At 42.6% G+C, this 57,671-nt stretch carries 56 protein-coding genes, 1 pseudogene and 1 riboswitch (1 of these 58 only partly in view); of the genes and pseudogenes, 25 read left to right on the forward strand and 32 right to left on the reverse strand.

Annotated features, from left to right (window positions below; all coding sequences use genetic code 11):
- From KI655_RS10490 to KI655_RS10565, 16 genes and pseudogenes are all read right to left on the reverse strand, one after another.
- Positions 1-70, reverse strand: the 5' end (the start) of a protein-coding gene (locus tag KI655_RS10490) for a sulfotransferase domain-containing protein (RefSeq protein WP_285404479.1). It extends 734 nt beyond the left edge of the window; the window shows 70 of its 804 coding nt (coding positions 1-70); it begins with the start codon at positions 68-70; its stop codon lies beyond the left edge, outside the window.
- Between the two features lies 1 nt (position 71).
- On the reverse strand, positions 72-761 hold the full coding sequence (locus tag KI655_RS10495) for a WbqC family protein (protein ID WP_285404480.1): 690 nt from the start codon (positions 759-761) through the stop codon (positions 72-74).
- Positions 758-1,891 carry a DegT/DnrJ/EryC1/StrS family aminotransferase gene (locus KI655_RS10500; RefSeq protein WP_285404481.1) on the reverse strand — a complete coding sequence of 378 codons (1,134 nt, stop codon included), beginning with the start codon at positions 1,889-1,891 and terminating at the stop codon, positions 758-760. Before KI655_RS10500 ends, KI655_RS10495 begins: the two co-directional genes overlap by 4 nt.
- Before the next feature lie 77 nt (positions 1,892-1,968).
- Positions 1,969-2,514, reverse strand: coding sequence for a dTDP-4-dehydrorhamnose 3,5-epimerase (gene rfbC, locus KI655_RS10505; RefSeq protein WP_285404482.1), 546 nt, complete (start codon positions 2,512-2,514; stop codon positions 1,969-1,971).
- Between the two features lie 4 nt (positions 2,515-2,518).
- Entirely contained in the window at positions 2,519-3,400 is an 882-nt protein-coding gene (gene rfbD, locus KI655_RS10510) for a dTDP-4-dehydrorhamnose reductase (protein ID WP_285404484.1), read from the reverse strand.
- Positions 3,400-4,287: a glucose-1-phosphate thymidylyltransferase RfbA gene (rfbA, locus tag KI655_RS10515; RefSeq protein WP_285404486.1), complete on the reverse strand. Its 888-nt coding sequence runs from the start codon at positions 4,285-4,287 to the stop codon at positions 3,400-3,402. The genes rfbD and rfbA overlap by 1 nt, the downstream gene beginning before the upstream one ends.
- Positions 4,287-5,381: a dTDP-glucose 4,6-dehydratase gene (gene rfbB, locus KI655_RS10520; protein ID WP_285404488.1), complete on the reverse strand. Its 1,095-nt coding sequence runs from the start codon at positions 5,379-5,381 to the stop codon at positions 4,287-4,289. The genes rfbA and rfbB overlap by 1 nt, the downstream gene beginning before the upstream one ends.
- Positions 5,382-5,385: 4 nt before the next feature.
- Positions 5,386-6,408, reverse strand: a complete 1,023-nt coding sequence (locus tag KI655_RS10525; RefSeq protein WP_285404490.1) for an NAD-dependent epimerase/dehydratase family protein — start codon at positions 6,406-6,408, stop codon at positions 5,386-5,388.
- A gap of 99 nt (positions 6,409-6,507) precedes the next feature.
- On the reverse strand, positions 6,508-7,785 hold the full coding sequence (gene tviB, locus KI655_RS10530) for a Vi polysaccharide biosynthesis UDP-N-acetylglucosamine C-6 dehydrogenase TviB (RefSeq protein ID WP_285404492.1): 1,278 nt from the start codon (positions 7,783-7,785) through the stop codon (positions 6,508-6,510).
- 173 nt (positions 7,786-7,958) lie between these two features.
- Positions 7,959-10,127 (reverse strand): polysaccharide biosynthesis tyrosine autokinase, encoded by a 2,169-nt coding sequence (locus KI655_RS10535; RefSeq protein WP_285404494.1) that lies wholly within the window; start codon positions 10,125-10,127, stop codon positions 7,959-7,961.
- 118 nt (positions 10,128-10,245) lie between these two features.
- A complete protein-coding gene (locus tag KI655_RS10540) occupies positions 10,246-10,686 on the reverse strand; it encodes a low molecular weight protein-tyrosine-phosphatase (RefSeq protein ID WP_285404496.1) in 441 nt (146 codons plus the stop codon).
- Between the two features lie 47 nt (positions 10,687-10,733).
- Positions 10,734-11,867 (reverse strand): polysaccharide export protein, encoded by a 1,134-nt coding sequence (locus KI655_RS10545; RefSeq protein ID WP_285404497.1) that lies wholly within the window; start codon positions 11,865-11,867, stop codon positions 10,734-10,736.
- Positions 11,868-12,342: 475 nt separating this feature from the next.
- Positions 12,343-14,448, reverse strand: a pseudogene (locus KI655_RS10550) (YjbH domain-containing protein); the annotation flags it as partial.
- 170 nt (positions 14,449-14,618) lie between these two features.
- Positions 14,619-15,452 (reverse strand): capsule biosynthesis GfcC family protein, encoded by an 834-nt coding sequence (locus KI655_RS10555; RefSeq protein ID WP_285404501.1) that lies wholly within the window; start codon positions 15,450-15,452, stop codon positions 14,619-14,621.
- An 18-nt stretch (positions 15,453-15,470) separates the two neighbouring features.
- Positions 15,471-16,145, reverse strand: coding sequence for a YjbF family lipoprotein (locus tag KI655_RS10560; RefSeq protein WP_285404503.1), 675 nt, complete (start codon positions 16,143-16,145; stop codon positions 15,471-15,473).
- A 102-nt stretch (positions 16,146-16,247) separates the two neighbouring features.
- Positions 16,248-16,493 carry a hypothetical protein gene (locus KI655_RS10565; RefSeq protein ID WP_285404505.1) on the reverse strand — a complete coding sequence of 82 codons (246 nt, stop codon included), beginning with the start codon at positions 16,491-16,493 and terminating at the stop codon, positions 16,248-16,250.
- Between the two features lie 282 nt (positions 16,494-16,775).
- Between KI655_RS10565 and KI655_RS10570 the strand changes: the two genes are divergently transcribed.
- From KI655_RS10570 to KI655_RS10590, 5 genes are all read left to right on the forward strand, one after another.
- Entirely contained in the window at positions 16,776-17,210 is a 435-nt protein-coding gene (locus KI655_RS10570) for a rhodanese-like domain-containing protein (RefSeq protein WP_150870387.1), read from the forward strand.
- A gap of 107 nt (positions 17,211-17,317) precedes the next feature.
- Positions 17,318-17,785 carry a protein-export chaperone SecB gene (secB, locus tag KI655_RS10575; RefSeq protein ID WP_032551186.1) on the forward strand — a complete coding sequence of 156 codons (468 nt, stop codon included), beginning with the start codon at positions 17,318-17,320 and terminating at the stop codon, positions 17,783-17,785.
- A 156-nt stretch (positions 17,786-17,941) separates the two neighbouring features.
- On the forward strand, positions 17,942-18,988 hold the full coding sequence (gpsA, locus tag KI655_RS10580; RefSeq protein ID WP_285404508.1) for an NAD(P)H-dependent glycerol-3-phosphate dehydrogenase: 1,047 nt from the start codon (positions 17,942-17,944) through the stop codon (positions 18,986-18,988).
- 190 nt (positions 18,989-19,178) lie between these two features.
- Positions 19,179-20,000, forward strand: coding sequence for a serine O-acetyltransferase (gene cysE / locus KI655_RS10585; protein ID WP_032551183.1), 822 nt, complete (start codon positions 19,179-19,181; stop codon positions 19,998-20,000).
- A gap of 229 nt (positions 20,001-20,229) precedes the next feature.
- Positions 20,230-21,369, forward strand: coding sequence for a murein hydrolase activator EnvC (locus tag KI655_RS10590; protein ID WP_285404510.1), 1,140 nt, complete (start codon positions 20,230-20,232; stop codon positions 21,367-21,369).
- A gap of 405 nt (positions 21,370-21,774) precedes the next feature.
- Here the strand turns inward: KI655_RS10590 and KI655_RS10595 are convergent, their stop codons facing one another.
- Together KI655_RS10595 and KI655_RS10600 are read right to left on the reverse strand one after the other, a co-directional pair.
- Positions 21,775-22,413: a TetR/AcrR family transcriptional regulator gene (locus tag KI655_RS10595; protein WP_285404512.1), complete on the reverse strand. Its 639-nt coding sequence runs from the start codon at positions 22,411-22,413 to the stop codon at positions 21,775-21,777.
- 109 nt (positions 22,414-22,522) lie between these two features.
- Positions 22,523-23,686, reverse strand: a complete 1,164-nt coding sequence (locus tag KI655_RS10600; RefSeq protein WP_285404514.1) for a nucleotide sugar dehydrogenase — start codon at positions 23,684-23,686, stop codon at positions 22,523-22,525.
- A gap of 152 nt (positions 23,687-23,838) precedes the next feature.
- On the opposite strand from KI655_RS10600, the gene rfaD reads away from it, so the two are divergent.
- Genes rfaD through KI655_RS10630 form a run of 6 tightly spaced genes read left to right on the forward strand, consistent with a single transcriptional unit; the run spans position 23,839 to position 31,235 of the window.
- Positions 23,839-24,780, forward strand: coding sequence for an ADP-glyceromanno-heptose 6-epimerase (gene rfaD / locus KI655_RS10605; protein WP_285404516.1), 942 nt, complete (start codon positions 23,839-23,841; stop codon positions 24,778-24,780).
- Positions 24,781-24,835: 55 nt separating this feature from the next.
- Positions 24,836-25,819 carry a lauroyl-Kdo(2)-lipid IV(A) myristoyltransferase gene (gene lpxM, locus KI655_RS10610; RefSeq protein ID WP_285404518.1) on the forward strand — a complete coding sequence of 328 codons (984 nt, stop codon included), beginning with the start codon at positions 24,836-24,838 and terminating at the stop codon, positions 25,817-25,819.
- Positions 25,819-27,054 carry an O-antigen ligase gene (locus KI655_RS10615; RefSeq protein ID WP_285404520.1) on the forward strand — a complete coding sequence of 412 codons (1,236 nt, stop codon included), beginning with the start codon at positions 25,819-25,821 and terminating at the stop codon, positions 27,052-27,054. The genes lpxM and KI655_RS10615 overlap by 1 nt, the downstream gene beginning before the upstream one ends.
- The gene (waaF, locus tag KI655_RS10620; RefSeq protein ID WP_285404523.1) at positions 27,051-28,106 is read left to right on the forward strand and encodes a lipopolysaccharide heptosyltransferase II; all 1,056 of its coding nucleotides are present in this window, start codon (positions 27,051-27,053) and stop codon (positions 28,104-28,106) included. The genes KI655_RS10615 and waaF overlap by 4 nt, the downstream gene beginning before the upstream one ends.
- Complete coding sequence (gene waaA, locus KI655_RS10625; protein WP_285404525.1) at positions 28,100-29,371, forward strand: lipid IV(A) 3-deoxy-D-manno-octulosonic acid transferase; 1,272 nt, start codon at positions 28,100-28,102, stop codon at positions 29,369-29,371. The genes waaF and waaA overlap by 7 nt, the downstream gene beginning before the upstream one ends.
- Before the next feature lies 1 nt (position 29,372).
- Positions 29,373-31,235: an acyltransferase family protein gene (locus KI655_RS10630; RefSeq protein WP_285404527.1), complete on the forward strand. Its 1,863-nt coding sequence runs from the start codon at positions 29,373-29,375 to the stop codon at positions 31,233-31,235.
- A 37-nt stretch (positions 31,236-31,272) separates the two neighbouring features.
- Here the strand turns inward: KI655_RS10630 and KI655_RS10635 are convergent, their stop codons facing one another.
- Positions 31,273-31,965 carry a 3-deoxy-D-manno-octulosonic acid kinase gene (locus KI655_RS10635; RefSeq protein ID WP_285404528.1) on the reverse strand — a complete coding sequence of 231 codons (693 nt, stop codon included), beginning with the start codon at positions 31,963-31,965 and terminating at the stop codon, positions 31,273-31,275.
- 422 nt (positions 31,966-32,387) lie between these two features.
- Between KI655_RS10635 and KI655_RS10640 the strand changes: the two genes are divergently transcribed.
- Positions 32,388-33,173, forward strand: a complete 786-nt coding sequence (locus KI655_RS10640) for a glycosyltransferase family 9 protein (RefSeq protein ID WP_373417250.1) — start codon at positions 32,388-32,390, stop codon at positions 33,171-33,173.
- Between the two features lie 31 nt (positions 33,174-33,204).
- A complete protein-coding gene (locus KI655_RS10645) occupies positions 33,205-33,987 on the forward strand; it encodes a glycosyltransferase family 2 protein (protein ID WP_285404531.1) in 783 nt (260 codons plus the stop codon).
- Here KI655_RS10645 and KI655_RS10650 read toward each other — a convergent pair.
- A complete protein-coding gene (locus tag KI655_RS10650) occupies positions 33,974-35,011 on the reverse strand; it encodes a glycosyltransferase family 4 protein (protein ID WP_285404533.1) in 1,038 nt (345 codons plus the stop codon). The two genes, KI655_RS10645 and KI655_RS10650, sit on opposite strands and share 14 nt — an antisense overlap.
- Before the next feature lie 227 nt (positions 35,012-35,238).
- Here KI655_RS10650 and KI655_RS10655 point away from each other — a divergent pair, with 227 nt between their 5' ends.
- Positions 35,239-36,174, forward strand: coding sequence for a glycosyl transferase family 90 (locus tag KI655_RS10655; RefSeq protein WP_285404535.1), 936 nt, complete (start codon positions 35,239-35,241; stop codon positions 36,172-36,174).
- Here KI655_RS10655 and KI655_RS10660 read toward each other — a convergent pair.
- The gene (locus KI655_RS10660; RefSeq protein WP_285404537.1) at positions 36,171-36,992 is read right to left on the reverse strand and encodes a glycosyltransferase; all 822 of its coding nucleotides are present in this window, start codon (positions 36,990-36,992) and stop codon (positions 36,171-36,173) included. The genes KI655_RS10655 and KI655_RS10660 overlap by 4 nt on opposite strands.
- Positions 36,993-37,241: 249 nt before the next feature.
- Between KI655_RS10660 and coaD the strand changes: the two genes are divergently transcribed.
- A complete protein-coding gene (coaD, locus tag KI655_RS10665; protein WP_285404539.1) occupies positions 37,242-37,736 on the forward strand; it encodes a pantetheine-phosphate adenylyltransferase in 495 nt (164 codons plus the stop codon).
- Between the two features lie 14 nt (positions 37,737-37,750).
- Positions 37,751-38,128 carry a diacylglycerol kinase gene (locus KI655_RS10670; RefSeq protein ID WP_285404540.1) on the forward strand — a complete coding sequence of 126 codons (378 nt, stop codon included), beginning with the start codon at positions 37,751-37,753 and terminating at the stop codon, positions 38,126-38,128.
- A gap of 38 nt (positions 38,129-38,166) precedes the next feature.
- Here KI655_RS10670 and mutM read toward each other — a convergent pair whose 3' ends face one another.
- The 5 genes from mutM to radC form a co-directional block, all read right to left on the reverse strand.
- Entirely contained in the window at positions 38,167-38,976 is an 810-nt protein-coding gene (mutM, locus tag KI655_RS10675; RefSeq protein WP_285404542.1) for a bifunctional DNA-formamidopyrimidine glycosylase/DNA-(apurinic or apyrimidinic site) lyase, read from the reverse strand.
- 38 nt (positions 38,977-39,014) lie between these two features.
- A complete protein-coding gene (locus KI655_RS10680; RefSeq protein WP_285404544.1) occupies positions 39,015-39,512 on the reverse strand; it encodes a hypothetical protein in 498 nt (165 codons plus the stop codon).
- A gap of 168 nt (positions 39,513-39,680) precedes the next feature.
- Positions 39,681-39,848: a 50S ribosomal protein L33 gene (gene rpmG, locus KI655_RS10685; protein ID WP_002535344.1), complete on the reverse strand. Its 168-nt coding sequence runs from the start codon at positions 39,846-39,848 to the stop codon at positions 39,681-39,683.
- A gap of 13 nt (positions 39,849-39,861) precedes the next feature.
- The gene (rpmB, locus tag KI655_RS10690) at positions 39,862-40,098 is read right to left on the reverse strand and encodes a 50S ribosomal protein L28 (RefSeq protein ID WP_004728407.1); all 237 of its coding nucleotides are present in this window, start codon (positions 40,096-40,098) and stop codon (positions 39,862-39,864) included.
- A gap of 291 nt (positions 40,099-40,389) precedes the next feature.
- Entirely contained in the window at positions 40,390-41,064 is a 675-nt protein-coding gene (gene radC, locus KI655_RS10695; RefSeq protein WP_285404698.1) for a DNA repair protein RadC, read from the reverse strand.
- A 219-nt stretch (positions 41,065-41,283) separates the two neighbouring features.
- Between radC and coaBC the strand changes: the two genes are divergently transcribed.
- The 3 genes from coaBC to KI655_RS10710 all read left to right on the forward strand — a co-directional run bounded on the left by coaBC (position 41,284) and on the right by KI655_RS10710 (position 44,405).
- Positions 41,284-42,537, forward strand: coding sequence for a bifunctional phosphopantothenoylcysteine decarboxylase/phosphopantothenate--cysteine ligase CoaBC (gene coaBC / locus KI655_RS10700; RefSeq protein ID WP_285404699.1), 1,254 nt, complete (start codon positions 41,284-41,286; stop codon positions 42,535-42,537).
- Between the two features lie 285 nt (positions 42,538-42,822).
- On the forward strand, positions 42,823-43,413 hold the full coding sequence (gene slmA / locus KI655_RS10705) for a nucleoid occlusion factor SlmA (RefSeq protein WP_285404701.1): 591 nt from the start codon (positions 42,823-42,825) through the stop codon (positions 43,411-43,413).
- A gap of 23 nt (positions 43,414-43,436) precedes the next feature.
- Positions 43,437-44,405: a Kdo(2)-lipid IV(A) acyltransferase gene (locus tag KI655_RS10710; protein WP_285404703.1), complete on the forward strand. Its 969-nt coding sequence runs from the start codon at positions 43,437-43,439 to the stop codon at positions 44,403-44,405.
- 76 nt (positions 44,406-44,481) lie between these two features.
- Here the strand turns inward: KI655_RS10710 and pyrE are convergent, their stop codons facing one another.
- Complete coding sequence (gene pyrE / locus KI655_RS10715; protein ID WP_285404704.1) at positions 44,482-45,123, reverse strand: orotate phosphoribosyltransferase; 642 nt, start codon at positions 45,121-45,123, stop codon at positions 44,482-44,484.
- A gap of 107 nt (positions 45,124-45,230) precedes the next feature.
- Positions 45,231-45,947, reverse strand: a complete 717-nt coding sequence (gene rph / locus KI655_RS10720; protein WP_285404705.1) for a ribonuclease PH — start codon at positions 45,945-45,947, stop codon at positions 45,231-45,233.
- Between the two features lie 251 nt (positions 45,948-46,198).
- On the opposite strand from rph, the gene KI655_RS10725 reads away from it, so the two are divergent.
- Positions 46,199-47,065 carry a YicC/YloC family endoribonuclease gene (locus KI655_RS10725; RefSeq protein ID WP_285404707.1) on the forward strand — a complete coding sequence of 289 codons (867 nt, stop codon included), beginning with the start codon at positions 46,199-46,201 and terminating at the stop codon, positions 47,063-47,065.
- Between the two features lie 53 nt (positions 47,066-47,118).
- Here KI655_RS10725 and KI655_RS10730 read toward each other — a convergent pair whose 3' ends face one another.
- Entirely contained in the window at positions 47,119-47,613 is a 495-nt protein-coding gene (locus KI655_RS10730; RefSeq protein ID WP_285404709.1) for a hypothetical protein, read from the reverse strand.
- Positions 47,604-48,503, reverse strand: a complete 900-nt coding sequence (locus KI655_RS10735) for a transcriptional regulator (protein WP_285404711.1) — start codon at positions 48,501-48,503, stop codon at positions 47,604-47,606. The genes KI655_RS10730 and KI655_RS10735 overlap by 10 nt, the downstream gene beginning before the upstream one ends.
- Positions 48,504-48,740: 237 nt before the next feature.
- Between KI655_RS10735 and KI655_RS10740 the strand changes: the two genes are divergently transcribed.
- Positions 48,741-49,304 carry a porin family protein gene (locus tag KI655_RS10740; RefSeq protein WP_285404713.1) on the forward strand — a complete coding sequence of 188 codons (564 nt, stop codon included), beginning with the start codon at positions 48,741-48,743 and terminating at the stop codon, positions 49,302-49,304.
- Positions 49,305-49,387: 83 nt separating this feature from the next.
- Here KI655_RS10740 and KI655_RS10745 read toward each other — a convergent pair whose 3' ends face one another.
- A complete protein-coding gene (locus KI655_RS10745; protein ID WP_285404715.1) occupies positions 49,388-49,813 on the reverse strand; it encodes a phosphate-starvation-inducible protein PsiE in 426 nt (141 codons plus the stop codon).
- A gap of 175 nt (positions 49,814-49,988) precedes the next feature.
- Positions 49,989-51,362, reverse strand: a complete 1,374-nt coding sequence (locus KI655_RS10750; RefSeq protein ID WP_285404716.1) for an NCS2 family permease — start codon at positions 51,360-51,362, stop codon at positions 49,989-49,991.
- Between the two features lie 59 nt (positions 51,363-51,421).
- Positions 51,422-51,521, reverse strand: a riboswitch (purine riboswitch).
- A 304-nt stretch (positions 51,522-51,825) separates the two neighbouring features.
- Between KI655_RS10750 and gmk the strand changes: the two genes are divergently transcribed.
- From gmk to recG, 4 genes are all read left to right on the forward strand, one after another.
- Complete coding sequence (gene gmk / locus KI655_RS10755; protein WP_285353441.1) at positions 51,826-52,449, forward strand: guanylate kinase; 624 nt, start codon at positions 51,826-51,828, stop codon at positions 52,447-52,449.
- Between the two features lie 116 nt (positions 52,450-52,565).
- On the forward strand, positions 52,566-52,838 hold the full coding sequence (gene rpoZ, locus KI655_RS10760; RefSeq protein WP_004741437.1) for a DNA-directed RNA polymerase subunit omega: 273 nt from the start codon (positions 52,566-52,568) through the stop codon (positions 52,836-52,838).
- A 58-nt stretch (positions 52,839-52,896) separates the two neighbouring features.
- Positions 52,897-55,020 carry a bifunctional GTP diphosphokinase/guanosine-3',5'-bis pyrophosphate 3'-pyrophosphohydrolase gene (spoT, locus tag KI655_RS10765; protein WP_285404719.1) on the forward strand — a complete coding sequence of 708 codons (2,124 nt, stop codon included), beginning with the start codon at positions 52,897-52,899 and terminating at the stop codon, positions 55,018-55,020.
- Between the two features lie 369 nt (positions 55,021-55,389).
- Complete coding sequence (gene recG / locus KI655_RS10770) at positions 55,390-57,468, forward strand: ATP-dependent DNA helicase RecG (RefSeq protein ID WP_285404722.1); 2,079 nt, start codon at positions 55,390-55,392, stop codon at positions 57,466-57,468.
- Positions 57,469-57,671 lie beyond the last annotated feature (203 nt).

Genomic DNA, 57,671 nt, shown 5'->3' on the forward strand with positions numbered 1-57,671 from the left:
AACTGTTTACTATTTCCCCCAACCAAGACGAGCCAGACCTAGGTACTGAATGAATTGCAACTTTACACATACTATTTTAACTCGTAGTTTTTTAGTAATCGACACACATCTTCTTTACTATTCCACATAAGCACATCGATCATCGATAAATTTGGCACAAAATCTATCGCACCTTGATTATATGAATATGGTAATGTATTAATAAAATTTAGATTCACACCATTATTTGAAAAATAACTTTTCGAATATAAATCTCTTCCTCCTGGACTATTTACATAATGGTCGCATTCTAAAAATTTTGCCATCTCAATTAGCCTGTCTTGTGCATTAAGAGATTTATCATTGTCTATTTCCGACGATAAATAAAACTTTTTATGGACTCCCAAATAATCAAAAACCTCACGAATACTATTACCTGCTATATTTGTGATGGTTCGGTTAGAATCTAGTAATACTTCGCTGACCAAGCTAAAAACAGCTTCAAAGTTTGGAGCCTTTCTATATGATTGCTCTATCGTTTTAAGGAGTTTTTTTACATTATTATCGTAACTTAATTCTGAGATTTTTTTATTTGGTGACATTCCAGGAACAGCTATCGTAAAACGCTGTGCTTTACCAGATACCAAAATGTTGTTTCTATTTATATAACCGTGCTTTATATAGTTAACATCGTCATAGAGCACAAACTTATCAGCAGAGTTTACTAATTGATAATAACCCAAGTAAGGGAAGAGGTAAGGCTGCATGACTGCTAATCTCATTCGATTTCCTTAATTACATTTACAATTCTACCTATATCACTTAGTGTGATATGAGCGTGCATTGGAAGGCATAATATTCTTTGTGATGTATCGTAACTATTCGCTGTCCCATAATTATAACTATCAACAAAGACTTTATCTAACGATGGAGAAAAATAATGTCTACTTTGAATATTTTTATCTTGTAGAGCATTTGACACTTTTTGAAGTTGCTCAGCACTTTCTAAAAGAATAGGCATATAAGCGCCGTTTGCATTAGCGTCAGAGTGCCACTCAGGTAGTTGTACGATATTTTTTAGGCCTTCACGATAATTATGAAAAAGCTCAGCCCTATGCTCTAAGATATTATCCATTTCATCAAGATTAACTAACCCTACAGCAGATTGATACTCATTCATTTTGGCATTAATACCAATATTAACAATACCTTCATCTTGTTTGATGCCGAAGTTAATTATCTCTTTCGCTTTGTCAAACACCTCTCTTTCTTTGAAAACAATCGCGCCACCTTCAACTGTATGGAACACTTTTGTAGCATGAAAGCTTAATGTACTCGCGTCCCCATAATTGAGCACAGATTTATCTTTAAGCTTTACACCAAAAGCATGCGCTGCATCATAAATCGTGTTGAAAGAATACTTTTTACTCAAGGCATCAAAGCTTTCAACATCACACGGGTTACCATAAACATGTGTTGCCAAAACGGTGTCTGCTTTACAGCCTTTGTAGAAGGCAGACTGGACTGCTTGAGGACATAAGTTTAAGCTGTGTCGGTTAATGTCAGCAAAAGCAAGCTCATCTTTTTGCCACTTAAAGGCACTTACCGTAGCCACAAAGCTAAATGGAGTTGCGATTAGAGACTTACTTCCAATTGCTCGCCCTGCAACTTGAATCGCTGAGGTTCCATTATTAGTAAGAAGTAAGTTCTTTACACCTAAGTACTCTTCTAACCTAACTGTTAACTCGTTGTGGAGTGGGCCAAAGTTTGTATACCAACCATTGCTATTTATCAATTCAAGATACTTTTGTAACTTACCAATGTTTGGTTTGACCGGTGAATTCAAAGCGATCATTTTTATTTTCTCATATTCATAAGCAGGGTAAACTGCATCAGCCTTTCTATAGTGCAATAGTAACCTATTGATATAATCAGGCGATCACCCCAAGCCTAAACAAGTAACGTAACTGAGCGAGCCATAAATGCATTTTATAATGGAGCTATATCGCTTAACGCTAAGCCAAGGTTATCTTTTTCAGAAAGTTTAGGAGGATTTGTGAAGGGCCAATTTATTGCGATTGTTGGGTCATTCCATTTTATAGAAACTTCAGACTTGGGGTGATAGTAGTTAGTGCATTTATAAACAAACTCCGCCACCTCACTGGTTACATAGAACCCATGAGCAAAACCTTCCGGAACCCATAATAGACGTTTATTTTCTGCGGATAGATACTCCCCCACCCATTGACCGTAAGTTGACGAGCCTTTACGAATATCGACAACTACATCAAACACTTCACCAGAAATCACACGTACCAATTTACCCTGCGTGTTTTGGGTTTGAAAATGAAGACCACGTAAAATACCTTTCTTCGATTTTGAGTGGTTATCTTGAACAAACTGAGTTGGCTTTCCGGTTACCAATTTTTCAAATTGCTTTTGATTCCAAGTTTCCATAAAGAAACCGCGCTCATCACCAAACACTGTTGGTTCGATAACTTTAACGTCTGGGATTGGCGTATCAATTACTTTCATGTCACTATTCCATATAAATCTTTATGTTATGAAGCGCCTTCAACCAATCACTTACGTCTATATAAAATGTATCTCGGATTTTGTTGGTACTGAGTTTAGAATTACTCGGACGCTTGGCTGGAGTTGGAAATTGTTCAGTTGTTAGACTATTTAGAATAGGTTTTTGACTCAGTACTCCCTGCCTAGTCGCCTGTTCAAAAATTTCTTCTGCAAATTCGAACCAACTCACATGAGGTAGTCCAGAGTAATGGTAGACCCCACTTTCAACTTCATCACCCTGCTCAAAACATTGCGCAATCTTAATAATTACTTCAGCAATATCGCCGGCATAAGTAGGACCACCAAACTGATCCCCCACTATACCTAAATCCTCTCGGCTAGCACCAAGGTGAAGCATCGTTTTTACAAAGTTATTCCCATGCTCTCCAAATACCCATGCGGTTCGAATAATGACGTGCCTTTCACATGCTTTCGCCACTTCCGTTTCACCAGCAAGTTTACTGGCACCATAAACACCTTGTGGATTTGTTTCATCAGTTTCTAGGTATTCACCAACTTTATTACCTTCAAAAACATAGTCTGTTGAGATGTGTAATATTGCAGCGTTTGCTTTTTGAGCAGCTTCAGCAAGGTATTTAGGACCATCTCTATTTATTGCATATGATAACTCAACTTGCTCTTCTGCGTTATCAACAGCAGTATGCGCTGCAGCATTAATAATCACCGACGGGCGAAATACTTCAACAGCTGCAAAAACAGCATCACGATTTGTTACATCGAGTTGCTCTTTATCAAGCGCTAACACAACTGTATTGTTACATTCACTGAGCTTTTTAGTAAGACATGATCCAACTTGACCACGACAACCTGTGATTAATACACGCATTACTTTGTACCTTGCTTGTCATGAACTAAACGAGTAAGGTATTGCCCGTAATCATTTTTCATCATAGGTTCAGCTAGAGCTAATACTCGCTCCTCACTTAACCAGTCGTTACGCCAAGCAATTTCTTCCAAACAAGCTACTTTTAAACCTTGTACATTTTCAATCGTTTGCACGAATGAAGAAGCCTCATGTAGACTTTCATGTGTACCGGTATCTAGCCACGCAAAACCGCGCCCCAACAATTCAACATTTAAGGAGTCATCGTTAAGGTACATTTCGTTTAATGTTGTGATTTCTAGTTCACCGCGATGTGAAGGCTTCACCTGCTTCGCCATTTCTACAACGCGGTTATCATAGAAGTACAGACCTGTTACCGCATAGTTAGATTTCGGCTGTATCGGTTTTTCTTCAATTGAAACTGCTTTCATCTTTTGATCAAACTCAACTACACCAAAACGCTCAGGGTCTTTCACTTGATAACCAAATACTGTTGCTAAGCCCTGCTCCGTTAACTCACTCGCTCGCTTTAATTGCTGACTGAATGATTGACCGTAGAAGATATTATCACCCAATACTAAGCAAACTGAGTCATCACCAATGAACTTTTCACCAATGATAAACGCCTGTGCCAAACCATCCGGACTTGGCTGAATCTCATATTCAAGGTTAATACCAAAGTCAGAGCCATCACCTAACAATCGCTTAAAGCCAGCATTATCTTCTGGTGTTGTGATGATCAAGATATCTTTAATACCCGCTAGCATTAATGTTGAAATCGGGTAAAACACCATAGGTTTATCATAGATAGGCAATAGCTGTTTTGATACCCCACGAGTCAGTGGGTATAAACGAGTACCTGAACCGCCCGCAAGAACAATTCCTTTCATTAGCTTTCACCTTCTTGAAGAGCCTCAACACCTAAACGCTCGCGTTGGTATGACCCATCTTGTACATTTTTACACCAAGTTGAATTATCTAAATACCATTGGACGGTTTTCTTAAGGCCAGTTTCAAAGGTCTCTTCTGGTATCCAACCAAGTTCTCGCTGCATTTTTCTTGAATCAATCGCATAACGTCGATCGTGTCCCGGACGATCTTGGACGTAAGTTATTTGTTTAGCATACGCAGAGTCTTTCGGTACTAACGTATCTAGGATGTCGCAAATCGTGTGCACGACTTCGAGATTTTTCTTCTCGTTGTGACCACCGATGTTATAAGTTTCACCAACCTTGCCCTCAGTCACCACCTTGTACAGGGCACGAGCGTGATCTTCTACGTACAACCAATCGCGGATTTGATCACCTTTACCATAGATCGGCAGCTTTTTTCCTTCTAGTGCGTTTAGAATCACTAGTGGGATTAACTTTTCAGGAAAATGGTAAGGCCCATAGTTATTTGAACAGTTAGTCACCAAAGTTGGTAATCCATAAGTACGGAGCCATGCTCTTACTAAGTGATCTGAACTAGCCTTTGAGGCTGAGTATGGACTTGAAGGCTCGTACGACGTTTCTTCTGTAAATAATGGCAACTGTGTCACATCTTCTACTTCGTCCGGGTGCGGTAAATCACCATACACTTCATCTGTTGATACATGGTGGAAACGAAACGACCGTTTAGCCTCTTCATCTAAGTTGTTCCAATAAGCTCTCGTCGCTTCCAACAGCGTATAAGTACCAACAACATTAGTTTCGATAAATGCTGCCGGCCCAGTAATAGAACGGTCGACATGCGATTCAGCGGCAAGATGCATTACTGCGCTAGGCTGGTGCTCTTTAAATATTCGGTCTAGTTCTAAACGGTTACAAATATCTACCTGTTCAAATGCATAACGGTCATTTTTTTCAATAGAGACGAGTGACTCTAGGTTCCCTGCATACGTTAAACAATCGACATTCACGACGCTATCTTGTGTATTTTCGATAATATGGCGAACCACAGCAGAACCGATAAATCCCGCACCGCCAGTAACAAGTATTTTCATTCCATTAGCCTATAAATTTTTTATACCAAGGCATAGCCTTATTGATACCATCTTGAATGCGATACTCAGGGACATAACCCAGCTTTTCATTTGCTTTTGCAATATTAGCTTGCGAATGCCTTACATCACCCGCACGAAAATCGCGATAAGTAGGTGTGGCACAATGCTGAACATCTAGCTCATTCAGAGCTCGCTGAATAGAAAAATAAAGTTCGTTTAGGGTGGTTCTATCACCTAAAGCTACGTTGTAAACATTATCTTTTGCATCATCATCTGCTGTTGCTGCCAGAATATTCATTTGAACTGTATTATCGATAAAGCAAAAGTCTCGGCTGGTCTCGCCATCTCCATTAATGAACACTTCTTCACCTTGAATCATAGAAGATGTCCATTTAGGTATTACTGCAGCATATGCTCCATTAGGATCTTGTCTTGGTCCAAATACGTTAAAGTAGCGTAGCCCAATACTTTTAAAGCCATAAGTCCTAGCAAAAACATTCGCATAAAGCTCATTAACATACTTCGTTACTGCATAAGGTGATAGTGGATTACCGATATTTTCTTCAACCTTAGGCAGCGCTGGGTGGTCGCCATAAGTCGAGCTACTCGCTGCATAGGTAAAACTTGTTACCTGCTCTTCTTTGGCAGCTGTAAGCATATTAAGAAAACCCGTTATATTCGCCGCATTAGTGGTAATTGGATCGGCAATAGAGCGTGGTACACTACCCAATGCCGCTTGATGTAATACGTAATCTACACCTTTAACAGCATCTTGACAGGCTTCATAATTGCGAATGTCTCCTTCTATAAAGGTAAAATTATCCCATTGATTAGCTTCAACTAAACCTTTTACCTCATCCAGGTTACGCTGATGACCGGTTGCAAAGTTGTCCAAGCCAACCACTTTTTGGTCTAGTTTTAGTAACGCTTCTAGAAGGTTGGAGCCAATAAAGCCAGCAACACCCGTTACTAACCAAGTTTTAGGACTGGCTACAAGTTCGCTTTTAATTTGTTCATATTTAGTCATGATGTCTCTTTACTAACGATTCATTGCTTAAGGAGATAAGGAGATAAGGAGATATAATCATTCAGTTACGTGACTAACATCTCCCTCCTCTAAATCAATCTATAAACGCATATCTACGTCTGATTTATCCAATACGTATTTCAAATCGTAAAGTACATGAGACTCTTTCCCTAATGCACGAATTTCTGAGGCACCCATTTTCTTAAACTCATTGTGGCCTACAGCCATGATTATGGCATCGTAGTGATTGGATTTTGGCTGTGTTAACGATAAGCCGTACTCATGCTGCGCTTCTTCATTTGAGCACCAAGGGTCAATAACATCGACATTGATGTTGTATTCTTTTAGTTCAGCAACAATATCGACTACTTTAGTATTACGTAGGTCTGGGCAATTCTCTTTGAAAGTAAGTCCCATCACGAGTACGTTTGCTCCTTCAACATGAATACGTTGCTTGAGCATTTTCTTCACCAGCTCAGACACAACATATTTCCCCATGCCATCGTTTAAACGACGACCCGCAAGGATCATTTCTGGATGATAACCCACAGTTTGCGCTTTATGTGTTAAATAGTACGGATCGACTCCAATACAGTGGCCTCCAACTAAACCAGGACGGAACGGTAAGAAGTTCCATTTAGTCCCAGCAGCTTCTAATACCTCTAGAGTGTCGATATTTAGCTTATTGAATATAATGGAAAGTTCATTAATCAATGCAATATTTACATCGCGTTGAGTGTTCTCTATTACCTTGGCTGCTTCTGCTACTTTTATGCTTGATGCTTTATGTGTACCTGCAGTAATAATGGTTTTGTATAACTGATCTACGAACTCGGCAATGTCATCATTCGAACCACTGGTCACTTTGAGGATATTGGTTACACGATGTTCTTTATCACCTGGATTGATTCGCTCTGGCGAGTAGCCCGCATAGAAGTCTTTATTGTAGGTTAACCCAGATACTGACTCGACCACAGGAATACAAGTTTCTTCGGTCGCACCGGGGTAAACGGTAGATTCGTAAATAATAATGTCGTCTTTGCTGACAATCGTACCTAAAGCTTCAGAAGCTTTAATAAGAGGCGTTAAATCCGGTTGCTTGTGTTCGTCAATTGGAGTGGGCACCGTTACGATATAAACATTAGCTTCTTTAAGTTCATTAAGGTCTGCAGTGTAAGTAAGAAGGGTTGCTTCATTCAATTCTTCTTCAGAACATTCTAGCGTAGAGTCTGAACCACTTTTTAACTCTTTTACACGAGATTGATTGATATCAAAACCTAGGGTCGGTATTTTTTTACCAAACTCTACAGCGAGTGGTAAGCCAACATAACCCAAGCCAATTATCGCTACTTTAGTATTTTCAAACATGGACGTCATATTTATCCCTACAATATTTAATTCTTAATTCTTAATTCTGTGAGTAATTTACTCACAAAAATGCCTCAGTTGTATTAAACACACTGAGACATTTCTTATTCCTTCGAGATCTTATTTATGGGCAATCTCTATTCTTGTTTTTAAAACCAACTCAAAGAGTCGGTATTTCTTCATTACTTCTTATCACTTGAATACGCGTAGTTATAATAACCATATCCATAAGAACTTGAGGCTTTCTTCTCGATAGCGTTGAAGATAACACCTTTCACTTCAATATTAGACTGTTCAAAACGATTACGAGCAACGTCAATCTCTTTAAGCGTATTCTGGCCAAAACGAGCAACCATCAATGTCGTTCCAGCAAAAGAGCCAACAATGCTTGGGTCGGTTACTGCAAGAACCGGTGGTGTATCGACAATTACTAAATCATACTCTTTAGACACCCATTCCATTAGCTCTGCAAAACGTGGGTGCATTAATAACTCTGAAGGGTTTGGTGGTACTTGCCCACGAGTTATAAGATCTAGATTACTAACACCAGTCTTTTTAATCACTGAATCAAAGGACTCTTTATTACTCAAGATATCTGATAGTCCATTATCCCATTCTACTCCAAAGCTTTGCTGTAAATAGCCTTTACGCATATCTGCATCAATCAACAGCACTTTTTGACCAGTTTTAGCAGCAACTGCGGCAAAGTTAGTCGAAATAAATGACTTACCTATACCTGGCGCAGGACCAGAGATCATCAGGATATTATTTCTCGCTTCAAGCATCGCAAAGTGAAGGCTAGTTCGTAGACCACGAAGTGCTTCTACTGAGAGATCTGCAGGGTTAGATTCTGCAAGCAATGCCTGAGTACCTGAAGTTAGCTTTTTCTTTGACTTAAAACGGTGGGTTAACTCTAACTGCAAATCCGACTTAGGTACTGCTGCATATACAGGTAAACCAATTTCCTCAATTTGGTCTGGGCTTTCAACGCCACGGTGGAGCACCGCTTTAACTAGCACAAAACCTACGCTTAACATACCTCCTAACAGTGTTACCAATAGGACTATTAACGATTTTTTCGGTTTTATTGGATGCGCGTAAGCTTGCGCATCATCGAGAATGCGAACGTTACCTACAGTACCGGCCTTGATAATATTAAGTTCTTGAACCTTATTTAAAAGTTGAATGTAGATTTGTTGATTTACTTCAACATCGCGCTTCATACGCAGTACTTCACGTTGCGTTTTCGGTAGCTTTTGTACCTGTGCGTTCAAGCGCTCTCTCTCTTTGAGAAGAATGTTTCTCTTATCAAGTAAAGATTTGTATGTAGGGTGGTCTTGAGTAAAACGTTGGCTGATTTCACTTTCTTTAAATGTTAACTCATTCAATTGAGCCTCTAAGCCCACCACTAGTTTCAATGTTGATTGTGCTTCTAAACCTAAATCAATGGAATCATTCTTCTGCAGATAGTCATTAAGCGTGTCTTCATAGGTAGTTAATTGGGACTTAATTCCTGGAAGATTATTCTCTAAAAAAGCGAGGCTCTTTTCTGCTTCTGCTGAATGACGCTGAACATTCTGTAGAAAATAGGTTTGACTAATATGATTGAGTATTTCAGAAATCTGTCGTTTATTCTCACCTTCAAAACTCATATTTAGCATGCCAGTTTGTCGGCCTTGTTCTGATAAAGACAAAGAACTCTTTAGCCATCCTATCGCTGCAAGTCGACTGCGTTTACCAATAGCAAACTCAAAACCATTTTTTGATTCAAAGTCCGTCACAAATAAACTGTAACCCCCTGCCGTTGAAAGTTCGCCTACTTTACCCTTTAAGATAACGTGCTCATCATTAACAACCAATTGGTAAGTGCCTTGTTCTGCATCTAAGATGTGAATTTTATGTGCACCAGTCGCTTGTGGAGGAAGAACGAAACGACTGACTTCGATATGGTTGATGTCACCCTTTAAACGTGCCAACCCTTTCCCTATATAAGGTATGTATATAGGTGAAGTTACCGTGGTCAAATTGAATTTATCTACGGTTTCGCCTAAAATCATTCGAGATTTAATAATTTCTATTTCCGCTGCCACAGAAGATTCCTGAGCAAACACATCTCCCATATCACTAACCATTGATGAAATACCACCTGAGGCCTTTCGTTCAATTTGAATTAACGAGTCTGCTTTAAATATAGGAGTGGAAAGTAGAGCTATCGCAATACCAAACAACGAAAAAACTAGTGTAGTTAAAATAATTAACCACTTAGCATCTAGGAAGATACCCAAAAATTTGCCTATGTCGATTACGTCAGGGCTATTTGAAAACGGTTGCTGAGATGGTTGTGTTGTCATCAGGTTACTACTTCCTAAACTAGTACTTTAAAGAGAAGTGACATACTTTTTGCTTTATCTCTTTATGTGATTCATTGATAGTGGTGTATCTAAGTTACCGACTCTACTTTAAAGCGAACTATAGCTTTTTGGCCCAGGCTTGTGCTGCTTCATCAATCAAGTTATGAGCATATTCAAATGCTTCACGACTTTGACGATATGGGTCTGGAATATCTTTTTGACCCACCCATTGTCCAAACAGCATCGTTTTACCACGAGCTTCTGGTGATATTTGAGTAAGCGCCTCCATATGCTCCTTCTCCATCACCAATATCAAATCATACTGGGCACATAGTTGAGGAGTTACCTGTTGAGATTGGTGTTCTTCTAGGCTCACACCATTTTCCGCTGCAACTAGAGTGGCGATTTCATCAGCAGGTTTTCCAATCAAACGACTTTTTTCAGCAGCTATACCCGCTGAAGCTATTTCTTTGTTTGGAAGCAACTTTTGTAACAGTCGCTCTCCAACTGGAGAGCGACAAATATTACCGACACAGACCACGAGGATTTTATTAAACATAACTTACTTTTTGAGTTCCTATAAAGCCCAACAATTGAGAATCTCAATTACCAATCACGAACACGTAACACAGACTCAGACAGCTGATTAAAACCAGAGATTGTAGGTAGGAGCTGGCTAATTACACGATTCCATCGGATAATTGGAGCTGCTGTAACATAAACAATGTCATATGGCTTTAAGTCAAACTCTGTACCAATTACTAATGCCGATACATCTTTCATATCAAGTTGATAAATGTCAGCCATACGTTCTGACTTATCATCAGAAGTACGAATAACAAAAACCCCCGTCGCATCAGCGGCTAATTGGTCAATACCGCCAGTATTACTTAAAGCCTCTGTTAAACTCATGCCTGCACGATCAATCTTCAATAATTGAGGTGTATTAACTTCCCCCATTACAAATATTTTTTGAGCATCATTTCGAGGAACATGAATAATGTCACCCATTTGTAACAATCGGTTTTGAGTCAAGTCTCCCTTTTGCATTAGGGCATACAGTGAAACATATTCCTGCTGTCCATTACGTGTCAGAGATACGTTGCGCCAATCTGCATCTTCTGTCAATCCACCAGAACGATTAATCGCATCTAACAAAGTTAACGGTATGTTAGTAATTGCTTGTTGCCCAGGTGCTTCAACTTCACCTGTAATGTATGTTTTTTGTGACCGAAAGCCCGCAACATTCACTTCTACTTGTGGGCTCTCAATATACTTTGAAAGACGAGTTGCTATTTCCTGTCGAATTTCAATAACTGTTTTGTCGACGACTTCTACATTACCAATATAAGGATAAAAAATTGTACCATCCGCACGAACCCAGTTACCGGCCTCTTCTGCGCTACGATAGGATCCTGCCGGAATGGTTAGTTCTGGGTGATCCCAAATTGTTATATTAAGAATATCCCCAATACCCACTTTATATTCAAACTTTGCAATATCAACATCTAACGCTGGGTTGGCTTGAGATATAAATTGAGTTTGGCTTTTATAGCTAGAAACCGTTTGAGCCGTTAATGGGTAGAGGTTAACAGCATCTGAAATATCCGCAGCTTGTTGTTCTTCTGAGGGAAGGATTACATTCTTGTCATCGGTAGTAAGGTGCGTACCTGGAGTTGTGCAGCCGACCAGTAGAGTGGGGAGTAACGCAAGAAAGAGACGATTTTTCTTAATCTTCATGTTAACCAAATCATAGTTGAGAAAGTGTAATCACATCCAAGTGATACATGATGAATGACTTTACCATTGGCAATGGCTTCAACGGAGGGTAGAAGGAGCGATAATTTGATATCGATTCCATTTTAATTCACTTTGGGCACGCTACCGCCCGTTGATATACCGCGACATCACACTGCGTAGTTATCTGTGCATCATAGGATGCCTGTATACTGCGACCTATCTGTGCACCGCTAGTAATGGCCTCAAAATAGGTACGAAAAGCCAATAGTGATTCTATAAAGCAAACATTAAAAACATGCTCAAATTTAATGCGTATGTATTATCCACAGTTTGTGTGTATTATCAACCTTGTTGAATGGTTTAAGGGCAGATGCGGGATGCGAGTAAACGAGTGGCGAAGAGATAAAAGAGCAGTTTCGGGATGCGAAAAGAACTACTCTTCGCATCTCGAACCCCACTTACTCGTACCTTCGCTTTATTCCACGTTACTTGGTCTTTGGAACCATGGTGATCTTGCGTCGGTTTGTTCAAACAAGTTGTACTGCTTGTTCAATACCTGACCGCCATCACGGGTTAAAGGTTGCCATGTGAACTGAGTTCGGCTTGAACTTGGTTTTACAGTCAACAAATCGAATGGAATCGATACATAGAAGCCTTTGGTATAACTGCCTTCACCGAAGTCTTCTTCGCTTAGGTCGGTTAAGCTCACAAATGCGCCGGCAATCACGCCGCTTTTAAACTGTTTTGAGAAATCGATGCGAGTACCTACGTCACCGGCTAGGAACTTACCAAAGCCTACTTTAAATAGCGTATCATTTAAGAACTCCCACTGTGGCATGTAGTAGCCTGTAACAAAACCTGTGGTACCTTTATCGATAACCTTATAGTAAGTCTGATCTTTTTCATGGAACTGAACTTCTTCATCAAAGGTTTCAAACCAACTATCAGGATCACGTTGGCTAATCGCTGTAAAATCAGCACCAATAGCCCAGTTACTATTGTACGGGCGATAGAGCACTTCGCCACCAACACCGGCAAACATACTCTCAAGATAACCCACGTATGCTTGGCTATAAACACCACTACCGTAATCTTCGAACCAAGTTAGCTGCAAGCGGTCTAGCCGCACAGGTTCATCTACATAAGAACGGAAAAGTGTTCTAACACGAGGAGTTTGAGCCGTGCCATCTTCTGGAATCTCATAATTAAACTTATCGTAGTTATCGATTAGATTGATATACAGAGAGCCCGATAGCTCGATATTATTGGTCGCCCAGAAAGAGGCATTGGTATACAAGCCTAACGCATACAGATAAAAATCTTCCGCTGAACCGAAAGATTGGGCTAAATTTGGAGATACTGACACGTCAAAACGTTCTCGTGCATCGTGGTACTCCACTGCTGAAGTTGGTGCTACATCTCTATTTTGAGTAGAGTCTTTGATATCAGAGTCTAAATACGAGTAACTGGCAGATTTCTTAAACTGTTGAGCATCAATATCCGTTTGTGAAAGCTCGCCCGCATTGCTGGCTTCAACAATTTGGTAAGTATCGATATAATTTGGGACATGGTTGGCGATTACGGTTGCACCGCGCTCTAATGCCACTTCACGGTCACGGTATTTAACCTGTTCACCTTTCACCACCAACGTCTTATCATCAACCAAAACCTGCGCTTGCTCATAGCCTGCAATGGTATCCAGCTCTTCTGTTAGCTTAGCTAAATCAACCTCATCCATACTGCTGGCTTGAGTAGGGCGAAGTTCTGCAGCTTCAGTATCACGCCAAACAGATGCAATTTCGTTGAAGTTGGTGGTTAAATCAAAGCCCATGGTTAGCGTATCACCACGCTCATAACTCACCTTAGCTGTTGCCCAGTCATTAAAGCGATATAAAACACCTACATTCCAGGGGGTATGCTGCGTCATATCAACACCGCCACGAACTACAGGGAAGTCTTGTGAGTAGTCGTTACTATCGTATTCGAGTTTTAACGTTAGTGGCTTATATGGTGTTTGATATTCTAAACCACCATAGATTGCCGCGTCTCCTTTAAACCAACGTTCAAAGTCCACCATACCACCATTACCTTTAGTGTCTGATGATCGGTCACAGAACTTATCGCTGGCCTTACAAAACGGATTGGTAAAATTACCACTGGTGCCCATATAGCCCCAAGCCATACCTAAAGTCACATCTAATGGGCCAAATCGCTTATTGGCAGCCACGAATTCACCATCAAACAGACCTGTACCGCCAAAATCACGAACACCGACAGATAATTCTGGTAGGTAATAGCCCTCTTCAATTAAACGAACTTTAAAGTCGATGCCTTTATCAGTGTATTTTGTACAGCCACTGAAGTTATTTTGAGAACAGTCTCCACTACCGTCACCACTATAGAGTAGGTCTTGAACTTGGGTATAACGAATTGTTGTTTCCAACCATGGCATTACTTGTAGGCTAACATTGTAAAAGTAGTACTCGTTGTTAAACGATGCACTTAAGTTAAATTCACCCTCTGGAGCCATACGAGCGGTTGGCATCTGCATTAAACCCACGCCACCAAAATTGGTTTGCGAATGCTTTAGAGTTGGAGCGTTGAAACTTGAAACCTCGACTTCAGAAGGCGTCAGCTCTTTCTCGTTTGCAGAAAAGTCTTGCGCAGTAGCAGCAAAGCTACTGACAGCCAGTAAAGCACCCGTAATCGAACTAGCAAGAAGAGTTAATGGGAATGATTGATTAGCCGACATTACAAATTAACCTTATGACGTAGAAGCTCAATAATATTTTGATTCAAAGTTGAAAACTCAGAAGGTAGAGAATCAAAAGCAATAAACAAAATTGCACCGGGTGCGAAGTAAGCTTGTTTACTGTTCCAATAGGCGTAGCTTATCTCATTAACATGGCTGTCAGGCTGAATGACAAATGCTGTGCTTTTATCCGCAACCTCAAGTAATTCACCTTTTGGTAACACAGAGAGGTAGCTATCTAACTGGCCATGCTCAATCAACTTGAGCTTATGTGCTTGTTTTACAGCACCAACCAAAGTTAGGTCGACTGGTCTTTGGGTTAGATACAAGTCAAAGCGTTGCGCTTTGTTTGGCTGTTCTAATTTAAGCGCACTACTCTTTGAAACCAATAGCGAATTTTTCTCTGGTTGCGAGATCACTGCGTTTCTGTCTAGATCGACAAAATAACGTGCTTGATATTCAAAGGATTCCAATTGTGCAATCACAGCCTTTACTTGCGGTTCTTGAAGGGCCAATTGATTCAACTGTTCAATCACTTGGGCTCTTAAATTATCAACTTGCTGCTGTGCGTTACGATCAAACAATTGTGCTGACAGTGGAAAGTAACCTGACGCTCCATTGGCACTAGCATCATTCAACACCTGCTCTAAACGAACAGGCTGTGAGTAATTGAGGGTGACACCTTGAATAGGCAACTCAACGCTAAGTTGTGCTTCTTGTAGTTCCTGAGTTTTTGGCTCTAAAGAAAGGGCGTGTGCAAGACTTGATAGGAATAACGAAGAACAAAGCGAAGCCCATAAAGCGCGCTTACCAAATTTCATTAATGATTTCATGCTGTCTATCACCACCGGTTAGTTCGCTTGATAAGGCTTAAGTAGGGTTAGTTCTAAGCGAGTCATATCTGGGCCAAGGTACTGAACCGTTTTTACAACTTTTCCATCGCTGTTAACCCAATATTCATTTTCAATCTGCTCTCCCAGTGCTGGGTAACTTACTTGTTCGATAAACTTGCTTGTTTGAATAGCTGTTAGCGGTGTTTGTACCGTTTCTTGGGTTATGTAAGTTCTAACAATGTCAGCGCTGTAGCCAAATCGGTAATCTGGCTGCCAATCATAAGTGACTTGCCACTGTTGTGCTTTAGGCTGAGCTGATAGGTCAAAATCAGGTATCAGAGCGTTTGTAGGATTTACACTAAGACCTGATAGATTTTCATAAGGCAGTAATAAAGTTTGAACCACGCGGCCATTTTCGGTCACGATCATCGCTTTATCAGAAGACATCCACTTTAGTTGCTCAGCGCCAGTTTCTGGATTTTTCCCAACAAAGGCCAAAACCATAAATATCTTTCCTTGATCGTTAATCTGCGCATAAATACTGGCGTAGGGTAGCTCTTGGATGTATTCAGCCGTGGTGGAAACGTCTGCATCTCCAAACATTGCTTCATTGAAAGTAGCGTTTAAGTCTTGGAACTGCTGGGAACAGCCCGCAAGCAACAAGCCTAGAGAGGCGATAATAGGTCTAATCATGATGATCTTTTGCTTCCTAGCCGGGTGGTTACCCCAATACTAATATAAAAAAACCACTTTATGCTTTCACATAAAATGGCTTTTGCATTGCCAACAAATAAATTAGTTAGTAATAGTTGTTGTTGTAGCGCCGCCATCATTAGAAGCTACTGCTACTGCTGCGCCTACTGCTACTGCTGCCGTTGTTACTGCTACAGTTGTTGCCGTGCCTGCAGCTACAGTTGACGCTGTTGCACCCGCTGCTGCGCCAGTTGAAGCGCCAGTACCTGCTGCTGCAGTTTCAACCGCTGCAAAAGCACCGCTTGAAAAGCTAACAGCTAGTGCTGCCGCTAGAGCCATCTTTTTCATAATGATTCCCATTAAAATATAAACGTTTATATGTAGAGGCTAACTTTTAACCTCCATTAGTTGTTCAGCTTAAACAACTAATTGATCATAATAGTGAATAAGTTTGTTCAAGTAAATGTATAAATTGTAGGCAGAAACTGTTTTATTCCGCGCCTTTCCTCACAACCCTCGGCTTCTTCTGTATTCTGTAATCCTTTATCGCTATACTCCAGAACCATATACCAAAGTAACCTCAAAAGGCTTGGGTATAGTTTCTAGCCCCAAACGACAAGAGTTTAAGATATGCAAGAGTTAGTACCCTTTATTCAAGAGAATATGATTTTAGCCATAGTATGGATTGGCTTAGTGGTTGCCATCATTATGAATGTCATCAAAACATCGAATGCGGCTTACAAAGAGATCACAGCTGCGCAAACCACGCAACTGATGAACCGTGAAAATGGCGTTGTGGTTGATATTCGTACTAAAGATGAATACAAAAAAGGTCATATTACTGACGCACTTCACATTTTGCCTTCAGATATCAAAGCAAATAACTTTGGTAGCCTTGAAAGCCACAAAGCAGACCCAATCATTGTGGTATGTAAAACAGGTCAAACCGCTCAAGAAAGTGCAAACCTACTAGCAAAAGCTGGGTTTGAAAACGTGAGCCTACTGAAGAATGGCCTAGTTGCTTGGAGTGAAGCGAACCTACCTTTAGTTAAGGGTAAGAAGTAACTCCTAGTAGCATTAATTGGTAACACGGTTATCTATATACTCGTTTTTCAGGTTACGTAACTTCATTTTGATTACGGAACCCAATGTAAATTTTTAAGGACAAGAAAATGGCTGAAGCAGCACCTCAAGAAGCACAACAAAACTTCGCAATCCAACGTATCTTCCTAAAAGACGTTTCTTTTGAAGCGCCAAACTCGCCAGATATGTTCCAAAAAGAGTGGAACCCAGATGTAAAACTGGACCTAGACACTCAAAGCCGTGAACTTGGCCAAGGCGTTTACGAAGTTATCCTACGTCTTACTGTGACAGTTAAGAACGCAGAAGAGACAGCATTCCTATGTGAAGTTCAACAAGGTGGTATCTTCACTGCAAGCGAAATGGAAGCTGGTCAACTGGCACACTGCCTAGGTGCATTCTGCCCGAACATCCTATTCCCATACGCTCGTGAAACTATCTCTAGCCTAGTAGTTAAAGGTACGTTCCCACAACTGAACTTAGCGCCAGTTAACTTCGACGCTCTGTTCATGAACTACCTTCAAAACCAAGCTCAGCAAGCCGAAGGCGAGCAAGCTTAATTTATACAAGGCTTAATGCCACATAAGGCTTAATCCGACCGTTTAAAAATGCACAGCGCAACTTATGCGGTGTGCATTTTTTATTTTATCGCTTTTATTCTAGCGATATAGTAGAAAGATACTCTTCTCATTTCCTCAAGAATTTCAGGTGGAAGCATGACAGACACAACTCGCACTAATGACGCAAATAACGCTTATGGCAAAGAGATCGCCATGACGGTGATTGGCGCTGGTTCCTACGGCACTTCTTTAGCGATTTCTCTTGCACGTAATGGTGCCAACATCGTGCTTTGGGGACATGAACCTGAGCATATGGCTCGCTTAGAAGCTGATCGCGCTAACCACGAGTTCCTGCCAAACATCGACTTCCCAGAAAGCTTAATTATTGAGTCAGATCTAGAGAAAGCTGTATCAGCAAGCCGAGACCTGCTTGTTGTGGTACCAAGCCATGTATTTGGTATTGTTCTGAACAGCCTAAAGCCTCACCTAAAAGCAGATTCACGTATTTGTTGGGCAACTAAAGGGCTAGAACCTGAAACAGGTCGCCTACTGAAAGACGTTGCAAGCGACGTGCTTGGTGATGGTTATTCATTAGCTGTTCTATCTGGCCCTACTTTTGCTAAAGAGCTTGCGGCAGGTATGCCGACTGCGATTTCAGTTGCTTCACCAGACCAAGAGTTTGTTAAAGAGCTACAAGAGAAGATTCACTGCACTCGAACCTTCCGTGTATACGCGAATGATGATTTCATTGGTATGCAACTAGGTGGCGCGGTTAAAAACGTTATCGCGATTGGTGCTGGCATGTCTGATGGCATCGGTTTTGGTGCCAATGCTCGCACTGCATTAATCACTCGTGGCCTCGCTGAAATGAGTCGCTTAGGTGCAGCACTAGGCGCAAAACCTGAAACCTTCATGGGTATGGCTGGCTTAGGTGACTTGGTACTCACCTGTACCGATAACCAATCACGCAACCGTCGCTTCGGTTTAGCCTTAGGCACTGGCAAGGATGTCGATACCGCACAAGAAGAGATCGGCCAAGTTGTGGAAGGTTATCGCAACACCAAAGAGGTTTGGCTGCTGTCTGAACGCATGGGTGTTGAAATGCCAATTATTGAACAAATTTATCAAGTGTTGTATCAAGGAAAAGACGCACACTTAGCAGCGCAAGATCTGCTGGCTCGAGATAAGAAATCGGAAGGTTAAAAGAGCAGATGCGGGATGCGAGTAGCGAGATGAGAAGAGATTAAAAGCAGATACGGGATGCGAGTAAACTAGTGGCGAAGAGCCTCGTTTTTATTTTCGTATCTCGTATCCCTAATCTCGTCACTGCTCTTTAGCTTTTCGTATCTCGCATCCCTCATCTCGTCACTTGCTTTAAGAATGGATAGAAAAAATGAAACACTGTGAACAACAAAAAGTCTGGCAATGCATTGTAAAGGAAGCTCGAGAGCAGTCTGAGCAAGAGCCTATGCTTGCGAGTTTTTATCATGCGACCATTATCAACCATGACAGTCTCGGTGCTTCGTTAAGCTATATCCTAGCAAACAAACTTAAAACGGCTTCTATGCCAGCGATGGCGGTACGTGAAGTGGTTGAGCAAGCCTTTGCTGAAGATCAATCAATCATCGATGCTGCCGCTTGTGATATTTGCGCGACCGTGACACGAGACCCTGCTGTTGAGATGTATTCTATGCCGCTGCTTTACCTTAAAGGCTACCATGCCCTGCAAGGCTATCGCGTTGCAAACTGGTTGTGGAAACAAGGCCGTATTGCACTAGCGACTTACCTACAAAACCAAATTTCTGTTGCTTGCCAAGTGGATATTCACCCAGCAGCTCGTATCGGTAAAGCAATCATGCTCGATCACGCAACCGGGATTGTGATTGGTGAGACTGCGGTTGTTGAAAACGATGTATCTATCCTGCAAGACGTAACTTTAGGTGGTACGGGTAAAGAAGGCGGCGATCGTCACCCTAAGATCCGCGAAGGTGTAATGATTGGTGCAGGTGCTAAGATCTTGGGTAACATTGAAGTTGGTGAAGGTGCGAAAATCGGTTCTTGTTCTGTGGTTCTGCAAGCTGTTCCTGCTCATACTACGGTTGCAGGAGTTCCAGCTAAGATTGTCGGTAAACCGAAAACAGACAAGCCATCACTGGATATGGACCAAGGGTTTAATGGGCGATCTCAGAACTTTATTCATGGGGATGGGATTTAGGAGCGGATTCGGGATGCGAGTAAGCGAGTGGCGAAGAGAATAAAAGCAGATTCGTGATGCGAGTAAGCGAGATACGAAAGGCTTAAAAGCAGTCACTGATCTTTAGCTCTTCGTATCTCGAATCTCGTTTACTCGTATCTGCTTCTAAAGTATCTGGAATCTCTATATCAACATTCACATAGATAGCTCTATACACTAGTAGTAATTTAATGAGTAGGCTGTAACTTAGATGACAAAAACAATGAAAAAGATTAAAGCTATAAGTGGCCTTATTTTACTTTCTAGTGCGATGTTTTCTATCTCTACTCATGCAGCTTCTCAAGGTGAGTTGAAGGGTGTTAAGAGCGAGATCTCTCGACAGCAACAGGCTCTATCTTCTCAACAGAAGAAACTTGATAGCCTACAAGCCAACCTCAAGAAGCAAGAGCTCTCGATTGCTTCACTTGAAAAAGGCATTAAGGAAAGTAAAAAGCAGCTTGCTAATGCTAACGCTAACATTCAGCAACTCAATAATAAGATTCAAGCGCTTACTACTCAGAAGCAAGTTCATACCCAAAAGCTTGAGCAGCTTATTCAAACTTATTACATGACGCGTCGTGCTAAAGCCTCTTCCCACATTCTTAATACTGGTGTCGAAGAAGATCGTATTAGTCATTACTACCAACATCTAGCCAAAGCGCGCACCACAACGATTAAAGCGATTGAACAGACTCAAGCTGAACTTGAAGAGAGCCAGCGCCTCCGTAAAGCAGAACAAGAACAAATTACATCTCTACTCAAACAGCAAACGACTAAACGTGACCAACTCGCTAAAACTCAAGTCCAGCGTAAGAAAACCGTCGGCAGCATCAAGAAAAGCATTTCTGGCGACAAGAACTACCTTGCAGAGCTGCAACGTAACGAGACTCGTCTAAAGGCAGAAATTGCCAAAGCAGAAAAAGCCGCTCGCGAGAGACGCAATGCGGTTCCTATGGATGGTCTAGCCAAACGTAAAGGCAAACTGCCTTGGCCAGTCAAAGGCAAAGTTCTACATAACTATGGAAGTCGCCAAACCGGACAAGTAAATTGGAAAGGCATGGTGATTAACGCCAGCTATGGCCAACAAGTGAAGTCCGTCTATTCTGGCACCGTGGTATTTGCTGAGTATTTGCGTGGCTACGGCTTGGTCGTGCTACTCGACCACGGTAAAGGTGATATGACGTTATACGGCTTTAATCAAGCTCTTCTTAAAAAAGAAGGTGATAAGGTAAAAGCCGGCGAAGCCATCGCACTTGCCGGTGATACTGGCGGCCAATCTCGCCCATCACTCTACTTTGAGATCCGCAGAAACAGCCAAGCGCAAAATCCTAAGAGTTGGTTGGTTAGATAAAAGCGGATGCGAGTAAACGAGATGAGAGATACGAAGAGATTAAAAGCAGATTCGAGATGCTAGTAAGCGAGTGGCGAACAGCGGAATACCCACACTACAATATCTCATTTCAAGTTGGAACTTTTTCAGGATTCGTCATTCCAGAATTGAGGAACGAAATGTCTGGAATCTATTCGTCGATTTTACCTTCAGCGATACAAAAAGATTCCCTATCACGCTCGTCCCTCGCTGTAGGGAATGACGGTATAAGTCATAGAGCGGATTCGAGTAAGCGAGTGACAAAGGGATTAAAAACAGATTTTGCTTTTCGTATCTCGTTTACTCGTATCTGCTTATAAAGTATCCCGTCACTCTAATCTGCTCTTTCAGCTCTTCGTATCTCGTATCTCGCTTACTCGTATCCTTCTACTTTACATTCAACGCCTTAACACCATCTTCCAATAGTGTTAACTGCTCAAAACCTTGAGTGGTTGCGATAGGTTTCACGACGGCAATCATCTGGAGCATACCTTGGTGAACCACTTGTTCAGTGATCTGTGTTTTTGGTGACATAGCTGATTGGTAAGCCAGCCAGCTTGAAGCAATCAGATGCAAAGACGTCACCATTGACTTCATCTCTTCTTCTGATGCTTTCAACAGGTTCAAATCCACAAACGCACGCATGATAGCGATTAAGTTTGCTTGCAAGCGCTCTTGTACTGCCATGTAGTCATTATGCAGCTTCTCATCACGAGAGAGAATTTCAGGCAGATTGGCGTAGAAGAAACGGTACTTCCACATCAATGTGAAGATAGAATCAAGATAGTGCTTAAGAAGGGTTAAGCTCTCTTGCTGCCCCTGTATTGGGGTAAAACGCTCAAGAAGTTCAGCAGAGTATAGAGTGAAGATATCACGAACGATCTCTTGTTTATTGCGGAAGTGGTAGTACAGGTTGCCAGGGCTGATCTCGATATGTTCAGCGATATGGTTGGTCGTAATACTACGCTCGCCGTGCTCGTTAAAAAGCTCTAGCGCCGCATAAACAATTTTGTCTCGTGTCTTCATTTTTATTTCGAATCCCTATCTGTTTAAGAGAGTTAGTATATCGCCCCTAAACAGATAGATCGAGCCGTTAACATCTGGTCGGTTTAGCTCGCAAGATATAAAGTAAGAACTAGTCGCTACCAAACAGGTCTCGAGTATAGACTTTATCCGCTACATCTTTAATTTCCTCGACCATGCGGTTGGAGACGATAACATCACAAGCGGCTTTGAATTCATCTAGCTCTGTGTATACCTTTGAATTAAAGAAGTACTCTTCGTTCAAAACCGGCTCATAGACCACCACTTCAATACCCTTGGCCTTCAAGCGTTTCATAATGCCCTGAATAGAAGAAGCCCGGAAGTTGTCAGAGCCCGCTTTCATGATCAGTCGATAGATACCCACAACCTTAGGCGAACGTTTCATTATCGACTCTGCAATGAAGTCTTTACGCGTTCGGTTCGCATCGACAATCGCGCCAACAATGTTGTTTGGCACATCTTGGTAGTTAGCTAACAGCTGCTTAGTATCTTTAGGTAGGCAGTACCCCCCATAGCCAAATGAAGGGTTGTTGTAGTGGTTACCAATTCGCGGGTCCAACCCTACCCCTTCAATGATCTGACGCGAATCTAACCCGTGCGCTTCAGCGTATGAATCCAGCTCGTTAAAGTAAGAAACACGCATTGCAAGATAGGTATTAGAAAACAGTTTTACCGCTTCAGCTTCTGTTGAATCGGTAAATAGCACTTCGATATCCTGTTTTTCTGCCCCTTCGACAAGCAAGTTAGCAAATACCTCAGCGCGTTCAGAACGCTCACCTACGATAATACGCGAAGGGTGGAGGTTGTCGTATAAAGCCTTACCCTCACGAAGAAACTCGGGTGAAAATAGAATGTTATCGCATTCAAGTTCTTGCTTGATTCGAGCCGTATAACCAACCGGCACGGTTGATTTGATGACCATAACAGCATCAGGATTAACACTCATTACATCTTTAATAACGGATTCGACAGAACTGGTATTGAAATAATTGGTTTTAGGGTCGTAATCGGTTGGGGTCGCAATAATAACAAAATCAGCACCTTGGTAAGCTGATTTGTCTGTCGTCGCCGTAAACCCCAATGTTTTAGTCGTTAGAAAATGTTCTATTTCAGCATCCACAATAGGGGACTGTTTATTGTTCAACATCGTCACTTTTTCTTCGACAATATCTACCGCCACCACTTCGTGATGCTGTGCTAATAGCATCGCATTTGATAGCCCTACATAACCTGTTCCGGCAACCGCAATCTTCATGATATGACCTATAACCTAGAGTTACTAACTCAATAAAATTCAAAACTAATCTTGTCATATCATACTCTGGTTAAGGAATTATTCCACTAGCCCGTATTGTTCATTCCTTGCTATACTCGCGATAGTTTTATATTCAAAAGAGTAGGAAAAATATGATTATCGTAACTGGTGGTGCTGGCATGATCGGCAGCAATATTGTAAAAGCACTCAACGAAGCTGGCCACAACGATATCCTAGTTGTCGACAACCTAAAGAACGGTAAAAAGTTCAAGAACCTTGTTGACCTAGACATCACTGACTACATGGATCGTGACGATTTCCTAACTCAAATTATGGCTGGTGACGACTTCGGTCATATCGAAGCTATTTTCCATGAGGGTGCGTGCTCTGCGACGACTGAGTGGGATGGCAAGTACATGATGCTTAACAACTACGAGTATTCAAAAGAGCTGCTTCACTACTGTATTGAACGCGAGATTCCATTCCTTTATGCTTCTTCTGCTGCAACTTACGGTGAAACAGATACCTTCATCGAAGAGAAAGAGTACGAAGGTGCATTGAACGTATACGGCTACTCTAAGCAACAATTCGATAACTACGTTCGTCGCCTTCAGGCAGATGCTGCAGCGCATAATGAAACACTATCGCAAATCACAGGCTTCCGTTATTTCAACGTTTACGGCCCACGTGAAGATCATAAAGGCAGCATGGCTTCAGTGGCCTTTCACCTGAATAATCAAATGAATGCTGGTGAAAACCCTAAACTGTTTGCTGGTAGCGAAACGTTCAAACGTGACTTTGTTTACGTTGGTGATGTTGCCGCTGTGAACTTGTGGTTCTTAGAAAATGGTGTTTCTGGCATTTTCAATCTGGGTACTGGCAATGCTGAGTCTTTCGAAGAAGTGGCAAAAGCGGTGATCAACTACCATGGTAAAGGTGAGATTGAAACAATCCCATTCCCTGAACACTTAAAAGGTGCATATCAAGAATTCACTCAAGCCGATCTCACCAAGCTTCGCGCTGCTGGTTGTGACATCGAGTTTAAAACCGTAGCGCAAGGCGTTGCGGAGTATATGAAACTACAAAACCAGTAGTATTAATACTCAACAATAGTAGCGGCTTGGACAACAGGCCGCTATAGCCGTGATTATGACTAATAGAAACGATTTTGATCCTAAAGCTTACAATCCAACCTTTAACCGAAGTTTTCTAGCTCCAAAATTTTGGGGAACTTGGTTCGGCGTGATTGTCGGCCTTCCGCTTGCTCTACTACCTCTAAAAGCTCAAAGGTGGTTAGCCAAAACAATTGCCGCAAGACTCGCCAAATCTCACAAAGGCCCCGCTCACCGCAGCAGAGTAAATTTTGAACTTTGTTTTCCCGAAAAAACATTTGAAGAACGTGAAGCGTTAATTGAAAAGACTCTTTTTACCGCTTCTCTGTTCTTTATTCGTTTTGGGCTGTTGAGTTTAAAGCCCGCACCTTGGCTAACAAAACGTTGCAACATAAAAGGTTTAGAGATTCTTCAAGGACATGTTGAGGCTAACGAGAATGTCATTTTAATGGTCCCTCACTCTTGGGCTATCGATGTTCCTGCGATACTTCTTGCATCAATGGGCATGCCAGTTTCAGCGATGGCAAAAAAACAAAAGAATGACGTCTCAGACTGGCTGATGCATAAACAAAGAGTTCAATATGGCGGCCGTGTTTATGAGCGTTCTGGCGGCATCAAACCATTCCTAAAATCGATTCGAGATGGTTATATTGGCTATTACTTACCGGATCAAGATCATGGCCCAGAACATAGTGTTTTCGTCAATTTTTTCGCAACAAAAAAAGCAACTTTGCCTGGCTTAGGTAAAATTGCCAAATTGTCCAAAGCTAAAGTGCTCCCTCTTTTTGCTTCAATGAATACAGAAGACGGCTCATTTGATATTGAAATCTTGCCTGCATTTGAGCTCAATAAAGGTGAAGAACAAGATGCTAGAGTATGTAATCAGGCCATTGAGTACTTTGTAAAAGACAAACCTGAACAATACATGTGGGTACTCCAATTATTGCGTTCCCAAGAAGATGGCAATAACTACTACAACGTATTCAAGACAAGATATACAACCGACTGGAAAAACGATTAATGAAACGTTACTTAAAGGCTGAGGAGATGACTACTCTCCTATCTGGCTGCTTTTTTTCATTATTACTGATCAATGGCGATAGCTATAAACTAGCAGCAATTCCACTGGCTCTATTCGCATTATTCGCGTTACCAAAAACTAGAAAAAGCATCTGCGCAGCGCCAATTAAGCTAGCGCAGTTGGCTTTGTTCAGCTATTTTGCTGTTACAGCGATATCTTTAGTTATAAATGGTGGAGAGCTTAGTCAACTCGATATGCCAAGCCGAGTTATACTTGCATCCTTTATTATGGCATTAATTTACTGCTACCCTCCATCACTACAAACAACACTATACTCTATATGTTTAGGTGCAAGCATAGCTGGTATTATCGCGATACATCAGTTTATCAGCACAGGAGGGCGAGCACTTAGCGAAAGTGAAGGCTATATGGTTATACAGGCAGGGGGAATTGCTTCAGGGCTAAGCATGCTAGCCATTGTAGTTTATTTATTTTCTTTACAAGTAAAAAATAAACTTCTTCAAGTATCTTCAATATTGGCGACGATGCTCGGCTTATGCGCAACTCTTCTATCAGGAGCCCGAGGTGCGTGGCTGTTAATTCCGTTTATTGTACTGGGGCTATTCATTTTTCATCGTCACATGTTCTCCCAAAAAGCAAAATGGGGTTCTCTAATTGCTCTAGTCGTCGTGGTTATTTTCTCGTACCCTAATATTGCACCTCGTGTAAACCTTGTAATTAACGACCTTAAACAATACCAGAATGACGATGCGACAACCTCTTCTGGTGTACGCTTAGAAATGTGGAAGTCAGCTCTCTACTCTGGGTTTGATAAACCCGTTTTTGGACAGGGTTTTGATGGAGTGCAAGCGGCGAAGGAAAAGCAAGTATCTGAAGGTCTCGTAGACAAAGCCGTTTTAGGCTATAGCCGTGCGCATAATCAACTTTTCGAAGAACTCCAGACTAAAGGTCTAATTGGTGTTACTACATTGCTATTTTTCTTTGGTGCTCCTTTTGTGGTACTAGTTCGAAAGTTACGTTCACTACCTCAGGACGATCCACGTTATTACCTATCTTTAATGGGAATTGTGCATATTACTTCTGTTATTGGTTCTTCGATTACTCAACATTATTTATCTCATAATTCCGGTATTATTTTTTATTCTGTTGGAGTTGCTATTTTTGTCGGTATGGTATTCAGCCCAACTTTGAATTATAAAGGTATACGTCAATGAAAATATTGATCATTGGTCCATCTTGGGTTGGAGATATGGTGATGTCTCAATCTCTCTATATGACATTAAAAGCTCAACACCCTAAAAGTGAAATTGACGTTATTGCCCCTGGGTGGTGCAAGCCAATTCTCGAACGCATGCCTGAAATAAACCGGGCAATCGATATGCCGATTGGTCACGGGGCCTTTAACTTACTTGGCCGTAGAGAGATAGGTAAGTCATTACGCGAAAATAAGTATGACCAAGCTTATATTCTGCCAAAATCAGCTAAGTCAGCTCTTATACCTTGGTTTGCCAATATACCAACACGCATCGGTTGGAAAGGTGAGATGCGCTACGGACTATTAAACGATCTTCGTTCTAACATGAAATCTTTTCAGTATATGGTCGAACGTTATGTCGCTTTAGCTTACCCTGGAAAAGACATGCTCAACTCCTCATCCTTAGGTGGAATAGAAAATTTACCCCGCCCGAAGTTATTCATTGATAAAACTGAACAAGCAGCAACAATAGCAAAATTCCACCTAGATAATACTGGTTCTATTATTGGTTTATGCCCAGGCGCAGAGTTTGGACCGGCAAAAAAATGGCCGGAAACACATTACGCAGAAGTAGCGACAGCCATGATAAAAACTGGCAAAAAAATATGGCTATTCGGTTCACAAAAAGACTTAAAAACGTGTAATAACATTAGAGACTTAGTACCTAAAGAAAATCAAGCACAAGTTTATGTGCTAGCTGGAAAAACAAGCTTAATCGAAGCCGTAGACTTACTGGGAGCTTGTAATACAGTGGTCGCAAATGACTCTGGATTAATGCACGTTGCCGCAGCTGTGGGTTGTAATGTTGTCGCAGTCTATGGTTCGACTTCCCCTAAGTATACGCCACCACTGGCTAAAAAAGTTGAAATAGTCCATACCGATATCGACTGTCGCCCTTGCTTTAAGCGAGAATGCGAGTTCCAGCACCTAAAGTGTCTTACGGAATTATCCCCTAAGTTAGTGATCGATAACATCACAAAACTTGAAGCAATTACGGTAAACGCATGTTGATTCGCGCAGTTTATACGCTGCTTCTAGCGTTAGCAGCACCGCTACTTTTGTTTAACTTATATAAAAGCAAACCCAATAAACCTAAGTTCGGTTCTCGCTGGAAAGAGCACTTTGGATTAACACCGAAACTAAACTCAAAACAGCCTCCAATATGGATTCATGCTGTTTCAGTTGGTGAAAGTATAGCCGCAGTTCCCCTAATAAAAGAGCTAAAGAAGCAACAGCCAGAGCAACCGATTGTTGTGACAACAACTACCAGTACCGGCGCTCAGCAGATCGAGAAGCTAGGCGATCTAGTTGAGCACAGATATATGCCGATTGATTTTGCTTTTGCTATTAGAGGCTTTATCAACACCGTGCAACCAAAAGAAATGTTGATTATTGAAACCGAACTTTGGCCCAATACACTCCATTTTGTCCACAAATCGGGAATTCCAATAACAATCGTCAATGCCCGCTTGTCAGAGAAGTCGTATAAAAACTATCTGAAAATACAGGCGCTATTTAACTTACTTCACACAAAGATCACTAAAATACTCTGCCAAACAGAATCAGATGCTACGCGCTTTAAGAATTTGGGGGTTGCTAAAGAGAAAATAACTGTAACTGGTTCTATTAAATTTGATATTGAGATTTCGAATGAGGTAAAAGTAGAAGGTAAAGCTCTCAGAGAAAAATTGGGTATTACTCGACCAGTCTGGATAGCAGCAAGCACCCATAAAGGGGAAGACGAACAAGTTTTAGAGGCACACAAGCAAGTTTTAGAATCGCACCCAGATGCACTACTAGCTTTAGTTCCACGTCATCCAGAAAGGTTTGATAACGTATTTGAGCTGTGTGAGAAGCTTGGATTTGAGACAGCTCGCCGAACAACACAAGACTCGAAACTCGACACTTCAACCCAAGTCTACTTAGCAGACACTATGGGAGAATTACTCGTTATCATAGCTGCTGCAGACCTCTGTTTTGTAGGAGGGAGTTTAGTTGGTGACAGAGTAGGTGGTCATAATGTTTTAGAGCCTGTATCTCTCGGCGTCCCTGTCATCAACGGAGATAGTTATTTTAACTTTTCCTATATAGTTGAGACGTTATTAAGCAAAAATGCTATTCAGATAGTATCTTCAAGCCAAGAGCTTAGAGATGCTATCAATGAACTATTATCGAATAAAGAACTGAGACCAAGACTAAAAGCTTCGTACAACGAGTTTTTACAAAACGAACTAGGTTCTATATCAAAAACCATTCAAGCTATAAATGAAAAATAATATGTCTTTCAGAACTGATATTAACGGACTTAGAGCCATCGCAGTTATCGCCGTAGTCCTTTTTCACTTTGATCCTACTCTACTCCCCGGTGGCTTTGTTGGTGTCGATGTCTTTTTTGTCATATCTGGATTCTTGATGACAAAAATAATAACCAGTGGTATTAGGTCGCAAAGCTTTTCAATAAAATCCTTCTATCTATCGCGAGGAAACAGAATCATTCCTCCTTTAGCCATACTATGTCTTTTCCTTCTGATATTTGGATGGTTTTTTCTAACACCTACGGACTATAGAAAGGTTGGTAATGATGTACTCAATAGTATGTTATTCATCTCTAACTTTATCTATGCTCAAGAAAAAGGATATTTTGAAACTTCCATATCAGAGCAGTGGTTACTGCATACTTGGTCTCTTTCTGCGGAATGGCAATTTTATCTACTTTATCCCTTGCTGCTTCTATTTATATTCAAGTTCTTACCTTTTGAAAAAGCAAAGAAAGTAATAATTTCACTTACCATTTTAAGTTTTATTACTTGTGTGATATGGACGAGTAAGTCAGCAACATCCTCCTATTTCCTTCTTCCAAGCCGAGCTTGGGAAATGTTAATGGGTGGTGTCGCATTTCTATATCCTCTCAAAAAAAACCAAAAATACAAACCATTACCTTGGATTGGTATCAGTGTGATATTAGCTTCATGTATCCTTATCCAAGGAACAGCGCCATGGCCTAGCTACTTAACACTATTACCTATAATAGGAACTTATTTAATCATTGTAAGCCAACAATCAAACTTTATTTTAGATACTAAGCCTATGCAAAGGATTGGCTCTTGGTCTTATTCTATTTATTTATGGCATTGGGTTGTTGTTACACTTGGTGTATATTTCAATATACCAAACTTCATTATACTAGGAGTGTTACTATCCATAGCCTTAGGTTATTTAAGCTACCGATTCATTGAAATGAACAAAGGAAGAAAGTTAATTTTCAACCCAATCTTTCTCGTCCTATTTATAGGTTCTGCAGGCGGTCTTGTACATGCCACAGATGGTGCCGAATTTCATTATTCAAAAGAAATCAAAGACATACTATCAGCAGGAAGAAGTAGCTCGCCTTTAATGTGTAATAACTGTAAGTTTATTAATGGAGAAAGAGTAGAGAATGATGAAGTTGCAGATCTTATTATCTTAGGAGACAGTCATGCCGGTGCTCAAATTTCCACAATACCAGTAATACTGTCTAAAGAAAAATCTGTTTTATCTTCAATTTCAGGAGGTTGTTTATTTATCCCTAATGTAGATACAAAAAATAGAGATATTGATAGCTGTAAAAAACAAGTAAATTATACATATGATAATTTGCTCCCTAAAAATAAAGGTGCGAGTCTACTTTTTATTCAAAGAACAAACATTTTCTTTACTGGCTATAGCGACACAGAAAGCCAAGAAAAAGAACAAGATATCAGATACGTACTTGACAACTCTTTAAACATAAAGAGCACCGGCGAAATGTACATTCATACAATGTGTAATTTAGCTAAGGATTATAATGTCTTAGTAACTAAACCGACACCAGAGCAGACCGTTAATGTCCCTAACTTTTTGATTAAGTCTATAATTCTAGATAAAGATGAAGATCCTTCGATAAGTATCTATGACTATAAAAAACGGAACCAAGAGACGAGTCTACTATTTAATGAAATTGAAAAGTGTGGTGTGACTGTTCTAGACCCAGTCCCTTATCTATGTGATAACGGAGTGTGCCCGATAGTAAAAGAGGATAAGCCTCTTTATCGAGATGATGACCACCTAAATGAATGGGGTGCACAACAACTAATCCCCTTGTATCAAAAGTTTATAAATTAGTTTTGGATTCAGGCTCTACTCTAAATTTGGGTAGAGCCTAACTTAAATGCAAATAATCCCAATCGTTCTCACTCCAGTGAATATTTCGTTTAGCCACTTCTTTAATAAATGAGCGTTTCAATCTTTCCAAGTTTCCTTGCTTCCACTCATCACCCGATTTCTGATTACATTTATCAAAGTCGATAATCCATACTTTACCTTCATCATCAATCAGGATGTTGTGAATATTCAAATCCGTATGATTTACCTGAGCTTTATGCATTTTACGAATCTCTGCACCGACCTTCTGGTATTCTTCTTTTGATAATGCTCTATCTTGTAAGATTGATACTAGATCTCGTGCGTTTGGGATTTTCTGGCTCAGCAAATCAGCACGATAACCAAAACAACTTTTGACAGCTCTGGCTGCTATAGGCTTAGGAACATTAACACCAGCTTCGATCAAAATATGCAGTAACTGATACTCTTGAAAACTACGAGTATTTTCCCAAGTCGTAAAAAAATAGCTGTCTCGGTTGACCTTCCCGAACAACCCTCCTCGATGATAATGACGTAGTGCTGCATCTATTTCATCGAGAGCAATAAACCAAGTAGTTCCTCTTCCTTGAGCTGAACCAATGATTCGGCCTTTCTTACGCCAATAACTGTGGTCAAAACACTGCTCACTAGCATCACTAAGCAGATACTCATCGAACCAAATAGTTTGTTTAGGGGTCTTTATTATCTTCATCTGGGAATCATTTCTTGAACATAGACGAATGGAGTTCCAAGTACTTCAACATCACTAAAACACCACTTATGATAGTCAAAGTTAATCTCATTTTACATTTCTAGGCATAGATAGCATAATCCTTACTCACTCTTTTTTGGCTAAATAATCATATGGCTTTATTCGCATCCGCGCCTCATTCATTATGCATTGTCCGCTTGTCTGCAATTGGTGATGTATGTAACACCATTGCGGCAGTTCAAATGATTCAACAACAGTGGCCAGAAACTCAAATTACATGGATTACAGGTAAAGTTGAGGCTCTGCTAATACAAGATTTACCCAACATTGATGTCGTTGTATTCGACAAAAAGTTAGGTTGGAAAGCTTATGTCCAACTTTGGTCAGTTTTGAAAAACAAAAACTTTGATGCCCTACTACACATGCAATACGCAATAAGAGCAAGTATTGCTACGTTAGGTATTCGCGCAAAATATAAGCTGGGCTTCGATAGTAAACGTAGCAGGGATTTTCAAACTCTTTTCACTAACTATAAAGTGCCTTCCCCAAACAAGCATCATGTTTTAGATGGCTTAATTGCTTTTGTCAAAGAGCTAGGTGTTGAAATCACTACTCCAACTTGGAACATCCCACTTTTCGACCAAGATATTGAGTGGGCAAAGAAACAATTGTCTAGTTATAGCTGTAAAAACTTAGTGATTGTACCGGGCGCAAGTAAAGCATATAAAAACTGGAATGTGCAAGGTTATATTGATGTAATTAATTATGCACAATCAGTTGGTTGGACAGTAACTTTAGCAGGTAGCTCAGCCAAAGTAGAAACGGATCTAGCCAACGAAATTAATGCCGGATTAAGCCAACCAGTTCAAGACTTGGTTGGAAAAAGCTCACTTAAAGAGATGCTAGCTCTACTTAAGCACGCAAATTTAGTTATTGCCCCAGACACGGGACCTGCTCATATGGCAAATGCTGTGAATACTCCAATTATTGGTTTATATGCACATCATAACCCCGACAGAACATGTCCGTATCAATACCATGAGTATGTGGTTTCGGCATACGATGAAGCAATAAAAGCAGAAACAGGTAAAGGGAAAAACGAGCTTTCATGGAGAACTCGGGTTAAAGATACGCACGCGATGAACCGTATAAGTTCTGAACAAGTTATAGCAATGTTCAAGAAAGCAACTGCTGATTTCTCTCTCTAAAATACACCATTATAAAATATGAGAATGTAATATGATCACTGGTACTATTATCACTCTAAATGAATCAAAAAATATTGTTGATTGCATCCAGTCACTGCAAGAAGTGTGTTCTGAAATTATTGTCGTAGACTCAAACAGTACAGATAATACTGTTGAACTGGCTGAGAAATTAGGTGCAAAAGTAATCAGACAAAGCTATCTCGGTGATGGTTTTCAGAAAAATGTTGCTCTAGACTACACAGCGAATGACTGGGTGCTAAGTATTGATGCTGATGAGCGGCTGACTGAAGATATGGTCAAAGAAATCAAAGCACTTGATCTAACCAACACACAGCATGATGCATTCGCTTTTCGCCGCCGTAATTACATTGGTAGCCGTTGGATAAAGCAGTGTGGTTGGTACCCCGATTATTGTATTCGCTTATATAATCGTAATAAAACGAAGTTCTCAGAAGTAAAACAACACGCATCTGTTCAGGCTAAAAACCCAAAACGCTTAAATTCTGACTTGATTCATTACTCTTTTGAGAACCTCAGCCAGTTGTTTGCTAAACCCGGTAGAGATTTTAGTGGACGAGCAGCAAAGATCATGTATCAAAAAGGAAAAAAGGCAAATGCCTTCTCTCCTTTCTCTCATGGGTTGTCTGCGTTCATTCGGGCCTATATTATCAAACGCGGCTTTTTAGGGGGAGCTGATGGCCTAACTGTCGCAATTAGCGCTGCAATGAGTAGTTACTTAAAATACGCCCGACTACTCGAATTTCAACGTGATCCGGCAGTTTTAGAGAAAGAAGACTTTACTAAAATTTGGTAGCTAAGCAATCTTGATAACACCTTTTATAGCTTTGAGCCATATTCTCAGGGCTATATTTAACCTTGTATGCATTGATTTGTGAAACAAGTCTATTATACAAAGTGTTATCAGTATACAAACTCACAACTCGGTCTTCTGCTGTCTCTATGTCCCCTAATTTAAACTGATAGCCAGTGATACCTTCATCTACGATCTCTGGCAAACCTCCAACATTTGAAGTAACAACCGGAATACCATGCTGATAAGCTTCTAAAACAGCAGATCCTAAACCTTCACTTTTCGAGGGCATAAAAAGTAAATCTGTTCGTTTCATAATTGATGCAACAAAAGTCGTGAAACCAAAAAATGTAATATTCGATAAACCTTTAGCCTGTTTTTTCAAAATCATTTCATCTTTACCTTCACCCACTATCAAAAAGTGGATATTAGGATGTGACTTTTCCAAACGTTTTGCTAACTCTATAGTAAATGATACATTTTTTACATCTATTAAACTTCCTAATTGAGTAACGACAAACTTACTTTCTAAAATAGCCAGGCTTCTCTCAACATCAGAGGATGCCGGAAGGTTAGAATAACTATCATATATAACTTTAAGGCTTGAGTTCAAACCTATGAGATTTTTTGCAACCTTTTCACTCACTGCAATAATAGAACTAGCGCTATGATAAGTTTTTTCAGACAGTTTGCCTTTCAACGGTTTATCCACTCGACGTGATATTACAAACTTTACCCCAGACAACTTTGAGATAATACGTGCAATATGAGCACCTCTTCCATCATGAGCGTGAATAACCGTGTTTTTGTCACTCCAACAATGTATTAGAGCTGAAAAAAAACTATTAGTATTCACATTATCATTACCTTTGAAAGTGTGAATAACTTTCTTCTCAAAAAGGGAATTTTTTTTAGCTAATACTACTTGTGGAAATTCGGCAAGATGGGAGATGAGGTTCAACGTTTGTACCTCTCCCCCTCCGAAACCAGAAGCCATGTTAATATGAATAATTGTTGGATTCTTCATACACCTCCCTTTATCATATAATCACAATGAAGTATCACTGTACTATAACACGTAACCTAAAGTTAGTTACCCAGAGAATGTACGTGAATCATACCTAGACATGATAGCTTGATTCATCATATCATTTTGCTTTGATAGAGGCAGTTCAGTCAGCGTCGAAGAGTAAAAAAAGAACAATGGTGAGAAGATTGCCTTTCTTTCCAATAAACTTACCTTAAGGTGCATCTATGATTTTACGCAAGGTTAACTATTATATTGTAAACGGTATAATCACTACTATTCCTCCTTTCATTTTAAGGTCACTAGGCAAAGCACTGATATCGGGCCATAAAAACCATGATCAAAACTATCTTAATGAAAGAATAAATTATTACAATAAGCTATCAAAAGAAGTCAACTTAACGGACTGTGACATAACGACTGTTGAAAAATTCAAAAAGACTGGTGGTTCTGCTTATTACTTTGATTTATATAAAGTAATAAAGTCGTTTAAACCTCATTTCAAGTTTAAATACATTAATGGGGATGTCACTGATATTCCTGATGAGCCTAGCTTTGTTAAAAGCCGCCCTATTCATGGTGAAAATAAAAATTCTGTTTTATTGAAACTAAATGCTATTCGTCATTATATTTTCGTAAAAGATGACCTTCCATATCAAAGTAAATCTAATATGGTTGTTTGGCGTGGTACAGGTTTTAGGCCAAACCGAAGAGAACTACTTCGAACTCACTTCAACCATCCTAAATGTAACGTCGGTCGTGTAGATAAGAAAGACTCAGACCCACAACAACTAAACTATGTTCTTCCTCCTATGACAATCAATGAACAGCTTAAATACAAATTCATTCTAAGTTTAGAAGGAAAAGATGTAGCAACCAATCTTAAGTGGATTATGTCATCAAATTCTCTCTGCTTTACGCCGAAATTAAAATACGAGACTTGGTTTATGGAGGGAAAACTAAAAGATGGTATTCACTTCGTCGAGATTAAAGATGATTTCTCCGATCTAATAGAAAAAATGAATTATTATATTGAACATGAAGATGAAGCTCTTGAAATAATTAAGAATGCAAATGAATGGGTAGATCAATTTAAAAACATCAAAAGGGAAAAAATAATTTCCCTTTTGGTGGCTAAAAAATACTTTAAACTTACTAACTAGCTATCTGATTTTTTTATTCCATAAGGAGTATAAGTTAACTTCGCAGCTCTATTTTCATCATAGATATCTACGTTAGTTTTCCCTTCAACATAACTTTTGGGAGTACTATAACCACGGGCATGTTCAAGGTGATATACCGGCGTTGTGTAACGGACAGAGAAACCAAGTACCCCATTGCACTCTAATCTATGACCCGTATCAGCATCTTCTCGACCAATGCTAAACCTCTCATCAAAACCGTTAATATCCATCAAGCACGACTTAAATGTGGAGGCATTGCCTCCTCTCCAACCAGGTAAGCGTTTAACATTTCGATCAAACTTATACGCTAGCAATGGAAATTTAGAGATAATCAGTCGTCTTGGGCGCGTTGTTCCGAACCACCACAAACCAAACTTCTCGAGTTTTTGGTTTCTAATATCATCTTCTGAAAGTGCATCAGTAAACTCCTGAGTTAGACAAACTGCACCACCTGTGACATAGCGATCTTTCCTCGCATATTTTTTATGGACTGCAATCATATTTTTTTGTGGGACACAATCACCATCCAAGAAGACCAAATACTCACCAGGGGCCTCTAATATAGCCTTATTCAATATTGTGCACTTACGTGGGCCTAAATCTTCATGCCAAATATGGTAGATTTCGTACGGGGCTTCCTCTCTATACGCATCCAACATATGAGCAGTTTCCTGAGTACTCCCGTCATCAGCGATCACCACATCAAATTCGGTATCAGTTTGATTAGCCAAACCTAATAGCACTTTTTTTAAATGCAATGGACTGTTATATGTAGTGATAATCACACTTGTTTTCATGCGTAACTGCTCTCAAAAAATTAATTTAAACCTTCATATTTTAGCACAAATTTTGTTCTTAATTAACAGAATTTGAATTGTTATACTCACAAGATCGGACTAATGGCTCCAACGTAGAACAATCAATTCGATTACACAAACTGCAAGTTTTGCAACCAAGCCATATCATTAATAATTTATGTTTATTGCTCGGTTACTAAGACATGTTTTGATAACATCATAAGCAACCTCAATTTAAACTCAAAAGTCATGACCAAACACAACAACAAAGTAATCTACCCAGGGACCTTTGACCCTATCACTAACGGTCACTTGGATATTATCGAGCGAACAGCTTTAATGTTCGATCATGTGATTATTGCTGTCGCTGCAAGTCCAAGTAAAAAAACGTTATTTACACACAAGGAGCGAACAGACTTGGTATCTGAAGTCACTGCTCACTTACCGAATATCGAAGTGAAGGGTTTCGAAGGCTTAATGGTTGATTTCGCAGAAAAAGAACAAGCAAATGTCCTGATCCGAGGGTTAAGAACAACCATTGATTTCGAATATGAGTTTGGATTAACAAGCATGTACCGCAAACTTATGCCTGGATTAGAGAGTATTTTCCTCACTCCATCAGAAGAATTTGCGTTTCTTTCTTCAACAATAGTGCGTGAGGTTGCAATTCATGGAGGCTCAATTGAGCAATTCGTTCCCCAGATTGTAGCTAACGAAATCCACAAAAAAGTTGACCATCAATGAGTTAGAAAAAATCTATGAGAGACTCTTCAGGAAGACCAAAGCCGAAAGGGGCAGGATTGAGGCGTGTTCTAAATGCAACAGCCTACTCTATCAAAGGCTTGAAAGCTGCTTTCAAAACCGAAGCAGCTATCCGCCAAGAGCTTGTCTTATGCGCGATCTTTATTCCGGTCGCTTTAATGTTGGATATCAGCAAGGTTGAGCAAATCTTGATGATTGCTTCTTTAATTCTGGTTGTTCTTTTTGAGCTAATTAACTCAGCGATTGAAGCTGTCGTTGACCGCGTGGGCACAGAACATCACGAACTCAGTGGTAAAGCAAAAGACATTGGTTCTGCAGCGGTAATGGTTAGCTTAGGCCTCGCGCTCTTTACTTGGCTCTACATACTTATTTAGAAGCTTTGAGCCGCGAAGGGCTTTAAAACTTCGAGCTCTTACTTCTGACACTCCCCACAAAAAAACGTATTTCGTTGCCCAATCTTCTGCTCTTGGAGAGCTTCGCCACAACTAGGGCATGGCTCTCCGGCTTTGCCGTAAACTTGCAGCTCTTGAGCAAAATAGCCCGGTTTGCCGTCGGCTTGAGCGAAGTCTTTAAGTGTCGTTCCGCCTTGCTTGATTGCGGTTGCAAGAACTTGCTTAATCTCTTGAGTCAGCAGATCCCACTCCGCAGCCGTGATCTTATTGGCAGGTCGAAGTGGGTGAACCCTTGAGGAAAACAATGCTTCGTTGGCATAAATGTTCCCGACACCGACCACGACTTTGTTATCCATAATGAACTGCTTTACTGGGACGCGACGCTTCTTCGCAAGCTCCGCTATATAAGGCGCGTTAAACTCTTCTGTTAGCGGCTCTGGACCAGCTCCCACCAATACAGGATGTATTTCATCAGCAGGGCTCCACAACCAAGCACCAAAGCGACGCGGATCGTTGTAGCGCAGCACCTTGCCGTTAGTCAGCTTGAGATCAACGTGATCGTGTTTGCCTGCGGTTATCTCGGCATCTAACACGCGTAAAGAGCCTGACATCCCTAGGTGAACAATCGCATTACCTGCATCCGTCTCAATCACTAGGTATTTGGCTCGGCGTGATATCGCCTTAATCACCGTCCCTTCTAACTGCTTGAGCTCTTGAGGGATATCCCAACGAAGTTTCGGCGTGCGGAAAGTTAAGGTCGCAATAGTTTGGCCAACCAAATGCGGGGTAATCCCCATACGGCTGACTTCGACTTCGGGTAACTCAGGCATAAAACAGTTCCATTATTGTGATCATTGACTAATAAGGTTTACGGCAACAAATACTCAGCTTCAACCGACACTGCTAACCACTTACCCTGCCAGTTCTTTAGAAGCCAAAAATCCGGAAGTTGGTAGTAAGTGATGCGCTGAGGCTCTTCTTGGTGTTGATACCAAACTTCTATGGTTTGTGGCGAGGCTAGAGACGCGCTAAGCGATTGATAAGTCTGCTCATCAACTTCGGTACCGACAAGCTGCTGCCAACGTTGTGAGAGCTCTTGTGCACTCGGCTGTGATAATTCTTGAGCACTGCCTTGCGATTGGTATTGCCAGCCGTCACCAGTTAATACGAGAGACCACTTAGAAAAGTGCATGGCGGTAAGCTGATCGGACGGGTCAAGTAGATAAGGGAAGCCACTTTCCGAGGCAACCTCTGGTTCCGGCTCTAAAAGATAGGTCTTGATGATCGTCGGCAGGTTGAGTACACCAATAAAGGCGATCACACTCAACATCAAAATGTTATTCCATCGGCGACCACGGTATCTCATTGCTTCCACTCACAACTTTCTAAGGCTAAGGAGCATCAGTATAGCGTGAAATCAAATGGTTAATCTATGTAGTGGGGAGTGAGGCAAAATTTGGGTATAAAAAAACCCAGCAAAGAGCTGGGTTTTTCAATTCTTTCTTCTACTTAAGAAGAGCCAAAAAAGCATCAATTACTTGATTTTCGCTTCTTTGTACATAACGTGTTGGCGAACTACTGGATCAAACTTTTTGATCTCAAATTTACCTGGCATGTTACGCTTGTTCTTGTCAGTTGTGTAGAAGTGACCAGTACCTGCAGAAGATACTAGACGAATTTTCTCACGAATGCCTTTAGCCATTGCTTAATTCCTCTTAAACGTTTTCGCCGCGTGCACGGATATCAACAAGAACAGCATCGATGCCTTTCTTATCAATGATACGCATACCTTTAGCAGTTAGACGTAGTTTAACAAAACGTTTTTCGCTCTCTACCCAGAAACGATGAGTTTGTAGGTTCGGCAGAAAACGGCGCTTAGTAGCATTGCGTGCGTGTGAACGGTTGTTACCCGTTACTGGACGCTTACCAGTTACTTGGCATACTCGGGACATGAATGTCTTCTCCAATCGTTTCAGCTCGATATCAACCTTGGTGGCCGAACCTCTCTATCTGTAAAAAATAGAAGGTAAAAACCGTTATGGAAAACCCATACAAGGCTATCAAAGGTCGCGCATTATACTAACTTGACGCGCATTGCTCAAGACCCGAACAGATCCTTTTTAAGGATTTCGTGATCTTTTTTTGTGCAACACAGCTTGCTTGAGTAATCAGAGCTGATTTAAGGTCTAAAAATGTGGGCGAATCATAGCAGATTTCTAGCAACTAACAAGCCAAAATGTGATTCAAATCCACCCACGTTCAGCAAAAGAGACCACTTCGCCGTCGCCAACCACGAAATGGTCAAGCACCCTAATGTCCACCAGCGCCAGCGCATCGGTTAATCTGCGCGTGATTCTTCTGTCTGCTTGGCTTGGCTCTGCAACACCAGACGGGTGGTTGTGAGCCAGTATCAGTGCTGCAGCATTGTGGAATAAGGCCCGCTTCACCACTTCTCTTGGGTACACCGATGCGGCATCAATCGTTCCCTCAAACATCACCTCATCTTTAATCACTCGATTCTGGTTATCTAAAAACAAAATATAGAAAGCTTCGCGTTGGCGATCCCTCAAAACGCTCGAAAGATACAGTTTTGTGTGGGTCGGGCTAGTGAGAGCATCGCCTCGGTTTAGTGTCTCGGCAAGATAGCGCTGCGTCATCTCCAGCACCGCTTGCAGTTGAACATACTTGGCCTGCCCTAGCCCTTTATGTTGGCAGAACTCTTCTTCAGTCGCTGAGAACAACTTTCTTAAGGAGCCAAACTCTTGAAGCAATTTATCGGCTAGCTCCAGTACATTCATACCTGGAGTCCCCGTTCTCAGGAAGATAGCTAGCAGTTCCGCGTCAGAAAGCGCCTCAGGGCCTCGTTGGATGAGTTTTTCACGAGGCATAGACTCGCTGGGTAACCGATTCAAAAGCATGTGCTAACACTCTCAAGCAGATCAAACCTCTAGATTAATCCCTTTCACAATAGAGATCGTTTATCCCTTTAATATTCAACAGCACCCTTAACATAACCGTGTAATTGATATGTTTGATAGCGTCAGTTTGATGAGCATCAAATCTCAGCCAGTTCCCTAACTAGGCACTCAACTTCTGTTCTGCTATCGTAAGTCCCAGAAAAGTTAAGGAACAAAATCATGCAAACATCGGTTAATCAACAGACCCCAACTGAGCAACAAGGCTTGGCTGGTAAGAAGATCCTGCTCGGTATCAGTGGTGGTATTGCAGCGTATAAATGTGCAGAACTTACTCGCCGCTTGATCGAACGTGGCGCGCAAGTACAAGTCGTGATGACACACGCGGCCAAAGAATTTATCACGCCACTGACTATGCAGGCCGTCTCGGGTAGACCGGTGTCTGATAGCTTGCTTGATCCTGCGGCGGAAGCTTCGATGGGTCATATTGAGCTGGCGAAGTGGGCTGATCTGGTACTACTTGCTCCTGCAACGGCGGACTTGATTGCTCGTATGACTGCTGGCATGGGTAACGACCTATTGACTACACTCGTTCTTGCAACTGATGCGCCAGTTGCGGTATCTCCTGCGATGAATCAGCAGATGTATGCTCACCCAGCAACGCAAGAGAACATTGCGACTCTGAAGCGCCGTGGTTGCCATATCTGGGGCCCAGCTGCTGGAGAGCAAGCGTGTGGTGATGTTGGCATGGGTCGTATGTTAGAGCCTATGCAGCTGGTTCATCGCTGTGAAGCCTTCTTCCAACCTAAGCCAATGGCTGGTCATTCAGTACTGATCACTGCGGGTCCAACACGTGAAGCGATCGACCCTGTGCGTTACATCTCTAACCACAGCTCAGGAAAGATGGGCTACGCGCTAGCAGAAGCAGCAGCTAAGCTCGGAGCTACCGTTACTTTGGTCAGCGGCCCTGTTTCCCTTGCGACACCAACAGGCGTGACTCGCGTTGATGTAGAGAGCGCACAACAGATGTTCGATGCCGTTATGGACTCCGCACCTCGCCACGATGTCTTCATCAGCTGCGCTGCGGTAGCTGATTACCGTCCACACACCATTGCTGAGCAAAAGCTGAAGAAGGTCGATGGCACGGATGACATGTCTATCGAGATGGTCAAGAACCCAGACATCGTCGCTTCTGTGGCGGCTATGACTCAAGATCGTCCATTCACCGTCGGCTTTGCCGCTGAGACACAAGATGTCGAGAAATACGCACGCGGTAAACTAGTGAAGAAAAATCTCGATATGATCTGCGCTAACGATGTATCTGTTGAAGGACAAGGCTTCAACAGCAATAACAACGCACTTAACCTATACTGGAACGAGGGTGATAAGTCACTGCCACTAGAAAGCAAAGAGGCACTAGGCTTTAAGATCTTAGAGCAAATCCAAGAACTTATACCAATCACAGTAAGTAAGTGATCAGAAATAGCGTAGGAAAAACGCTTGAGAACAAGGCAGAGTTTTTCGATAAGTAGTGATTCTACAATCAAAAACTCTAACGACGTTATCGAGCGTTTTAACAAGCTAGGATGAGCAATTATTTACTACGATTGGTATTTTTGAAGCGTAGCCGCATTTTCGCGCTGACAATACCCTGACACCTCTCGATTCTGTTGACCTAATGCTTACAGAACTAGGAACAGAATTGATTGGTGTTTATAATCCCTTTCACTCATCATCCTCTCTATCAAAGGAAGTAAACAGATGGCTGGTACCCGTAAATCGAACCGTCGTGAAGAAATTCTCCAAGCGCTTGCACAAATGTTGGAATCAACAGAAGGGGCATCGCGCATCACAACGGTGAAACTGGCCAAGCAGGTCGGCGTATCAGAAGCTGCACTTTATCGCCATTTCCCGAGTAAAGCGCGCATGTTTGAGGGGCTAATCGAGTTTATCGAAGAGGCGTTGATGTCACGCATTAACCGCATCCTTGATGAAGAGAAAGATACCTTAGAACGTATTCGACTGGTGCTACAGCTGATCCTTGTTTTCTCAGAACGTAACCCGGGGCTGACTCGAATTTTATCTGGCCATGCTCTAATGTTTGAAAACGAGCGCCTGCGCGATCGCATTAACCAACTGTTTGAGCGTATTGAAACCCAGCTGCGTCAGATCCTTCGTGAGCGTAAAATTCGTGAAGGTAAATCTTTCCCTGTCGATGAGCGAATTCTCGCGGCTCAGTTACTCGGTCAGGTAGAAGGCAGCCTCAATCGCTTTGTGCGTTCAGACTTCAAATATCAACCGACTGAAAACTTTGATGCCTACTGGGCGCTACTGAGTGCTCAAATCAAATAAATTCATTAACCTAAGCGGTGCTTATGACGACACAAACCAGTTCGACACAACACGTAATCACCAAGCCACCTTTTACGCTTGCGCTACTGCATCCTAAATACTGGGGTGTTTGGTTTGGCTTTGGCCTGCTCGCCTTCATTGTGAATGTGCTGCCTTATCGTGCACTACTACTGATTGGCCGTTCACTTGGTGCTCTCGGTGCTCGTTACGGTAAAAAGCGCGTTGCCATCACTACTCGCAATCTAGAGCTCGCATTTCCAGACAAGCCTGCCGATGAAGTCGCTGTCATGGTGCAAGAAAACTTCAAAAATACGGGTATGGCCCTAATCGAAACTGGCATCACTTGGTTCTGGCCAACGTGGCGCTTTAAGCGTTTGCTAGTAGACAAAGACACCCAAGCACTGCGTACTCATCAGCAGAATGGCAAGGGTGTACTCTTGTGCTGCGTTCATGCACTCAATCTAGAGATCACCGCTCGTGGTATGGCCGTGCTTGGTATTCCGGGGCTTGGCGTATATCGCCCACATAACAACCCTGCTTACGAGTATATCCAATACCGTGGCCGTACCCAGAATGGCAATCGACTGATTCACCGCAAAGACGTTAAACGCATGATCAAAGTACTGCGTAAGGGTGAGATCCTTTTCTACCTGCCAGATCATGATTACGGTCGTAATAAGTCGGTATTTGTGCCGTTCTTCGCGGTTGAAGATGCCTGTACCACCACTGGCACCAGTATTTTGGCTTATACCAGTAAGTGTGCGCTTGTTCCGGGCTCTGGCTTTAGAAATGAAGATGGCAAGTATGAGATCATCGCCAATGAGTCGGTAGAAGCAGATTACCCTCAGAAAGATGAAAAAGCAGCCGCGGCCTACATGAACCGTTACCTAGAGAAAACCATCTTAAGAGCTCCTGAGCAATGGATGTGGCTGCACAAGCGCTATAAGACCATGGAAGACCCAGAGGTGCCAAAAGGCATTCGCTACAAGTAAATGTACTTTAACCAAAACGAAAGGGGCTGATGATTCATCAGCCCCTTGCGCATTTTATATTCTGAACAGAATCGTATTAGATACCGTATTGAGCGCGATACGCCTTAACCGCTTCTAGTTGTGTTGCGTCTGTGCCTTTCTCTTCAAGGAAAGTGACTAGGTCAGTCAGGCTAACGATAGAGATAATCGCACAGCCAAAATCACGCTCTACTTCTTGAATCGCAGACAATTCGCCTTTGCCTTTCTCTTGACGGTCAATCGCGACAAGAACACCCGCTAGGTCAGCACCGTTTGCTTGGATGATTTCCATCGATTCACGAATCGCTGTACCTGCTGTGATCACGTCGTCCACTAGCATGATACGACCTTCCAGTGCACTACCAACTAGGTTGCCGCCTTCACCGTGGTCTTTCGCTTCTTTACGGTTAAAGCAGTAAGGTGTGTCTACATCGTGGTGATCTGCCAGTGCAACGGCTGTTGTCGTCGCGATTGGAATACCTTTGTATGCAGGGCCAAACAGTACATCAAATTCAATACCAGAGTCCGCTAGTGCTGCCGCGTAAAAACGACCTAAACGCGCTAGGTCACGACCTGTGTTAAACAATCCAGCATTGAAGAAGTAAGGGCTCTTACGGCCAGACTTTAAAGTAAACTCACCAAACTTAAGTACTTCTTTCTCTAGTGCAAATTCAATAAATTCACGTTGATATGCTTTCATGCTCATCCTCTATGTTTACTCAATAAAACTTAACTTACTCTCTGTACCACCCTTTCAGGTTTTACAGACAAAAAAATAGCCCCTTAAAAAGGAGCTATTAAAATTGATTATTCTGCCAACGCCGACTTCTGCGCTTCAACAATATCAGCAATGCCCTTATTCGCCAGGGCTAGAAGCTGCATCAGCTCTTCGTGGCTAAACGGTTCGCCTTCTGCAGTACCTTGAATCTCAATCATCTTACCGTCTTCCGTCATTACAACGTTCATATCGGTGTCCGCTGCTGAGTCTTCAACGTACTCAAGGTCACACAGTGCTTCTGCACCAACGATGCCCACTGAAACTGCCGCTACGTGGCCTTTCATTGGGTTCTTTTTAAGTTTACCGCTCTCTAGTAGGTGGTTGATCGCGTCAGCCATCGCTACGCTCGCACCTGAGATAGACGCAGTACGTGTGCCGCCATCTGCTTGAATAACATCACAATCGACAGTGATCATGATTTCACCCATCGCTTTTAGATCAACCACAGCACGTAGGCTACGAGCGATCAGACGTTGGATTTCCATCGTGCGACCACCCTGTTTACCGCTCGCTGCTTCACGACGGTTACGCGTGTGCGTTGCACGTGGCAGCATGCCGTATTCAGCTGTTACCCAACCCTTTCCTTGACCTTTTAACCAACGCGGCACGTTCTCTTCTACTGTCGCGTTACATAGAACCTTGGTGTTACCAAACTCAACCAGCACAGAGCCTTCAGCATACGCTGTGTAGTTACGAGTAATTTTAATTGGACGAACTTGATCTACGGCGCGGTCATTTGGACGCATAAGTATCTACCTTATTAGTCTTATCTTTAGGTGTTTAACTATTGAAAGTGTCTGTCACCTAAGAAAGGGGTGAGACAAATTGGATTGGGGCGAGATTATATAGCAGTTTGCGGTGCAAAGCTATTTATCCTGAGGTACCACCTCTCCTGAAAAGCTTCTAAAGCTAAAAAGCGATGGCCGCACATAGCACCCCGTATCGTGATACTATGCGTGCGCGTTATTTTCAGAATGATAAAAGACAGGAAAATTCGATGATTTATAGTATGACGGCATACGCACGTAAAGAAGTGAAAGGCGATTGGGGTACAGCAGTGTGGGAAATCCGCAGTGTAAACCAACGCTACCTTGAAACTTACTTCCGCATGCCAGAGCAGTTCCGTGGCCTAGAGCCAATCCTTCGCGAGCGTTTTCGTAAGCGCTTAGCGCGTGGTAAGGTTGAATGTAACCTGCGCTTTGAAGCGAACCCTGCAGCAAAAGGCGAGCTGAGCATAAACGAAGGCCTAGCACAACAGGTGATCAATGCTGCGAACCAAGTAATGGGCATGACCGGCGAAGAGAGCCGTCTGAACCCATTCCAAGTGATGAACTGGCCGGGTGTGATGGAAACGCCAGAGCAAGACATGGACGCGATCAACAAAGATCTTCTAGCTGCGTTTGATGACGCAGTAAAAGACTTCATTGATGCACGTGGTCGTGAAGGCGACAACATGAAGGCGCTTATTGAGCAGCGTCTAACTGCGATTACAGAAGAAGTCATTAAAGTTCGCGCACGCATGCCTGAGATCCTAGAGTGGCAACGTGAGCGTCTTCTTAACAAGTTTGAAGAAGCGAAGATCGAGCTTGAAGGCGCGCGCGTAGAGCAAGAGCTGATCCTACTGGCGCAAAAGTCTGACGTTGCAGAAGAGCTAGACCGCCTAGATTCTCACGTGAAAGAAGCGACTAACATCCTGAAGAAGGGTGGCGCATGTGGCCGTCGTCTAGACTTCATGATGCAGGAGTTCAACCGTGAGTCAAACACGCTAGCGTCTAAGTCTATCAGCACAGACATCACAGCATCGGGCGTAGAACTTAAAGTTCTTATCGAACAGATGCGTGAACAAATCCAGAACATCGAATAATCGAATCGGTTTCTATCTAATGTGATTCAATCAATAGCCCCTGCCATCAGGGGCTATTTTTTATAGCAGGTATAATTTCTCTCTTCGGCATGCCCTTGGCTAAAGAGGTATAAGTGCTCCCCTTTTACCTTGTACAGCAGTTCGATCTTAGCTCTCTGTAGGGCATTCATATCGCGTACAAAAATATCACTGTCTGTCGGCTGTAAATCCCAATCGATATGATGATAAGCGACTGATAGAAGACTGTTCTCTGCGGTGTAATCCGCTTCATAGTAGACTTCGTAGGGCTTGGTTTCACCATCGAATGTTTGCAGGTGCCCTTTCTGAAAGATCAATAAGCTTTGATTGGAAGTAAACTCCAAAATAGAGCGATCGGCGATCTCTTTGTAACGACCATACCCTTGCGTCACAAACCCCTCATCAAGCTGTACACATGCCCAACGAGTCCCCGCTAACTGCTGTTGCTCAAACTTCCACTGATACAGCGCTAGGCCGATTAAACAGATAACAAGAGTCACATTGAAAACGATAACTGCCTTTAACCGCATATTGCTCGCGCCCTCTTAATCGCTTTCACCACTGTTTTGGGTATTTCATTAATGCTCACCGAGTGATTCACATAGCTTGCGTTCTTGCTGCCGTGTTTAGCAAACGCGAAGGCTTTGATCATATATACCCCATCATCATAAGCCGACTCCGCCACTCGCAGATACACGTCGGCGTGGCAGGTTGGAAATGACTGGTTCGCCAGCTCATAAGCGAGAAGCTGACCGTCGCCGATGAGATAAGCGCTATCATGAAGGTAGAAATCAGTCGCCCCTACCTGAAAGTGCTGATACTCGCTCGGATGAATAAATTCGGGCTTCCTAATGAATGGCTTAGCAAAGAAAATAAACAGTAAGCCTGCCAAGAGAAATAGCGTGATAATCCAGTGCCAAACAGGCAGATGTTTTTTCAGCGCAAGTGCCGGTTCCAAACTTACTTCCTCTAAAGCGATCTCTTGCTCTTGGCTAACTCGGATGGTGCGGTCTTCTACTCTTTTCTTGATTGGCTGCTCAACGCAGTGAATCTCCAAGACATAACCAATCTTACTAACTGTTTTGATGGTGACATCTCTTGCGCTCAACTGTTCGAAGTTTTTTCTCAAACCTGATATGACATTAGTGATCGCCTGATCAGTCACAAAAGCGCCCTCCCAACAGGTTTCAAAGAGCTGTTCACGAGTGACGTGAACACCCTGATTTTCCAGCAACAAGCTCAATACTGCGTAAGGAAGTGGACGCAACTGACAGCTCTCTCCCTCCACACTCGACAACCTCCGAGTCGTTGGATCAAGTATCAAATTGGAAAAATAGATTCGATGCATAAGCTCACTGTTACTGGATTTGAGGGTTACGCGAGCCAAAAAGCTGACACGTAGAGCGCGAGATTTTATCATTCTCGAGTCAATGACGTAAGCACTGAGTGTATTTCAACCAATAGTAAGCAGAAATCTATAGAAAAAAATACACTATCAATTATATCAATGATTTAACCAGAAAAGATAAAAAAATATAAAAGAGAAATACCCATTAAATCGGCAATTCGTGAAATTTAGATGTAATCCATCTTTAGTTTTATATTGGCACTGCACACATAATGCACACTGTTTTTTATCCCCAATGAGATGTATATAATGAAGAAAGCAGTGATCCTTCTGGCAGCATTTTCTGCCTTTGCCGGTGCTCAAGAGCAAGCAGTTGAAAAAGACGTGTCTGGTTTTTACCTAGGTGGTGGTTTCGGTACTACAACTTATGATGATGATGTATCTGGTTCTGTACTGGAAACCAATGATTCTTCATTCAAACTTATTGGTGGCTACCAGTTCAACCGTATTGTTGGTGTTGAAGCACAATACACAAAGTACAGTGACGTAACAGCTCCACGCTCGACAGGAGCATTAGAGCCAACAGCCATTTCTATTGCCGCTAACCTTGGCTACACCTTTGACAGTGGCTGGCGCCCATTTGGTACTGTTGGTCTATCTCAAATGTCGATCAAAATACCAGGTACAAGTGACGAAGATGAGACAGCTCTACGTCTAGGTGCAGGTGTTGAATACACGCCAGCAAGCCTTGAAAACCTGAACTTCCGCGTTGCTTACGAAGTTGATACTTTCAATATAGATACAGGTTTCCCTGAGTATGATGTGACTTTCCAGCTTGGTACCTTCTACGCTGGCGCAACGTACAAATTCTAAGAACAAACACTTCGTTGGCTAGAAAATGCAACAAGGGCGACTTAATGTCGCCCTTGTTATGTCTGTCTGAGTTTAAATCTCAATTACTCATCTGGTTCTTTGGTCTGCCTATCGACATATGGCCAATAATGGTGCCCAACTCGAATCAGTAATGTAGCTGCTGCAAGAATGAATGCCGCCACCGCCAGCCACACAACCAACACCGCATCCAACTCTTTCATACCTAGCGTGATATATCGAGCAATCGCCATCATTGCGATATAGATAGGATATCGAACAGGGATCTTACCGTTCACCACAAATTGCTGCACCATTGCTAACACTTCTAGATAGATGAACATCAGCAGGATGTCAGTCAAGAGAACGCGTTTTTCAGCAAACACATGCATGAACTCTTCAACCATCGCAAACAGGGTCGCCAAAGTGATGGCTACCAGCAGTACGGCTTCAAGAATATGGAATATCTTCAAGAAAGGTCGACTGAAACCTTTTGGTAAATGAGACGGCATAAACACTCTAATTACTAATTAAACCTGCCAATACAATAGCATGCCTCCATCAAAGTGGCGCTATCTGTTATGACCAACTTTAGGCGTAGAGCGTGACGGCGATGTGAATAATTATCCAACACGCAAAAAAATGGCCCTACACAATGCAGAGCCACTATCAAAACATCAATACCGACTATAGAAGCAGTAGATATACAAGGAACACAACCGACAGTCCGTAAATCAGTGGGTGTACCTCTTTGCCTTTACCTGCGACAACCATAGTGAATGCGTAGCTAATGAAGCCCATCGCCATACCGTTCGCCGGAGAGAAGCTCAGTACTGTGAACATGATGGTAAAGAACGCCGCAATACGAGACTCTTTCTTCTCCCAGTTGATCTGACCAAGGCGGCCGACCATGTAGATGCCCACCACTACCATCGCCGGTGCAACCATAGCTGCCGAGAAGATAGAGAAGATTGGGTATAGGAATAGTGAGATAAGGAACAGACCCGCAACCATAACAGCTGCAAGACCAGTCTTCGCGCCTTGAGAAGAAGCAATACCCGACTCAGAGAAAGCCGTAATCGAAGTCGTACCCAGAACAGAACCAATCACCGTACCGCCAGCATCTGCTACTAGTGCTGACTTCGCGTTTGGCACTTTACCGTCTTTATCAATAATACCCGCATCACGACCAACACCAACAATGGTGCTCAAGCCATCAAAGAAGTCGACAATCAGGAAGATAAGAACGATGAATAGCAGATCAAACATTTTCTCTGGCGTGAAGGCCGAGAAATCAAAGATCGCACCGAAGCTGCCCGCCATGCTTGGTGGCATAGAAATTAGCTCATCAGGGATTGGCGCATTCGACGTACCCATGAACAAATCAGCGATGATAGTCAGAGCAATCGCCGAAACAAACGAGATAAACGTCGCCAGCTTGATATCACGAACCATACAGCCAAGCGCAATAAAGATACTCACGTAAGCGATGATCACTTGTGGGTCTGAGATATCACCTAGGCCAACCAGAACAAACGGGTTAGAAACGATGATACCAGCGTTTTTAAGACCCAAGAACGCGATGAACAAACCAAGCGATACTGTGATCGCCAACTTCAAATCTTCCGGAATCGACTCAATCATCGACTTACGAATATTGGTCAATGAGAACGCAAGGTACAAAATACCCGATAGGAAAATACCAAATAGCGCTTCATTCCACAGCACAGCCACAGAACCACTTAGCAGTAGGCCTTTGAAGAAGCCGTTCATGCTCATACCCGGCGCGAGCATTACTGGATAGTTACCCCAGATACCCATGATAAGTGTCGAGATAGCCGCAGCCAATGCCGTTGCTGTAAATACCGCGCCTTTATCCATACCCGGAATATCGCCCAGAATGGCAGGGTTCACCGCTAGAATGTAGCTCATCGCCAAGAAAGTAATAAAACCAGCGTACAGCTCAGTGCTGATGGTGGTCTTTCTTTCAGAAATCTTAAACAGAGAATCCAGCGAACCAGATGAGGTGGTTTGGGCCTTAAGGGTGGAATCGGTACTCACAACAAAACCTATGCAAAAAAATAAGAAATTTAAGATTCAAATGCTGTGAGAAAAAGAGAGGTTTCTGCACTAAAAACTGTAGTCACCAAGATAGGCTCGGTAGTAGAAACATCTAGTCCATATCACTAGATATATACAGCATTTAATCGTTTGCGCGGATTGTAAGGATTACGATTAAAACTTCAACAATTTTTATTAAGATCACATAAAAAAGTAATATTGATGTGGTATTGCATATTGGTGACGATCTTCGCGAGGATCAAACTATAAGAAATAACGATCAAGCCAGTTGTTCTGAATCATTGAAATATGCTACTCTTCGCCTCCATTTTTCTGACCTAATTTTCACCACTTTGCTTGTGCACTGCACATTCGAGAGGGTGAGTAAGAGTTCGGTCAGTGCTATCTTTTATAGTGGAGGGCAACGCCTTCACTCAATCCAACCAACAGTGGAAACATACAGATGGGCAAAGGTACTCTTTACATCGTATCTGCACCTAGTGGCGCAGGTAAATCGAGCTTGATCTCAGCAATGCTAGAAACCAATCCAACCTACGCAATGAAGGTATCTGTTTCACACACCACTCGCGGTATGCGCCCTGGTGAAGAAAATGGTGTTCACTACCACTTCGTAGAGAAACATCATTTTGAAGACCTCATCAAGAAGAATGAATTCCTAGAGTACGCTGAAGTATTTGGCAACTACTACGGTACGTCACGCGTTTGGATTGAAGAGAACCTAGAGCGCGGTATCGATGTATTCCTAGATATCGACTGGCAAGGCGCTCGTCAGATCCGCGAACAGATGCCTCAAGCGAAGAGTGTATTCATTCTTCCACCATCAAACGGTGAGCTAGAGCGTCGTCTAAACGTTCGTGGTCAAGATAGCGAAGAAGTTATTGCGAAACGCATGAGCGAAGCGAAGTCAGAGATCTCTCATTATAATGAGTATGACTACGTGATCGTGAATGATGACTTTGATGCAGCCCTTATGGACTTCAGAGCTATCATTCGTGCGGAGCGCTTAAAAGAAGATAAGCAAGCAGCAAAATACAGCGGCATGCTTACTGCTCTACTGGCGGAATAAGCTAGCAAGGCTAGATTTTCCATTGAGATAAGTATACGGTGATCTAGAAAGTCTCTAGTTAAACTTGTATACTTTCTCGTCATTCAAAATTTATTAGTTAACTATTTGGAGTCCTCATGGCACGCGTAACTGTTCAAGACGCTGTTGAAAAAGTTGGCAACCGTTTCGACCTAGTTCTTATTGCGGCTCGCCGCGCTCGTCAAATGCAAACTGGCGGTAAAGATTCACTAGTGCCTGAAGAAAACGATAAGCCAACGGTTATCGCACTTCGTGAAATCGAAGAAGGTCTTATCACTAAAGACGTACTAGATGCTCGTGAGCGTCAAGAGCAACAAGAGCAAGAAGCAGCTGAGCTTGCAGCAGTAAGCAGCATCGCTCACTCTCGTTAACTCTTATTCGCAAAAGCGTCATTGTTATTCGAACTAATTAACCTTCCGGGCCTTTAATTTGTATCTATTCGATAGCCTCAAAGACGTTGCCCAAGAATACCTAACAGAGCCTCAAATTGAGGCTCTGCGTCAATCTTATGTGGTAGCGAGAGATGCCCATGAAGGGCAAACCCGCTCAAGCGGTGAACCATACATTATCCACCCTGTTGCTGTTTCACGTATTCTGGCCGAAATGCGCCTTGATATCGAAACCCTCCAAGCAGCCCTACTCCACGATGTAATTGAAGATACTGAAGTTACAAAAGAAGAGTTAGAAGCGCAGTTTGGTAACACAGTGGCGGAGCTTGTTGATGGTGTTTCTAAGCTGGATAAGCTTAAGTTTCGTGATCGCAAAGAAGCGCAAGCAGAGAACTTCCGTAAAATGGTTCTCGCTATGGTGCAAGACATCCGCGTTATCTTGATCAAATTAGCAGACCGAACACACAACATGCGTACGCTTGGTGCCCTGCGCCCAGATAAAAAGCGTCGTATTGCACGTGAAACCCTAGAGATCTACTCTCCTCTTGCTCACCGTCTTGGTATTCATAACATCAAGACTGAACTAGAAGAACTTGGCTTTGAAGCCCTTTATCCAAACCGTTACCGAGTTCTGAAAGAAGTGGTGAAAGCCGCTCGTGGTAACCGCAAAGAGATGATCCAACGTATCCATAGCGAGATTGAAGGTCGCCTCGAAGAGGTTGGCTTACCTGCTCGCGTATTTGGTCGTGAAAAGAACCTGTTCTCCATCTACAACAAGATGAAAACCAAAGAGCAGCGCTTCCACACCATTATGGATATCTACGCATTCCGCGTCGTGGTAGACACGCCAGACACCTGTTATCGCGCACTGGGTCAGGCTCATAGCTTGTATAAGCCTCGTCCGGGTCGCATGAAAGACTACATTGCGGTACCGAAAGCCAACGGCTATCAATCTCTGCACACCTCTATGATCGGCCCTCACGGCGTTCCTGTTGAAGTACAAATTCGTACTGAAGACATGGACCAAATGGCAGACAAGGGGGTTGCAGCGCACTGGTCTTACAAAGGCAACGGTACTCGTAGCAATGGCACGACCGCGCAAGTGAAAGCTCAGCGCTGGATGCAAAGCCTACTTGAACTTCAACAAAGTGCCGGTAACTCGTTCGAATTCATCGAGAACGTTAAGTCTGATCTGTTCCCAGATGAGATTTTCGTCTTCACACCGAAAGGCCGTATCGTTGAGCTGCCAGCAGGCGCAACAGCCGTCGACTTCGCCTACGCAGTGCATACTGACGTTGGTAACATGTGTGTTGGCGCTCGTGTAGACATGAACCCGTACCCGCTGAGTAAAGCCCTGAAGAACGGTCAAACGATCGAAATCATCAGTGCGCCGGGTGCTCGCCCGAATGCAGCATGGCTTAACTATGTGGTGACCTCTCGTGCTCGTACTAAGATCCGTCAGGTTCTTAAGACCATGCGTCGTGAAGAGTCGATTACCCTAGGTCGTCGTCTACTGAACCACGCACTGGGTGAACACTCGATTGGCGATATTGCTCAAGAGAACGTTGACCACGTACTTTCAGACCTACGCTTAGAGTCCGTTGAAGACCTATTGGCTTCAATTGGTCTGGGTGAGCTAATGAGTATCGTGATTGCGCGTCGCCTACTGGGTGATGCGGATGAGCTGACAGAAGTGAACAACGACAGCGATACACCAAAGAAGAAGCTGCCTATCCGCGGCGCTGAAGGTCTACTGCTGACGTTTGCTAACTGTTGTCACCCGATCCCAGATGATCACATCATTGCCCATGTATCTCCAGGTCGTGGCCTTGTGGTTCACCGCGAAACGTGTCCAAACGTTCGTGGTTACCAAAAAGAACCAGACAAGTACATGGCGGTGGAATGGTCTGACGATTACGACCAAGAGTTCACAGCAGAGCTTCAAGTCGATCTTCAGAACCACCAAGGCGCACTGGCTGAGCTAACTAACGTTATCTCGAAAACAGGCTCGAACATTCACGGTATCTCAACCGAGGAACGTGATGGACGCCTATACACAGTGACTATCTTGCTGACCACCAAAGATCGTGTGCATCTTGCGAGCATTATGAAGAAGCTGCGTGTTATGCCACACGCGCTGAAGGTAAGACGTCGTAAGAACTAGCTAAAATAGCAGATGAGGGATTCGAGATGGCGAGATGCGAAGAGCAAAAGACTTCGTGGCTCACCATCTTGGCTCCAAATCTGCTTTTAGTTTTTTCGAATCTCGATAGATAAAGCAGATGAGAGATACGAGTGTCGTGATACGAAGAGCAAAACCTTTTCACCACTCCATTCTTCGTATTTCGAGTCTGCTTTAGTTTTTTATACTTCCTACTCTTCTCGTATCCCATTTACATACATCCCGCACTCGCTCTTAGTCTTTTCGCATCCCGTTTACCCGAATCTCTCATCTGCTCTTTCGCTTTGTCCTGTACAAAAATCCAGTAAAATGCTTGAATAGACGATATCTATTACCGTCGTGAGCCTTGTTATGTCACAGCTTTTATCTGCTATTCCTCTTAACTCTTTGTCTGGAGTTGGCGCTAAGGTCGCCGAGAAACTGGCCAAGGTTGGGTTGAACAACGTACAAGACCTACTGTTCCACTTACCGCTGCGCTATGAAGACCGCACACGCATCTACCCGATTGCAAAATTGCATGCTGGGATCTGGGCGGCCGTGCAAGGCAAGGTGATGAGTGTCGATACTATTTTCGGCAAGCGCAAAATGCTGGCGGTAAAAATCAGCGATGGAAATGGCACCATCACCCTGCGCTTTTTCAACTTCACTGCTGGGATGAAGAACAATTTTGCCGAAGGCAAACAAGTTCATGCCTACGGCGAGATCAAGCGTGGCGGTATGGGTTTAGAAATCGTCCACCCAGACTACAAGTTCTTTGCTCCAAGGCAGCAACCTGACGTTGAAGCAACCCTGACACCGGTTTACCCAACCACAGATGGCCTAAGACAAGTCACGCTGCGTAACCTTACCGACCAAGCACTAGAGCTTATCGATAAAGCCGCGGTTAATGAACTACTGCCTTCTGGTTTATACGATCACCAAATTACACTGGCTCAGGCGCTACATACCATCCATAGACCACCACCGGGGATCAACCTTGAGCTATTTGATGAAGGTAAGCATCCAGCTCAACTGCGTTTGATCATGGAAGAGCTGCTCGCACAAAACCTATCAATGTTATCGGTTCGCAGTAAAGGCCAACAAGACAACGCGATTCCACTACCGCCAGTGCATACACTCAAAGATAAACTGCTGGCTCAACTACCCTTCTCTCCAACCAATGCACAAGCACGCGTGGTAAAAGAGATTGAGGGCGATCTCGAGAAGCCACACCCTATGATGCGCTTAGTACAAGGTGATGTAGGCTCAGGTAAAACCCTAGTCGCTGCCCTCGCTGCAGTTCGCGCTCTTGAGCACGGTCAGCAAGTCGCGCTTATGGCTCCAACTGAGCTTCTGGCAGAGCAGCATTCCATCAACTTTGCTAACTGGTTTGAGAGCATGGGGATTCAAGTCGGTTGGCTCGCCGGTAAGCTAAAAGGCAAAGCCAAAGAGAAAGAGCTTGAACGTATTACCAGTGGCGAAGCGCAAATGGTGGTCGGTACACACGCTCTGTTCCAAGAACATGTTGCCTTCCATAGCCTCGGTCTAGTAATCATTGATGAGCAGCATCGATTTGGTGTCCACCAGCGATTAGAACTGCGTGAGAAAGGTGCTAAGCAAGGCCACTATCCGCACCAGCTGGTAATGACAGCAACGCCAATACCTCGAACTCTGGCGATGACAGCCTATGCCGATCTCGAAACCTCGATTATTGATGAGCTGCCACCGGGTCGAACGCCCATTCAAACCGTCGCTATTCCAGATACCAAGCGTGACGACATTGTCGAACGTGTGCGTAATGCCTGTCTCAACGAGGGCAAACAGGCCTACTGGGTGTGTACGTTGATTGATGAGTCTGAAGTGTTGGAAGCGCAAGCCGCTGCTGACACTGCAGAAGAGCTACAACGCAAACTGCCTGATGTGAAAATTGGTTTAGTACATGGTCGCATGAAGCCAGCCGAAAAACAGGCAGTGATGCAGGAGTTCAAAGAAAACAAACTGCACCTATTGGTCGCGACAACGGTTATCGAAGTTGGTGTGGACGTGCCGAACTCGAGCTTAATGATCATCGAGAACCCAGAACGTCTTGGCCTTGCTCAGCTGCACCAATTACGTGGCCGTGTTGGTCGAGGTTCGGTCGCAAGTCATTGTGTACTGCTGTATCACTCACCACTTTCTAAAACCGCTCAGAAACGCTTAGGTGTGCTGCGAGAAAGTAACGATGGCTTTGTGATTGCTCAGCGAGACTTGGAGATCCGTGGACCGGGTGAGTTACTTGGTACTAAACAGACTGGCTTGGCTGATTTTAAGATTGCCGACTTGGTACGTGACCAACGTTTAATCCCTGAAGTGCAGCGTATCGCGCGCCATATCCATGACAGCTACCCAGACAATGCTAGAGCGATCATCAACCGCTGGCTGGGTGAGCGTGATGTGTACTCCAAGGCGTAGTGACTACTGGTAATTGATTAGACTAAAAAGGCTTCCTCATGGAAGCCTTTTTGCATGTGAACCCTTGCGAAAAAGAGCAAAAAGCAAGATTCCCTACTCGCTCGTCCCTTGCGATAGGGAATGACGTAAAGAGCAGATGCGCGTCGTGTAGCCCGATGGCTGCAACCAACTTCACTCTGTCTCTATCGCAACTCCACCCAATA

The sequence above is a fragment of the Vibrio sp. D404a genome, assembly GCF_030248535.1.
Classification (GTDB): domain Bacteria; phylum Pseudomonadota; class Gammaproteobacteria; order Enterobacterales; family Vibrionaceae; genus Vibrio.

What these genes read in the sequence shown, in the direction of transcription:
- KI655_RS10495 (WP_285404480.1), bottom strand. Translation starts at nt 761, where the DNA reads ATGAGATTAGCAGTCATGCAGCCTTACCTCTTCCCTTACTTGGGTTAT.
- rfbC (WP_285404482.1), bottom strand. Translation starts at nt 2,514, where the DNA reads ATGAAAGTAATTGATACGCCAATCCCAGACGTTAAAGTTATCGAACCA.
- rfbD (WP_285404484.1), bottom strand. Translation starts at nt 3,400, where the DNA reads ATGCGTGTATTAATCACAGGTTGTCGTGGTCAAGTTGGATCATGTCTT.
- rfbA (WP_285404486.1), bottom strand. Translation starts at nt 4,287, where the DNA reads ATGAAAGGAATTGTTCTTGCGGGCGGTTCAGGTACTCGTTTATACCCA.
- rfbB (WP_285404488.1), bottom strand. Translation starts at nt 5,381, where the DNA reads ATGAAAATACTTGTTACTGGCGGTGCGGGATTTATCGGTTCTGCTGTG.
- KI655_RS10525 (WP_285404490.1), bottom strand. Translation starts at nt 6,408, where the DNA reads ATGACTAAATATGAACAAATTAAAAGCGAACTTGTAGCCAGTCCTAAA.
- tviB (WP_285404492.1), bottom strand. Translation starts at nt 7,785, where the DNA reads ATGACGTCCATGTTTGAAAATACTAAAGTAGCGATAATTGGCTTGGGT.
- KI655_RS10535 (WP_285404494.1), bottom strand. Translation starts at nt 10,127, where the DNA reads ATGACAACACAACCATCTCAGCAACCGTTTTCAAATAGCCCTGACGTA.
- KI655_RS10540 (WP_285404496.1), bottom strand. Translation starts at nt 10,686, where the DNA reads ATGTTTAATAAAATCCTCGTGGTCTGTGTCGGTAATATTTGTCGCTCT.
- KI655_RS10545 (WP_285404497.1), bottom strand. Translation starts at nt 11,867, where the DNA reads ATGAAGATTAAGAAAAATCGTCTCTTTCTTGCGTTACTCCCCACTCTA.
- KI655_RS10555 (WP_285404501.1), bottom strand. Translation starts at nt 15,452, where the DNA reads ATGAAATCATTAATGAAATTTGGTAAGCGCGCTTTATGGGCTTCGCTT.
- KI655_RS10560 (WP_285404503.1), bottom strand. Translation starts at nt 16,145, where the DNA reads ATGATTAGACCTATTATCGCCTCTCTAGGCTTGTTGCTTGCGGGCTGT.
- KI655_RS10565 (WP_285404505.1), bottom strand. Translation starts at nt 16,493, where the DNA reads ATGAAAAAGATGGCTCTAGCGGCAGCACTAGCTGTTAGCTTTTCAAGC.
- KI655_RS10570 (WP_150870387.1), top strand. Translation starts at nt 16,776, where the DNA reads ATGCAAGAGTTAGTACCCTTTATTCAAGAGAATATGATTTTAGCCATA.
- secB (WP_032551186.1), top strand. Translation starts at nt 17,318, where the DNA reads ATGGCTGAAGCAGCACCTCAAGAAGCACAACAAAACTTCGCAATCCAA.
- gpsA (WP_285404508.1), top strand. Translation starts at nt 17,942, where the DNA reads ATGACAGACACAACTCGCACTAATGACGCAAATAACGCTTATGGCAAA.
- cysE (WP_032551183.1), top strand. Translation starts at nt 19,179, where the DNA reads ATGAAACACTGTGAACAACAAAAAGTCTGGCAATGCATTGTAAAGGAA.
- KI655_RS10590 (WP_285404510.1), top strand. Translation starts at nt 20,230, where the DNA reads ATGACAAAAACAATGAAAAAGATTAAAGCTATAAGTGGCCTTATTTTA.
- KI655_RS10595 (WP_285404512.1), bottom strand. Translation starts at nt 22,413, where the DNA reads ATGAAGACACGAGACAAAATTGTTTATGCGGCGCTAGAGCTTTTTAAC.
- KI655_RS10600 (WP_285404514.1), bottom strand. Translation starts at nt 23,686, where the DNA reads ATGAAGATTGCGGTTGCCGGAACAGGTTATGTAGGGCTATCAAATGCG.
- rfaD (WP_285404516.1), top strand. Translation starts at nt 23,839, where the DNA reads ATGATTATCGTAACTGGTGGTGCTGGCATGATCGGCAGCAATATTGTA.
- lpxM (WP_285404518.1), top strand. Translation starts at nt 24,836, where the DNA reads ATGACTAATAGAAACGATTTTGATCCTAAAGCTTACAATCCAACCTTT.
- KI655_RS10615 (WP_285404520.1), top strand. Translation starts at nt 25,819, where the DNA reads ATGAAACGTTACTTAAAGGCTGAGGAGATGACTACTCTCCTATCTGGC.
- waaF (WP_285404523.1), top strand. Translation starts at nt 27,051, where the DNA reads ATGAAAATATTGATCATTGGTCCATCTTGGGTTGGAGATATGGTGATG.
- waaA (WP_285404525.1), top strand. Translation starts at nt 28,100, where the DNA reads ATGTTGATTCGCGCAGTTTATACGCTGCTTCTAGCGTTAGCAGCACCG.
- KI655_RS10630 (WP_285404527.1), top strand. Translation starts at nt 29,373, where the DNA reads ATGTCTTTCAGAACTGATATTAACGGACTTAGAGCCATCGCAGTTATC.
- KI655_RS10635 (WP_285404528.1), bottom strand. Translation starts at nt 31,965, where the DNA reads ATGAAGATAATAAAGACCCCTAAACAAACTATTTGGTTCGATGAGTAT.
- KI655_RS10640 (WP_373417250.1), top strand. Translation starts at nt 32,388, where the DNA reads ATGCAATACGCAATAAGAGCAAGTATTGCTACGTTAGGTATTCGCGCA.
- KI655_RS10645 (WP_285404531.1), top strand. Translation starts at nt 33,205, where the DNA reads ATGATCACTGGTACTATTATCACTCTAAATGAATCAAAAAATATTGTT.
- KI655_RS10650 (WP_285404533.1), bottom strand. Translation starts at nt 35,011, where the DNA reads ATGAAGAATCCAACAATTATTCATATTAACATGGCTTCTGGTTTCGGA.
- KI655_RS10655 (WP_285404535.1), top strand. Translation starts at nt 35,239, where the DNA reads ATGATTTTACGCAAGGTTAACTATTATATTGTAAACGGTATAATCACT.
- KI655_RS10660 (WP_285404537.1), bottom strand. Translation starts at nt 36,992, where the DNA reads ATGAAAACAAGTGTGATTATCACTACATATAACAGTCCATTGCATTTA.
- coaD (WP_285404539.1), top strand. Translation starts at nt 37,242, where the DNA reads ATGACCAAACACAACAACAAAGTAATCTACCCAGGGACCTTTGACCCT.
- KI655_RS10670 (WP_285404540.1), top strand. Translation starts at nt 37,751, where the DNA reads ATGAGAGACTCTTCAGGAAGACCAAAGCCGAAAGGGGCAGGATTGAGG.
- mutM (WP_285404542.1), bottom strand. Translation starts at nt 38,976, where the DNA reads ATGCCTGAGTTACCCGAAGTCGAAGTCAGCCGTATGGGGATTACCCCG.
- KI655_RS10680 (WP_285404544.1), bottom strand. Translation starts at nt 39,512, where the DNA reads ATGAGATACCGTGGTCGCCGATGGAATAACATTTTGATGTTGAGTGTG.
- rpmG (WP_002535344.1), bottom strand. Translation starts at nt 39,848, where the DNA reads ATGGCTAAAGGCATTCGTGAGAAAATTCGTCTAGTATCTTCTGCAGGT.
- rpmB (WP_004728407.1), bottom strand. Translation starts at nt 40,098, where the DNA reads ATGTCCCGAGTATGCCAAGTAACTGGTAAGCGTCCAGTAACGGGTAAC.
- radC (WP_285404698.1), bottom strand. Translation starts at nt 41,064, where the DNA reads ATGCTTTTGAATCGGTTACCCAGCGAGTCTATGCCTCGTGAAAAACTC.
- coaBC (WP_285404699.1), top strand. Translation starts at nt 41,284, where the DNA reads ATGCAAACATCGGTTAATCAACAGACCCCAACTGAGCAACAAGGCTTG.
- slmA (WP_285404701.1), top strand. Translation starts at nt 42,823, where the DNA reads ATGGCTGGTACCCGTAAATCGAACCGTCGTGAAGAAATTCTCCAAGCG.
- KI655_RS10710 (WP_285404703.1), top strand. Translation starts at nt 43,437, where the DNA reads ATGACGACACAAACCAGTTCGACACAACACGTAATCACCAAGCCACCT.
- pyrE (WP_285404704.1), bottom strand. Translation starts at nt 45,123, where the DNA reads ATGAAAGCATATCAACGTGAATTTATTGAATTTGCACTAGAGAAAGAA.
- rph (WP_285404705.1), bottom strand. Translation starts at nt 45,947, where the DNA reads ATGCGTCCAAATGACCGCGCCGTAGATCAAGTTCGTCCAATTAAAATT.
- KI655_RS10725 (WP_285404707.1), top strand. Translation starts at nt 46,199, where the DNA reads ATGATTTATAGTATGACGGCATACGCACGTAAAGAAGTGAAAGGCGAT.
- KI655_RS10730 (WP_285404709.1), bottom strand. Translation starts at nt 47,613, where the DNA reads ATGCGGTTAAAGGCAGTTATCGTTTTCAATGTGACTCTTGTTATCTGT.
- KI655_RS10735 (WP_285404711.1), bottom strand. Translation starts at nt 48,503, where the DNA reads ATGATAAAATCTCGCGCTCTACGTGTCAGCTTTTTGGCTCGCGTAACC.
- KI655_RS10740 (WP_285404713.1), top strand. Translation starts at nt 48,741, where the DNA reads ATGAAGAAAGCAGTGATCCTTCTGGCAGCATTTTCTGCCTTTGCCGGT.
- KI655_RS10745 (WP_285404715.1), bottom strand. Translation starts at nt 49,813, where the DNA reads ATGCCGTCTCATTTACCAAAAGGTTTCAGTCGACCTTTCTTGAAGATA.
- gmk (WP_285353441.1), top strand. Translation starts at nt 51,826, where the DNA reads ATGGGCAAAGGTACTCTTTACATCGTATCTGCACCTAGTGGCGCAGGT.
- rpoZ (WP_004741437.1), top strand. Translation starts at nt 52,566, where the DNA reads ATGGCACGCGTAACTGTTCAAGACGCTGTTGAAAAAGTTGGCAACCGT.
- recG (WP_285404722.1), top strand. Translation starts at nt 55,390, where the DNA reads ATGTCACAGCTTTTATCTGCTATTCCTCTTAACTCTTTGTCTGGAGTT.